The sequence below is a fragment of the Lysobacter sp. CA196 genome (genome assembly GCF_052078695.1).
Lineage (GTDB): Bacteria > Pseudomonadota > Gammaproteobacteria > Xanthomonadales > Xanthomonadaceae > Lysobacter.
Map to the genome: position 1 here is coordinate 1 of NZ_JBQJIN010000023.1, position 57,267 is coordinate 57,267.

Genomic DNA, 57,267 nt, shown 5'->3' on the forward strand with positions numbered 1-57,267 from the left:
GAAGCTTTACAGGCGGCCGGTGAACTTCTCTATTGAGGACGTGCTTGCGGTGGGGTGATGCACTTGGATGTTGACTCCGCCTAACCAAAGAAGTTGCTTTGTTTTGAATCACAGGCCCGCACGAGCGTTGCCGACGCAGGGATCTACATACGGGACATCCCTGTCCCGATGAAAAACGACGCGCATCCATGCGCGTCGCCCTTCGGGTCTTCGATGGCCTTCGCGAGCATGAGGCCGCGCACGGCAAACGCAAACGCAACGGCAACGGCAAATCCCCCCTGCCCCTTTTTCAAAGGGGGGAACAAAATCTTCAACCACCCAACCGCCACGCCAACCCCGACACCCGCGCGGCATGCCGCGACAAGGCCTGCCTCAGTACCGGCTCGCTGGCGGCGATGTGCAGCGATTGCCGCGCGCGGGTCATGCCGGTGTAGAGCAGTTCGCGCGACAGATGGCGGGCGTCCTGGCGCGGCAGTTGCAGCCAGACGCTGTCGAACTCGGAACCCTGCGCCTTGTGCACGGTCATCGCGAAGGCACCGCCGTGCGCCGGCAGGGCCGAAGGGTGGAAGCCACGCACGCCGTCGCTGCCACCGGCGAACCAGGCCACCGTGGTCGCTGCACCGGTGTCGTGTTCGCGAGCGCCGGCCGGGCGGGCACTCGCGTCGGCGCGCAAGCAAACGCCGATGTCGCCGTTGAACAAGCCGTGGCGGTAGCTGTTCTCGGTGATCAGCAACAGGCGGCCGTGGAAGTACGGCGGGCGATGCGCGCCTGCCAACGCTTCTTCGATGCGTGCGTTCAACGGCGCCGCGCCCTGGCCGCCATCGCGCAAGGCGGTCAGCAGGCGCAGGCGTGCCGCCAGCGTCAGCGCTTCGAGCGGATCGGCGGCGCCGGCCAATGCACGCCAGGTCGGCAACAGCAGCTCACGGCCATGGCCGCTGAGCGGGTCGTGCACGTCTTCGTGGAAATGCACGCCGGCCAGAGCGCCGCCGCGCAACAGAGCCAGCACCGCGTCGGCGTCGCCGGCGCGGGTGGCCTCGGCCAGGGGCGCCAGGTCGAGGCTCTCGGCCTGGCGATAGCCGCGGCGCAGATGCACGCGGTAGGCGCCGAGCGGGGTCGGGTCGGGCTGGATCTTCAGCGTATCGCCGAGCAAGGGCCGCAAGCGTTCGGCCAGCGCGAGCGGCAGGCCGTCGTCGTTGCCGGCGGCATCGACGATCGCGGCAAGCACGTCGCCGGCTTCGACCGAGGGCAATTGATCGCGGTCGCCGAGCAGGATCAGGCGGGCGCCGTCGGCCACCGCCTCGACCAGCTTGCACATCAACGGCAGGTCGACCATCGAGGCCTCGTCGACCACGACGATGTCGAACGGCAACGGCCGGCTGGCGTCGTGACGGAAGCGCGGACTGTCGGGCACGCTGCCGAGCAATCGGTGCAAGGTGCTCGCCTCGACCGGCAAGGCCTCGCACAACGCCGCATCGACGCCGTCGAGACCGCGCAACCGCGTCGCCGCCGCACGCAGGCTCTCGGCCATGCGTTCGGCGGCGCGTCCGGTCGGCGCCGCCAGCGCGATCCGCGGCGGCTCCACGCCTTCGACCCGCGCCTGCGCGATCAACAACAGCAGCAGGCGCGCGATGGTCGTGGTCTTGCCGGTGCCGGGGCCGCCGGTGGCGAGCAACAGCGATTGCAGCAAGGCCACCGCGGCGGCGCGCGCCTGGCGGTCGTCGTCGCGCGCGTGCGGAAACAGCGCCGCGAACAACGGCGCCAGAGCATCGAGGTCGGGCGCCGACGGCGCCGAGTCGGCGATCCGGCGCAGGCCGGCGGCAAGGCGGCGTTCGTATTCGCGATAACGCCTCAGATACAGCAGACCGCGTTCCAGCACCAAGGGTGCGTCGCGGTGCGCGACCGCACCGTCGGCCGGCGTGGCGATCCAGCGCGAGTCGCGCAGCGCGGCCAACCACTCTTGCGCAGGCGGCCACTCGATCGCCGCATCGCTCAACAGCCACGGCCGCGACGGGTCGAAGGCAGCATGACCGTGAGCGATCGCCTGCGAGGCCAGCGCGGCCGCGGCCAACACCGCATCGGGCGTGTCGCGGTCGAGCCGGCGCAGCGCCTGTGCGAGCGCGTGGTCGATCGTGCGCAGGGCGCCTTCGCGGTACAACGTGTCGAGCAGGCTCATGCCGCCTCCCCGCGTCCGGCGAACAAGGCGTCGACCGCATCGACCAGCGCGCGCGCCGGCTGGTGCGCGTACATGCCCGCGGCCGGATCCTCGGGGTCGAGGCCACGGCAGAACAGGTAGCGCACGCCGCCGAAATCGCGGGCGTAGTCGTAGGCCTCGCCGAGGCGGAAGCGCAGCCAGCGGTGCAGGGCGATGGTGTAGATCAGCGATTGCAGGGTGTACTCGCTTTCGTCCATGGCCCGCTCGACGTGGGCGGCGTCGTAGGCCGGCAGCCGGTTGGTCTTGTAATCGAGCACGTAATAGCGGCCGTCGTGGACATAGACCAGGTCGATCTTGCCGGTCATCAGGCCTTCGAGCCGACGCCGCAGACCGAAGGCCTGGCGCTCGCGCAGCCAGCCGTGCGCATGCATCGCCTCGAGCAGGGCGTCGATCGGCGCCGATTCGAGGGCGAAGTGGAATTCCATTTCGGCGCGACGCTCGCGCTCGGGCACTTCGCACAGGCGCGCGCCCTCCGGCAGCGCGGCGGTCAGGGTCAGGCCGACCAGCAAGGCCAGCACCGGCAGGCCTTCTTCGATCTCGGCCTCGGTATAGCCCTCGGCGCGCAAGGCCGAGGCCAACACCTCACCCTCGCCCGCCGGCTCGGCCTGGGCCGGCGTCCAATCGCGCCAGGCACCGAAGTCGACGCGTTCGAGCGCGTCGTGGACCACGTTGCCGAAGCGGCTGCCGGAGAAACGCGCATCGGCCGGCGTCAGCAAGGCCGGTGTGGTCTCCGGTTCGTCCTCGGCGCCGCGCTCGTCCAAGGCCACCAGCGGTGCGTCGCCGCCGCTGTCTTCATTGGTGAGCTGGGTGAAGCTGTACACCCACCAGTCGCGCGCCAGATTGCGGCGCGCGATGCGCGCCGGCGGCACCGCCCCGGTCGCGGCCGGCAACAGCGGCGTAGGCGCGGCTTCGAGCGCGCCGTCGTCGATGACGATCTCGCCGGCATGGCCGGCGGCCAGCGCGTCGGGGTCGGCGACCATCGCCTGCAAGGGCGAAGCCGGCGCCAAGTACAAAGGCCCGCTCGCCAGCCACAGCGCATGCCGCGCGCGGGTCAGGCCGACATAGAGCAGGCGCGCGTCTTCCGAGCGCGCTTCGACCGCGGCACGTTCGCGCGCGCTGTCCCAATCGGGCGCGCGCGGGTCGACCACCTCGGTCTGCAGCTGCAACACGCGACCCAGCTCCGGATCGGGGTACTCGCACAAGCGCCCGCCGCGCGGCTCACGGCCGATCGCGATGAAGGGCAGGAACACCACGCCGAACTCCAGGCCCTTGCTCTTGTGCAGGGTCAGGATCTGCACCCGCCGCGCATCCGACTCCAGGCGCAGTTGCTGTTTCTCGTCGCCGTCGTCGGCCTCGGCGATGCGCAGGCGCAGCCAATCGCGCAGGCCGTGCAGGCCGAGCGAGCGGGTGTCGGCTTCCTGCAGGGTTTCGCCGAGTTGCATCAGATTGGTCAGGCGGCGCTCGCCGTCGGCCAGGGTCAGCAGACGCGGCGCCTGTTCGGCGCACAGGTCGGCGATCAAGGCCAAGGGCCCATGCCGCTGCCAACGCTCGCGCCAGCCCAGCGCGCGCAACTGCCAGTCGCGCTGCCAGGGCTCGTCCTCGGACAAGCGCGCGATCGCAGTCGCATCCAGGCCGATCAAGGCGGTCGCAAGCGCGGCGCGCAGGCGGCCGCCGTCGCCGGGGTGCAGCAAGGCATCGAACAGGCTCAACACGTCCAGCGCCTGTTCGGTCGCGAACAGGCTGCGCCGCCCCGCCGCCACTGCCGGAATGCCGGCAGCGATCAGGGCTTGCTGGATGCGCGCGGCCTCATCGTGGCTGCGCACCAGTACGGCGATGTCGGCCGGCTGCACCGGCCGGCCGGCGATGCTGGCGCGGCCGTCGCGCGCATCGCGCAACCAGGCATGGATCGCGGCGACGCAGGCGCGGGTGGCGAGTTCGCGCGACTCCGGCGCGTTCCATTCGGGCTTCTTGCGGCCGTCGTCGGGTGCGGGCAGGCGGCGCAGGGTCAGCGCCGGCGCGATCGCACCGTCGCGCTGCAGGTCGGCATCGGCGACCGCGCCGCCGGGCTGGACCTCGCGGAAGCGGATGCGCGCATCGATGAAGGCGGCCTCGCCGGCCTGCGCATACAGCGCCGAGACCGCGCGCAGCAGCGACGGCCGCGAGCGGAAGTTGTGATCCAGCGGCGGCGCCTGTTCGGCGCGCTGGGCCGCGCTCAGATAGGTGTGCACGTCGCCGCCGCGGAAGCCGTAGATCGCCTGCTTGGGGTCGCCGATCAGGAACAGCGCGCGTTCGCCGAACACCCGCTCGAAGATCCGCCACTGGCGCGCGTCGGTGTCCTGGAATTCGTCGACCAAGGCCACCGCGTATTGCTCGCGCAAGCGTTCGGCCAAGGCATCGCCGTGCGGCCCATCCAGCGCGGCGGCGACGTCGGCGATCAGATCGTCGAAGCTCTGCACCCGGCGCACGCGCTTGAGTTCGCTCAGCCGCTTGCCCGCTTGCTCGCGCACTTGGTGGACCAAGGCCACCGCCTGCGCGGCCAGCCATTGCGCGCGCTGCCCGGCGGCGTCGAGGTAAATGGCGACGGCATCGAACAAGGGCGACGACGGCGTCGCCGCTTCCTTGCCCTTGTTGGTTCGCGCGGCCAGGGTTGCCGGAGTCAGCTTCTCGATGCGCGGGTCCAGCGCCTGGCCGGCATCGCCGTGTGCGCACCATTGGCTCAGCAGCAGCCACAACTCGCGCGGCAGGGTGGCGCGGTAACTGTTGCCGTTGAGCACCTTGGCGGCGATGGCCGCGTCGAGCCGCGCGCAGGCTTCATCGCCGTGCTCGGCGAAGGCCGCGCTCAGCGTTTGCGCGGCCTGTTCCAGCGCCGGCAGCGGATCGACCGAGGCCAACGGCACCGGCGGCAGCAACTGCGCGGTACGCAACAAGGGGCCGAGATCGGCCGCGAGCGAGGGCGGGCCGCCCGGCCATTGCAGCGACAACAACTCGGCCGCGGTCGCCTCGCTGCCGAAGGCGCGCCACAGGTCCACCGCGATCTCGTCGTGCAGTTCGCGCTCGCTGCCGATCATCTCCGGCGCCGCGAACGGCTGCCCGGTTTCGAGCGCGTGCTCGGCCAGCACCCGCGCGCAGAAACCGTGGATGGTGACCACTGCGGCCAGGTCGATCTCGCGCGCCGCGCGCGCCAGACGCGCACGCAGGGGCGCGGCGCCTTCCTGCGCGGCCTGCGCCTCGACCAGGCTGCGGGTCAGCGTGCGCTCGCCATCGTCGCCGTCGCGCGGCAGGGCCGGGTCGTCGGCGGCGATGCGCGCGGCCAACAACAGGCGGCGGCGCAGGCGTTCGCGCAGTTCCTGGGTGGCGGCGTCGGTGAAGGTCACCGCGAGGATCTCGCCGATGCGCAGCTCGCGTTCGATCACCAGGCGGGTGACCAGGGTCGCCAGGGTGTAGGTCTTGCCGGTGCCGGCGCTGGCCTCGATCAGGCGCAGGCCGTCGAGCGGCAGTTCCAGGAAGGGATCGCGCACGGCGTTCATGCGCCGCCGCCTTCGTCGCGGCCGTGGACGACGGCGCCGAACACCAGCTTGGCGATCTCGCGGAATTCTTCGCCGAGCATCGGGTCGCGGAATGGGTCGCGCCCGCGCAGGGCCAGGCGCGCGCCCGGCGTGGTCGCCTCGCCCCAACTGCGCGGGCTGCCGTGCCACTGGCTTTCGGCCTTGCCCCAGCCGTCCTTGTCCTGGGCCGCGGCTTCGTACCAGAGCCAGCCGGCGCGCGGCAGGAACGGCAGTGGCGCGCGCAGGCCGTAGTCGCGCAGGCGCAGTAGGGTGCGCAACGCGGCCTGGGCCTCGCCTGGCGCCAAGGCTGCGCGCAGATGCGGCCCGGGGCCGCCGTCGGCCTGGGCGAACTGGACCAGTGGGCGCCGATCGCCGAGCGCCGACAGCACCAGCCAGTCGAGGCCGTGGGCGATCTGCGACGGCCCGTGCAGGCTGTCGAAACGCAGGCGCGCGAGACCGCCGGCGTAGACGTCGTCGAGCCGGCCGAGCAGGCGCGCGTCGCCGAGATCGAGTTCGAACGGCAACGCTTCGGCTTCGCCGCTGCGCCAACGCGCGAAGGCGTCGGCATAGGGCCGCACCTGTCCGAGCAGGGCATCGAGTTGGCGCCGGCCGAGCGGCCCGGACGGCAACAGCGCGCGAGCGCGCAAGGTCGCCTGCAAGCGCTCGCGATCGATGCGGCCGCCGCCGGCGATCAGGTCGTCGAACACCGCGCGCTGCAGGGTCTGGCGGAACAAGCCCGGCCCCGGCAACACCAGCGGTTCGACGTCGTCGCTGCTATCGATCTCGTCGGGCAGGCGCAGGCCGAGGCGCTGGCGCAGGAAAGCGGTCGGCGGGTCGCGCAGGAAGCTGCGCAAGTCTTGATAGCTCACGCTGCCGTCGTCGGCCGCGTCGGGGTCGGGCGGCAAGGGTTCGTTGAGCCAGGGGCCGATGTCGCCGCGCAGACCGAGCGCGCCGGCGTCGACCGCCGGCCGCCATTCGGCGCGGTAGCTGAAACGGCGCCGCTCCGGCTCGCCCTCGCCGGCGCCGAACGCGGCCGCGGCGAACGGCTGCAAGGGTTCGCGCACCACGAACTCGCTGCGCGCCGCGGCCGCATCAGCGTGGTAACGCGCGGCCACGTCCAGCAGTTCCGAGACCAGGGTCGACGGTTCGCGCTGGCTGCCGTCGCGCGGATCGGCGCCGAGGTAACTCAGATAGAAGGTGTCGGAGGCGGCGCCGAACAACTGCAGGAACAGGAAGCGGTCGTCGTCGCGCAGCGAGCGGTCGCCGTGGCGGCGCGCGGCGGTGCCGAGTTCGGCGGCGAGCCGGTTGAGGCCGCCCGCCGGGTCGCGACGCGGGTAATCGCCGTCGTTCATGCCGAGCAGGCAGATCACCCGGAACGGGATCAGCCGCATCGGCACCATGCGGCCGAAGCTGACGCCGCCGGTCAGCAGCGGCGCGCGCGTGTCGGCCTCGGCCAATGCGGCGCGGAAATGGCTGCGCACCACTTCCGCGCCGACCGTGCCTTCGAAGCCGGCCTTGCCGGCATCGCGGGCGAAGCTTTCGATCAGGTTGCGCAGGCGTTCGAGGGTGCGCTGGTCGGTGGCGTCGCGCGGGCGTTCGGGCAGCATCGCCCGCAACAGGCCGAGCAGGCGGTCGGCCCACTGCGCCGGGCCCAGCTCGGCATCGAGCGCACGCTCGAAGCGCGCCAGCACGCGCAGCAAGCGGATCAGCGCATCCAGCGCATCCAGCGAGGCGCCTTCGAGTTCGGCGTAGGGCGCGATGCCGGCGATCATCTCGTCGGCCGCAACGCCGTCGCCGGCGGCGTGGCCGAGCAACAGGCGGTCGAGCGCGAACGCCCAGGTGTAGGCGTCGTCGCCGGGAGCGTCGTGGCGGCTGCGATGGGCCGCATCGATGCCCCAGCGCGCGCCGGCGTTCTGCAGCCAGGTGCGCAGGCGTTCCAGGCCGGCGCCGTCGAGGCCGGCCTGGTCGGCGATCGCCGGCGTCGCCAGCAGGTCGAGGATTTCGCTCAGGCCGAACCGCGAGACCGGCAAGGCCAGCAGGCGCAGGAACACTTCCGCGAGCGGCTCGGACGCAAGCGGACTGGCGTCGGCCAGCGCATACGGAATGAAACCCGGCCGTCCGGCGAGGCCGCCGAACACCGCGGCGATATGCGGCGCGTAGGGATCGATGTCGGGCGCCAGCACCGCGATCTCGCGCGGCTGCAGCGGCGGGTCGAAGCGCCGGCCCTCGGCCGAGTTCGGATCGAGCAGGCCCTGCAACTGGTCGTGCAGCACCTGCACTTCGCGCAAACGGGTGTGGCAGGCGTGCACCTGCAGGCTGGCGTCGCCGCGGTCGACGCGCTCGCGCCACGGCGTGGCCGGCAGCGCGCGCCGATGCAGCAGGTCGCGTTGCAGGCGTTGCAGCAGGCTGTCGCGCGCGGGGTCGTCGTGGCGGCTCTCCTCGGGATCGGCGTAGGCGGCGATTTCGCCGGAGGGGTGCACGACCTCGTAACCGCCGAGCACCGCCATGAAATCGCGGCCGGCCGCGCCCCAGGCCTGCAGCAGCGGGTTGTCGTCGTCGCCGAAGGCGGCGTCCTCGCCCAGGCGCAAACGTTCGGCCAGGGTGCCCAGGTCGCCCCAGTACTTGCGCGTCGGGGTCGGCAGATAGAAGTGCAAAGTACCGGCGATCGACTGGGTCGCGATCATCCGCAGCACGTCGGGCGAAACATTGAGGGTGGCGAAGGCGAACAGACGTGGCGGCAGTCCGCGCGGCGGATGCGCGATGCCGGCCTCGCCCTGGAAGCGGGTCAGGTAATCGTCGATGCGGCGCGCGCGGTAGCGGCGGCCGGCGGCGACGCGGCGCCACAGCGCGGCCTGCGGATCGTTGCGTTCATGGCCGGCATCCCAGGCCAGCAGCCAGTCGCGGCGCCAGGCCTGGTACTTCTCGAACAGCGAGGCCAACTCGCCCGACAGCGACCACGACTTCAACGGGTCGTCGCCGTCGAGGTAGGCGCGCAGCGGCGCCAGCGCCGGCTCGCGCAACTGCGCCGGCTGCGACAACACGTCGTACAGGCGCCAACGCAGGGCCTGGGCGTCGAGGTCCTCGCCGGGATGGGCCAGGTCCTCGTCGGAGGCATTGGCATCGAGCGCGCGCTGGACGAATTCGCCCGGGGTCAGGAATTCCAGGTTCGCGGCGATGCCGTAGGCCTGCGCCAAGGTCGCCTGCAGCCAACGCCGCATCGCCACCTGCGGGATCAGGACCACATCCGGCGCCAGCAGCGGCTGCCCCGGCGCGGGCGTGCGCAATTCCTGCGCAAGCAGACCCGCCAGCACGTCCAGCGCATTGGAATGATAAAGACGGAAATCGGCACGCGCGGGCATCCCGCCATCTTGCCGCAAGGGCGCCGGATACGCTGCGGCCGGTTGTGGCGTTTGCGGGATGAGAGGAAGTGGAGAGCAAGAGCCCCCCCTGCCCCCCTTTTTCAAAGGGGGGACTCGCCCTTGAAGGCAGATCGGGTCTGAAAGTCTGTCGCTCCTTACGAGCGCGCTGGTCACAGCGTCGTCGGTGCACGTCGCGATGAACTTTCAGGCAAGGCGTCCCGCGAGCGGCGCACCCATGAGCCTCATCACTTCGACATCCCAAGAAAGAAGTCCCCCCTTTGGAAATGGGGGGCAGGGGGGATTTGCTCCTCGCTCCTCGCCTCTAGTTCCTCGTCACTCCTCGCTTCCCCTCCCTCCATTCCCTCCAGCAACCCTCGACACACTTAAAACCGTTTTAATCGCCGCCGGCCACCCTGCCTCGGCGCTGCGACGGCGGCCGAACGCTCCGTCCCGCCATCGCTGCGAGCGGGGCCGCCTAACCTGCGACAATGGCCGACGCTCGACCCCGGTTCAGGCTGGCTGGGCCAAGCTGCGCCGTTTTGCAGCCTCGTCCGACCGTCTCATCGCCCTCGCACACGGACAGTCCTACCGCATGACGACCGAACCGCCCATCGTCCGCCTGACCGACCTCCGCCTCGACCGCGGTGGCCGCAGCGTGCTGCGCGGGATCAATCTGTCGGTGCCGCGCGGCAGCATCGTCGCGGTGCTGGGCCCCTCGGGCAGCGGCAAGTCGACCCTGCTGTCGGCCCTGACCGGCGAACTCGCCCCGGCCGCGGGCACGGTCGAGGTGTTCGGCCAAAAGGTGCCGCAGGACCAGCGCGAGTTGCTCGAACTGCGCAAGGGCATCGGCGTGCTGTTGCAGGGCAACGGCCTGCTGACCGACCTGACCGCAGCCGAGAACGTGGCCCTGCCGCTGCGCGCGCACACCCGCCTGCCGAAGGCGCTGATCCAACGCCTGGTGCTGATGAAGCTGCACGCGGTCGGCCTGCACGCCGCCGCCGATGCCTTCCCGCGCGAGCTGTCCGGCGGCATGGCGCGCCGGGTCGCACTGGCGCGCGCGCTGGCGCTGGACCCGCCGCTGATGATCTACGACGAGCCGCTGACCGGGCTGGACCCGATCGCCTCGGGCGTGGTCATGAGCTTGGTGCGCCGCCTCAACGACACCCTCGGCCTGACCAGCATCGTGGTCACCCACCACGTCCACGAGACCCTGCCGGTCGCCGACCACGCCATCGTGATCGCCAACGGCGGCATCGTGTTCTCGGGCACGCCGGGCGAACTCGAACGCAGCCAGGACCCGCTGGTGCGCCAATTCCTGCTCGGCGAACCCGACGGCCCGATCGGTTTCGACGCCGCACCGCGCACCACCCCGGAGGCCGCCTGATGCCCTTCATCGCTGCGACCCGCTCGCTGGGCCGCGCCGGCCTGTTCTCGCTGTCGGTACTGCGCGCGTCCAGGCCGACCCGCGACTTCTTCCGCGAGCTGACCCGCGAAATCTACAAGATAGGTGCACGTTCGCTGCCGATCATCGCCGTTGGCGGCGCGTTCGTAGGCTTATCGGTGACCTTGCTGGGCTATCGCGCGCTCGATACCTACGGCGCCGCCAACCAGGTCAGCGCCATGCTCGGCCTGGGCATGTACCGCGAACTGGGGCCGGTGCTGACCGCGCTGCTGTTCATCGGCCGCGCCGGCAGCTCGATCGCCGCCGAACTGGGCCTGATGCGCGCCACCGACCAGATCACCGCGCTCGGCCTGATGGCGATCGACCCGATCGCCAAGGCGGTGGCGCCGCGCTTCTGGGCGGCGGTGCTGTGCGTGCCGCTGCTGACCGGCTTCTTCTGCAGCCTGGCGATCAGCGCGAGCTATTTCGAGTCGGTGCACGTAATCGGCATCGAGTCGGGGATCTTCTGGCAGGTGCTCAAGGACAGCGTCGATTTCTTCGACGACTTCATGATGGCGTTCGTGAAGTCGGCGGTATTCGGTGCGACCGCGGCCCTGGTCGCAGCCTATGTCGGCTACCACGCCGAGCCGACCATCGAGGGCACCTCGGTGGCGACGACCCGCGCGGTGGTCAACGCCTCGCTGCTGGTGCTGATGTTCAACTTCGTGATGTCGGCGCTGCTGTTCAAGTAAGTAGGTGGCTGCTCTCCCTCAGGCGGAGCGGTGCTTGGTTTTCCTTCTCCCGCGAGCGGGAGGAATGCTTGGTTTTCCTTCTCCCGCGAGCGGGAGGAATGCTTGGTTTTCCTTCTCCCGCAAGCGGGAGAAGGCCCCGCAAGGGCCGGATGAGGACAGGGAAGAGGTCGAAGCTGCGCAAGCGCGCCGCCCTCGCCCCAACCCGGCGCAACATCCAGGTTTTGCTCGACACGTAGTAGACCAACCGTTACATCGCCGCGCCGAACCGCGCGGGCTTTATCCCAAGGTGATGCCATGTCCGTCCGCAGTCCCCGTATCGAATTCGCCGTAGGCGCATTCCTGCTGCTCGCCCTGGCTTCGCTGCTGGTGCTGGCGATCGCCTCCACCAACGGCAAGTTCGGCTTCGGCCGCAGCAGCTACGAGATCACCGCGCGCTTCACCACCATCGGCGCGCTGCGCCCGAACGCGCCGGTCAAGATCGGCGGCGTCACCGTGGGCCAAGTCGCCGACATCTCGCTCGACCCGGTCAAGTACAGCTCGATCGTGACCCTGGCGATCGACAACCGCTACCGGAACCTGTCGGCCGACACCGCCGCCGGCATCTTCACCAGCGGCCTGCTGGGCGAAAGCTATATCGGCCTGACCCCCGGCGGCGACCCGGACAACCTCAAGCCCGGCGACGAGATCTACCTGACCCAGCCGGCCGTCGACCTGATCCAGCTGGTCGGCAAGTACATGTTCAGCGGCGGTGGCGCACAAGGCGGCAATGCGGCCGGCGATTCGGCCGCCAAGCCCGCCGACGCCGGCGTTCCCGACTATCTCCAGGGCGAAGCCGCCCCCTCCACCGACGAGACCAAGAAATGAAGCGTTCACTGATCTCCATCGTCCTCGCCTCGGCCCTGCTCGCCGGCGCCCCCACGCTCGCCCTCGCCCAGGTCACCGCGGCGCCGGGCACCGCACCCGCCGCCGGCACGCCGAGCGCGATGGTGCTCAACAACAGCACCCGCATCCTGTCGACCCTGGAAGCGCGCCGCGCCGAGTTCAGCAAGAACCGCGCCGCGCTCAGCCAGTTCATCTCGACCGAGTTCACCCAGGTGTTCGACCGCGACTACGCTGCGCGCCTGGTCCTGGGCACGCACGGCCGCGGCGCCTCCGACGCCGACGTCGCCGCGTTCGCCGATGCCCTCACCGGCAGCCTGATGCAGCGCTACGGCTCGGCCCTGCTCGACTTCAACACCAAGCTCAAGGTGCGCATCAAGTCCGAGACCCCGCTGCGCGGCGGCGCCATCGTCAAGGTGTCCAGCGAGTTCCTGCGCCAGGGCGGCGAGCCGATTCCGGTCGACTACCTGCTGCGCAAGAACGGCGCGCAGTGGAAGGTGTTCGACGTGATGGTCGAAGGCGTGAGCTTCGTGCAGACCTTCCGCAATCAGTTCGACACGCCGCTGAACCAGAAGTCGATCGCCCAGGTCGCCAAGGACCTCAAGGCCGGCAAGCTGCAGGCCCAGGCGAGCGGCAACTGAGCATGGGCGCGGCGACGGCCCACGACGCCGCCGGCGTGCGCAAGGACGGCGAGGCGCTGGTGTTCAGCGGCGCGCTCGACCGTGCCGCGGCGGCGACGCTGTGGTCGCAGGCGCGCGCGCTGGTGAGCGGCGTGCGCCGTTTCGACCTGACTGCGGTGAGCATCGTCGACAGCGCCGGCCTGGCGCTGTTGGCCGAGCTGGCCGCGCAGGTCGAAGGCGTCGAAGTGGTCGAAGTGGTCGGCACACCGACCGGACTGAGCGAGTTGCGCGCGGCCTACCGGCTCGACGACGCACTCGGCTTCGGTCGTTGAGCGCAAGCCGCTGAAACCCGGTCACTGATACACAGACTCCGTCGCAGAACTCTCCTGTTGCGGTCGCCAACGCCGACGGATCCGGCCTGGCTGCCCCCACCCGATGTCCCGGAAGACTAGACTGCAACCATGCGCCCCCACGCACTCTCTCTCTCGCTCGGCCTGGCTTTGGCCGCGCTGCATTCCGTACCGACCTTCGCGCAAGACGCGATGCCGGCCGCCGCTGCCGAAGCGACCGTCGTAAGCGCCGCGGCGCAAACCGACACCGCGCTCGCGCCCGCCCCGATCGAAACCATCGCGGCCGCCGACGCGGCGACGACGCCGGCCGACACGACGCAGGCTGCAACGGCCGAGCCCGCTCTCGACTACGCGCTCGCGCAAGTCGAACCCGAACAGGTCCAACCGGCACAGCCCGATCCGAATGCGCCGGTCGTCGCAGCCCCGGCGGTCGAAGCCGCAGAGCCGCCGCCGGCCACCGCCGCGGTCGAGCCGAGCGCGGCCGACGACCAGCGCACCGAGGCCGAGCGCGATTTCGACGCGCTCTACGGCACGCCGGCGCAGGAGTACGACCCGGTCGCCGACCCGACCCTGCCGGCGCCGGCTTCGGTTCCGGGCGCGTTCGACCCCTGGGAGAAGTACAACCGCAAGATGCACCGCTTCAACATGGCGGTGGATCGCGGCGTCGCCCGCCCACTCGCGCGCGCCTACTCCAAGGTCGTGCCGCGTCCGCTGCGCCTGGGCGTCAGCAACTTCTTCAACAACCTCGGCCAGCCGGTGTCGATGCTCAACGCGCTGCTGCAGGGCAAGCCCAAGCAGGCCGCGCAGGCGCTCGGCCGGTTCGCGCTCAACACCACCCTCGGCATCGGCGGCATCTTCGATCCCGCCAGTGACGCCAAGCTGCCCAACCGCAGCGAAGACTTCGGCCAGACCCTGGGCGTGTGGGGCTGGAAGCGCTCGCGCTATGTCGAGCTGCCGTTCTTCGGCCCGCGCACCGTGCGCGATTCCTTCGGCGCCCTCGGCGACGCGCCGCTGAGCCCGCTGCGCCACGTCGAACGCGACCGCATCCGCATCCCGCTGCAGGGCCTGCAACTGGTCGACGTGCGCGCCCAGTTGCTGCCGCTCGACAGCCTGCGCGACGGCGCCGAGGACGAGTACGCCCTGGTTCGCGATTCGTGGACGCAACGCCGCGATTACCAGATCTTCGGCGACCGCCTCGACAAGAACGGCGACAGCGCCCTGCCGGAGTACCTGCAGGACGACAGCAACCCGAGCGTGCCGGCCGATGCGATGCCGGTGATGCCGACCGACGGCGGGCGCTGAGTTCTACGATCGCCTCGCGATGCTCTGTAACGACGAACGGCCCGGATGCGAATCCGGGCCGTTCGTTTTAGCGCATGCAGTTTGTTCGTATCGAACCGTTGCGGCGCGCGCCGATGCTTATTCCTCGCCGTCCTTGTCCTGCCCGAGCAGGCGTGCGGCTTCCTCGCCGGGCATCGCCTCGACGTCCCGCAGCCGGCGCTGGATCGCGCGCGTCCTGACTCCGGTCTGCTCGATCTGCTTGCTGGCCTGGTCGAGCTTGCCTTTGACGTTTTCGAGCACGTCGCCGAACTTGCCGAATTCGGTCTTGACCGCGCTGAGCGTCTTCCAGACTTCGCTGGAACGCTTCTGGATCGCCAGGGTGCGGAAACCCAGCTGGAAACTGGTCAGCAGGGCGAGCAAGGTGGTCGGGCCGGCGACGGTGATGCGCAGGTCGCGCTGCAGCATTTCGACCAGGCCCGGCCGGCGCAACACTTCGGCGTATAAGCCTTCGGTGGGCAGGAACAGGATCGCGAACTCGGTGGTCTCCGGCGGCGCCACGTATTTCTTGTGGATGTCGCGCGCCTGATCGCGGACACGGCGTTCCAGGGCATCGCCGGCCGCGCGGGCGCCCTCGATGTCGAGGCGTTCCTGCGCGTCGAGCAGGCGCTCGTAGTCCTCGCGCGGGAACTTGGCGTCGATCGGCAACCACACCGGCGCCTCGCCGCCCGGACCGGGAAATCGCACCGCGAACTCGACGCGCTCGCTACTGCCCGGCACCGTCGCGACATTGGAGGCGTATTGGTCCGGGGCGAACACCTGTTCAAGCAGGCCCGCCAATTGCACCTCGCCGAAGATGCCTCGCGATTTGACGTTGGTCAGCACCCGCTGCAGGCCGCCGACGTCGGAGGCCAGCTTGTTCATGTCGCCCAGGCCCTGGTGCACCTGGGCGAGCATCTGGGTGACGTTGCCGAAGCTTTCGGTCAGACGGGTTTCCAAGGTCGCATGCAGTTTTTCGTCGACCGTCGCGCGCATCTGCTCCAGCTTGGCGGCATTGTCGGTCTGCAGCTCGCGCAGACGGGTTTCCAGGGTCTGGCGCAGTTCGCCGATGCGTAGCTCGTTGCGCTGGGTGAGTTCGTTGAGGCGCTGGCCCAGCAGTTCGGCGAAACGCTGCTGTTGCTCGGCGCTCTCGCTGCGGCCCTTGCGCGCATCCTCGGTCAGCAACTGGCTCAAGGCATCCAGGCGCTGATCGGTGCGCACGGTCAGGTCGCCGAGACGGTTGCCGAAGCCTTCGATACGCGTTTCCTGCTGCGCCGACAGACTGTCGAGCTGCTGGCGCAGCTCCCCGCGGCCATCGCGCTGCTCCTCGCGCAAGGCCTGTTCCAGACGCAGCTCGGGGCGGCGCAGCAGCAGAATCACCAACAGGACGATCGCAGCCCCGACTGCGAGCAGGAGCAAAATCAGCAACAAAGAGACGTCATTCATGCCACCAGTCTAACGGGGTGAGTCTCAGGCTCTGCGACCGGTGCCGGCTAGGCCGCGCCGGAGACCCCGTCCCGGCGTCCGCCGAGCGCCCGGGAGAGCGCGACGAGGCCGCGCAAAAAAGCGAAATCGGTCTCAGATCGCGACTGAATCCGGGCGGCCGAGTTCCGTACGGAACCGAACCGCAGCCGGGAACTGTGCCAATCTGGATTCGCCCCACTCGGCTTCGCCGACCGGCCACCGCAAGGATCGCATGCATGGACCCGCAAGCTCCCCGGCTCTACGCCGACCCGCGCGGCGTCTGGCGCGACGACGGCGCCGGCCGCGTCCACGGCATCCGCTGGGCCGATATCGACGGCATCGACGGCTATGCGATCGACGTGGTCGACCGCAAGCTGATCTTCGTCGAGCTGGGCACCGCCAGCGGCAACAGCCTGGAGCTGCGCACCGACTGGCCGGGTTATCGCGAAGTCGCGACTGCGATGAGCGTGCACCTGCCCGGCCTCGACCTGGACGCGCTGAAACGCCTCGAATTCGCCCTGCCCGACGATCCGCCGGCGGTGTTGTGGTGGCGCGATTGAAGTGTCGGCGCCTGGCGCGCGTTTGAGGGCGCTGCGCCTTCCCCTGTAGGAGCGGCGTGAGCCGCGAACGCGGGACGGGCAGAGACGACAAAGCCGACGCCGCTTATCGAAGCGGCGTACGTTCGCCAGGGTAGGAGCGACGCGAGTCGCGACCAAGGGACGCGCAGAGGCGACAACGCCGACGTGACCCATCGAAGCGGTGTGCTTCCGCCAGGGTAGGAGCGGCGCAAGCCGCGACCGCGCTGCGTCGGTCTTGCGGCGTCTCGCTGAAGCAAGATCTAGATCTAGATCTAGATCAAACGCCAAAAGCTTCCGCCACTAAAGCGGCGGGTTACTTTCTTTTGTCTAAAGCAACAAAAGTCCCACAGGGAGTTCCTTCGGTCAAAGGTAACCAAAGAAGTTGCTTTGTTTTGAATCACAGGCCCGCACGAGCGTTGCCGACGCAGGGATCTACATACGGGACATCCCTGTCCCGATGAAAAACGGCGCGCCTCCCTGCGCGCCGCCCTCCGGGTCTTCGATTACCTTCGCCAGTGCGAGGCGACGCACAGCCAAAGCGAAAGCCGCCACCGCCACAAACATGCGGACACGGGTGCAACGCCACCATCCCTGTAGGAGCGACGTAAGTCGCGACCGCGCAACCACCAGAATGTTGCGCCGTTACCGCCATGACGCAGTCGCGGCTTGCGCCGCTCCTACCCAAGAGCGGCCGCGTTGCCTTTGCCTTTGCCTTTGCCTTTGCCTTGATGAGCTTGGCGCAGCACCGAGCTCGCGAGAACACCTGGAGACCCGGAGGGCGCCGCACAGGACGTGCGGCGTTTTCCGATAAGACAGGGACGTCTTATCGGAAAATCCCCGCGCGCGCTGCGTACTCGCAGGGGAGCTTCGTCAAGGAGAGCCTTTTTCTTTGGTTAGCTTTCTTTTGGGCTTAGCAAAAGAAAGTAACCCGGCCGCGTTAGCGGTCGGAAGCTTAGATGTTGCTGTTGCTGTTGCTGTTGCTGTTGCTGTTGCTTCACAGCCTACGGTAAGAAGCGCCGCAACCGGACACCACGCGGTCGCGGCTTGCGCCGCTCCTACCCTGCGACGGTTCATGGCTTCGATGAGCGACGCCGGCGTTGCCGCTTCTGCGCGTCCCTTGGAGCGACGCACGACAAACCTGGCAATCAGCTCAATCCAATACCCGACAAAACACCGCCTTCAGATACCGCGACTCCGGCACCTGCGCCAACCAGGGATGATCGGCACCCGCGCCGGATACCTTGAGCACCTGCACGGTGCGCCCGGCATAGAACGCGGCGCGACGCAGCATGTCGAGGAACTGGTCCTCGCTGACCAGGCCGGTGCAGGAGAAGGTCGCGAACAGGCCGCCGGGCTTGAGCGCGCCAAGCGCCAGCTTGTTCATGTCGAGGTATTTCTTCAGCGCCGGAATCACCTGCTCGCGGTCGCGGGTCATCTTGGCCGGATCGAGGATCACCACATCGTAGAGATCGCCGGCGTTCGCGACGTCGCGCAGGTAGGGAAAGATGTCGGCCTGGACGAACTTGACCTGGGCGCCGTTGAGCTTGGCGTTGGCCTTGGCGATGTTGATGACGTCGGCATCGATGTCCACGCCGACCACTTCCTCGGCGCCCCGCACCTTGGCGTACACGCCGAAACCGCCGGTGTTGCAGCACAGGTCGAGCACGCGCTTGCCGGCGACCTGCTGCGACAGCCATTCGCGGTTGTCACGCTGGTCGGCGAAGAAGCCGGTCTTGTGCGCGCCGGCCGGGTCGGCGCGGAACTTGATGCCGTACTCGGTGATCGTCGCCGGCGGCACCGCCTCGGTGCCGCGGAAGTCGAAGCTTTCCTGCTTCTGCACGTGCTCGTCGGCGAAGGCGTAGAAGCGGCAGCCCGGGAACTGCTGGCGCAGTGCCTCGTAGATCCATTCGCGGTGACGGAAGGCGCCGGCGCTGAAGTATTCGACCACCAGCAGGTCGCCGTAACGGTCGACCACCAGGCCGCTGAGACCGTCGCCCTCGCTGTGCACGACGCGCCAGGCGTCGCTGACCTCGTCGAGCTTGAGCACATCGCGACGCAGCGACACGGCCGCTGCGATCTTGCGCGCGAACCAGTCGGCGTCGACTTCGACGTCGGGATCGTTTTCGAGCATGCGCAGGGCGATGCGCGAGTGGCCGTTGTAGAAGCCGCGGCCGATCCAGTCGCCGTCGACGCCGAGCACGTTGACGATCGAGCCCGGCTTGGGGCGCTGGGCCGGCTTGTCGACCAGGCGCTGGAAGATCCAGGGGTGGGTGGATTTCCAGGTGTTCTTGAGGCGTACGGTGGGGAGTTCGTTATTCATCCCGCCATTCTACCGGGGACGGGCCTCCGCCTCGCCCGGCTTGGGCCGTCCGACCCCGCCGCCGTCCCGCTGGCGGGACAAACCGGCCCGACGAACGCGGCTTGTATTCCTTCCGGGCGGTGCCAATCTCGGTGATATGCACCTGCCCACCGAAGCCCCGATCCCCGACACCCCGGCCCAGCGCAAAGCCGACCGCAGCCGGCTGATGCGCGCACTCAACGCCAGCCTGGCCTTCGTCCTGGTGCTGATCGCGGTGTTCACCGCCCAGGGCCAGTTCGACGTGCGCGCCTTCACCGTCCAGCCGTGGTCGGCCGAAGGCTTGGTCGGCCTGCTGACCGCGCCGCTGCTGCACGGTTCGATCGAGCACCTGGCCGCGAACGCGACCTCGCTGTTGCTGCTCGGCACCCTGGCCGGCGCGGTCTATCCGAAGGCGACCCTGCGCGCGCTGCCGATCCTGTGGCTCGGCGCCGGCCTCGGTGCCTGGCTGCTGGGCGATCCGGGCAGCTATCACCTGGGCGCCAGCGGCCTCACTCATGGCCTGATGTTCCTGGTCCTGACCCTCGGCGTGCTGCGTCGCGACCGCCCCTCGATCGCCGCAGCGATGATCGCCTTCCTGCTCTACGGCGGCATGCTGCTGACCGTGCTGCCGCGCGAGATCGGCGTGTCCTGGCAGGCCCACCTGGGCGGCGCGGTCGCCGGCGTCGTCGCCGCGTTTCTGTTCCGCCTGCGCGACCCGCTGCCGCCGCGCAAACGCTACAGCTGGGAAGACGAGGACGAAGAACTGGTGCCGGCGCGCGACGAACTGGAACCACCGAGCCCGCAGCGCGTACCGGTGCTGTGGAACCGCCCGGTCGACGGTGAGCGCGGCGTGGTGCTGGAGTTTCCGTCGCGGCAGAGGCACGAGGACTAGCGACCACCACCACGCGTTCCGCACCGGCTGGCGCTAAAGTGTCGCCACGTCCGCAGACGGATCGCCCGATCATGGCCCGCACCACGCCGAAGACATCGGACCGCCACGTCTGCGCGACGCCGCGACCCCTTCTTTGGAGCCCGACCATGCGCCGCCTGACCGTCCCGTTCGCGTGCAGCCTGCTGCTCGCCGCCTCGCCGCTCGTCTACGCCAAGAACGCCTGCATGATCGAAGGCCAGGTGCTCGGCCAGATGATCAACGAATGCACCGAGACCGATCTGCCGGCCTCCGACGAGGCCAGCAAACCGCAATGCAACAGCTCGCTGCCGGGTCTGGCGGAAATCGGCGGCCAGGTCTCGGCCCGGCCGGTCGCGGCCTGCCCCTCGGGCGCGGTGGCGATCTGCGATTCGCCGATGAACGCCAAGGCGCGCATCTACTACTACAAGCGCAACGCCGCGCAGATCGCCGCGATCAAGCAGGCCTGCGAGATGCAGCGCGGCCAGTGGGTCAAGCCGTGAGGCCAAGCGCTGCGCTTGCCGCGGCGCGTGTGAGGCCTGCTGCCGCCATTGTCGCGGCGCTGACCATCGCGACCGCGCCGGCGGCGGCGCAGACTTCCGAATCCCCGCAGCCGCCTGCGTTCGACCGGCCCGGCATTTCGTTCTCTACCGCCACCCTGCCGCGCGGCGCCTTCGCCTGGGAGCAGGGTCTGCCGGATTTCGTCCGCGACGACGACGGCGGCAGGCGCAGCCGGCTCTACAGCGCCAACACCAATCTGCGCTTGGGCCTGAGCGACCGGGTCGAGCTGCAACTGGCGACCTCGGCCTACAACCGCCTGCGCGAACGCGACGGCGACGGCCGCCGCTCGCGCCACGGCGCCGGCGACACCGGCCTCGCGGTCAAGGTCGCGCTGCCGTCCTCGCACAAGACTTTTTCGTGGGCCGTGCTCGGCGCGGTCACCGCCGCCAGCGGTGATCGCGACTTCAGCAACGGCGCGACCCAGTACACCCTCGGCACCACGCTCGGCTACGACTTCAGCGAGCGCCTGGCCGGCGCCTTGTACTTCAATCTCGACCGCAGCGACGGCAGCGACACCTGGACCTGGTCGCCGAGCCTGAGCTTCGCGCTCAGCGACCGCACCGCGGTCTATGCCGAGGCCGGTATGTCGCGCAGCGATCACGCCTCGACCACCTCGGTCGCGGGCGGCGGGGTCACCTGGATGGCGACCCCGCGCGTGCAGCTCGACGCGTCCTTCGACGTCGGCCTGGACCGCAACAGCCCCGATCTACAGGGAGGTCTTGGGGCGTCGTTCTACTTCGACTGAGCCGCGCAAGGCCGCGGCCGTGCCCACGCCGGTGGCGATCGCCGCGGCGTAGTCCGGCGCCTGCGGGCCCGCCGACTCGTAGGTCCACAGGAAGCCGCCACCGATGCCGTCGCTCGCCCATTGCGCGTACTGCTGCTGGACCTGGTTCGGGGTCGAATCGGTGGACACGCCGGGAATCACGAAGCTCGCCGGGAAGCCGCTGCCGAGCGTCTGCTGCAGCGCCTGGATCCACTCTTCGGGGTCGTTGCCGGCGCCGCCGGAATAGCACTGCAGGTTGAACGCGATCACCAGGCCGGGGTCGGTCTTCTGCAGTTCGGCCAGGCAACCCACCCAGAACCCGGGGTTGTAGTAGGGGCAGAAGGTGACCTTGAAGCCGGCCTTGCCGAGCATGCGGCTGAAGGCGACGATCAGTTTCTGATCCTGCATTTCCTCGTCGTCCAGATCGACCGCCTCGATCGCCGGGAAGGTTTTCTTCAACGCGACCAGGTTCTGGAACAGCGGGTTCTTCTCGCCGCTGCCGAACTCGGCGATCAGCTTTTGGATGTTGCCGTAGTCGCCGACCCCGCCGCCGCCGATCGACAGCCATACCCGCTCGATGCCGGTCTTGCCTTCGGTCAGCGAATTGACCAGGGGCACCCATTCCGGCGGACCGACGTACTGGCCGTTGGACACGATCTCCAGGTCGTTGTAGTACAGGTCGCCCTTGTACTTGTCCGGCGCCGGCGGCGATTTGTCCTGGTAGTGCGGATGCGCCAGAGCCAGGATCGCGGTGTTGAAACCGGACGCCTTGAGGCCGTTGATATAGGTCTGACCACCGTTCTTGGAGAACAGGCCTTCGCAGTAGGCGGCGACGATGGACGTGCTTGCGTTGGACATGATCGGCTCCTGGTTGTGGGTGAGCCTTTGGACCAACGCGCGCATGCGCTGCGCTCGGACAGGTTTTGCGCGGCAGATCGCGTCTTTGCGACCGGCTTCGCATTCCTCAACGCGCGGGCGCAGCATTAGCCCAGCGACATGACGATCGCCATCGCCGCAAGTCGCTTGGACGCTCGACTTTCGCGACCGTCATCGCAGTATCGAAAAGTCTGGGAATCGCCCTAGTTGGCCGCATTCAGCTTGCGGCGCACAGTGCCCGCCTTCCTCCTCGCGAGCCTGTCTGCATGATTCCCTACGATCCGGTTTCGTCTCCTTCGGTCAGCCCCGTCCAGGCGCAGGCGCCGGACCCCAAGCAGGTCGACAGCGCCGCCGATCGCGTCCTCGATGCCGGCGACCGCGATTTCATGAAGGACAACTACGAAAAGCGCATGGACGTGTTCGCCAAGGAAATCAGCGGCCAGTCGCGCGAGTTCCAGGCCGAGTTGATCAACACCATCCTCGACCGCGACGACGGCGCGTTCAAGTCGTGGATGCACTCCGACCGCCTCAACTGGATGACCGACGACGGCGACATTTCGCAGCACGAAAAGAGCGAGGTCTACGCGGCCTTCGCCGAAGGCATCGACCGCGGCGACATCGACGCCGGCAAGATCGATGCCGGCTTCGTCCGCGGCAGCCAGAATCCGGGCTTGATCGGCCAGTACATGGACGCGCAGAACCTCGACGACAACGGCGGTTTCCGCCGGGCCATGGTCGCCTTCAGCGGCCTGAGCTCCTGCGAGATGCAGACCTTCATCACCAACGACGCCAACCAGGCGTTGATGCAGAAGTTCGAGAAGGCCGTGCAGGGCCACCAGGACTGGTACGAGAGCCTGGTCAACGACTATGTCGCCTCGGGCGGAGGCTATGCGAAGGTCTACGAAGGCGAGGTCGAATTCAGCAAGGAACAGCTCATGTCCATGCGCAGCGCGTTCCTGGCCGACGACGGCCTGCATACCAGCGGCGAATTGTTGCTGGCCTACCCCGACCGGATGGAACGCAACGAGCGCGTAACCGAGCAGTATCACGAACTCTCCACCGGCATGAGCGAGATCCTCGGCAAGGACAACGCCAACTGGGCCACGTTCGCGCAATGGGCCTCCGACGAGATCGGCCGCAACCTCGACGGCACCCTCGGCATCGCGCTCGGCGAAATGGGCGGCAACCCTAAGTACTGGCTGTCGGTCGGCAACACCATGCTCAGCTCGGACATCTCGCCCTCGTTCAAGCACTTCGTCGACACCTTCGGCGGCGGCAAGAATCGCGAGATGAGCTTCGAGCAGTTCTGGTCGAGCTTCGAGAACAAGTACGCCGGCCGCGAGCTGACCTATACCGACGGTCGCGACACCCAGCTCGACATGAAAAACGCCTTCAAGGCTTACTACGACTCGATGAAGCTCAAGGACGGCGAGGCCGCGATCACCGATCCGGCCAAGCTCGCCGATTCCAAGGACCATCGCGGCGAGTTGATGCTGTACGCCAACAGCCTGATCGGCCTGCAGGAACAGGACATCATCAACAAGGACATCAGCAACGGCATGCGCGGCTTCGGCATCGTCAATCCGGGCGGCTTCGGCGAGCACTGGATCGATCTGCACGTACCCGACCGCGACGGCAAGGGCGGCCGCGAGATCAACCTCAACCTGGACATGAAGAACTCCGACAACCGGGTCAACTTCGATTCCGGCCGCGAGTTCGTTACCGCCGACGGCCGCACGATCAAGCTCGGCGACGAAGTGCGCACGCGCCTGAACGGCCTCGACGGCAACCCGAACAACGAAGACGAAACCGACATCGACAACGCCGACACCAACCATTGGGAAAGCTACAGCCAGCGCATGGGCACGATCTATCACCTGTTCGCGAACTCCCAGCGCGACGGCGAGCTGTTCCTCGATGCGCGCGACGTATTCGATTCGCGGGCGAAGGATCTCAACAACAATCCTTGGCGGAGTTGAGGGATGAGAGAGTCGAATCTCTCAGCCTCTCCACACTGAAGGAACGACCACTCCGATACGGTAAACCGCGAACGGCTTGCGGTTGGCTCGACGGTTGGGCCTTTCTCAAAGTTTCTGCGCGCCCAAAGCTAAATCCCCCCTAGCCCCCCTTTGTCAAAGGGGGGAACAGCAACGCTTATCTGTGCGGTGGGAACGACTTGCGGCTGGCGATTCGCGTTCGTCGTTCGTCGTTCGTCGTTCGTCGTTCGTCGTTCGACGGTTGGCGGTTGGCGGTTGGCGGTTGGCATGGCCATAGCCTCCCGAAGAACGCTCCCTGCTCCAGAAAGCCACGCAACCCCAAGCCCCGCGCACACCGATCCCCCCCTTTGACAAAGGGGGGTTAGGGGGGATTTGCTCTGGCTCTGGCTCTGGCCCGCTCCGCCCAACCACAACACCCGCCCCCCCAACTTGGCGCCGCCATCCCGCAGTGGTAGCGTCGCCAGCGCAGTCCGCAGCCGTCCGTCGCGGGGTTCCGCGACCTCATCGCTTGGGGAATCGATGCGCTACTCGCCCTTCCGGTCCGTTGCCGGCCTCTGCCTGATCGCCACCCTCGCCGCCTGTCAGCGCGTCGCACCATCGCCGCCGGCACCGGATGGCTACGACGAAAGCGCCGGCGCCGATGCGCGCCGGATCGAAGCGGACCTGCGCTTTCTTGCCGACGATCTGCTCGAAGGCCGCGAGGCGGGCACGCGCGGTTACGACCTGGCGGCGCTGTACGTCGCCGAACGCCTGCGCGCGATCGGGCTGCGCCCGGCCGGCGACGATGGCCGCTATTTCCAGCGGGTGCCGATGCTGAGCGCGAAACGCGTCGACGGCGGCGGCTCGCTGGTCGTCCTGCGCGACGGCGTCGCCACGGCTTTGAAGTTCCGCGAGCAATTCCTGCCGCAGCTCAATTTCGACCGCGGCGATGCGCGGGTGACCGCGGCGGCGGTGTTCGTCGGCCAAGCGGTGCATGCGCCGGAACTCGAGCAGGACGATTTCGCCGGCGTCGACGTGCGCGGCAAGATCGCCGTGTTGTTCCATGGCGCGCCGCCGCGCTTCGATACCGACCGGCGCGCGTTCTACAGCTCGTTCCGGGAGAAGTTCGCCGCCCTGGTCGAGCGCGGCGCGGTCGGCGCGGTGATCGTGTCCACCGACGACGAGGAAAAACGCCAGCCCTGGGCCCGCGGCGCCGAGAATTGGGCCCGTCCCGGCATGCGCCTGCGCGATGCCGATGGGCACGCGCTCGACACCTTCCCGCAGTTGCAGGTGATCGCCCAGGTCAGCGCGGCCAGCGCCGGCGCCCTGCTCGACGGCGACGGCCGCACCGCCGCGGCCCTGTTCCGCGATGCGCGCGAAGGCAAGCTGCGCGCCTTCGCCCTGCCCGGCACGATCGAACTGTCGGCGCAGACCCGCATCGAACCGGCCGAATCGCGCAACGTGGTCGCGGTGCTGCCGGGCGCCGATGCCGCGCTCAAGCGCGAGCATGTGCTGTTCAGTGCGCACCTCGACCACATCGGCATCGGCGCGCCGGTGCGCGGCGATGCGATCTACAACGGCGCGCTCGACAACGCCCTGGGCGTGGCGATCATGCTCGAGGCCGCGCAGCAGCTCGCGCGTTCGAAGACGCCGCCGAAGCGTTCGTTGCTGTTCGTCGCGGTCACCGCCGAAGAGAAAGGCCTGCTCGGCGCCGAGTGGTATGCGCGGCATCCGACCGTGCCGCGCGATTCGCTGGTCGCCAACGTCAACATGGACATGCCGGTGCTGCTGGTGCCGACTCGCGACGTGGTGCCGATCGGGGTCGAGCATTCCAGCCTGCAGGCGGTGCTCGACCGGGCCGCGGACGAGGTCGGGGTAAGCCTGTCGCCCGATCCCTCGCCGCAGGAGAGCGTGTTCATCCGCAGCGACCAGTTCGCTTTCATCCGCGCCGGCGTGCCGGCGGTGTACCTGACCGGCGGCGTGCAAGCGCGGCAGTCCGGCATCGATGCCGGCCAGCAACAGCGCGACTTCCTGCGCGATCGCTACCACCAGCCCGGCGACGATGCGACTCAGCCGATCCAGTACGGCGACGCCGCTCGCCTGGCCCGGCTCAATGCGCGCATCGGCGAGTCGATCGCCGACGCGCCGCAGCGGCCGAGCTGGAACGCCGGGGACTTCTTCGGCCAGCGCTTCGGCGGCGTCGATGCGCCGCCAGCATCGGCAAGCAGTGTAGGGGCGACGCGCTGAGGCACGCCGAGCGGCGTGGCTATACTGCGGCGATGAGCGAAGTCGCGATGAAAACGCTGGGCCTGCTCGGCGGTATGAGCTGGGAATCGACGCTGCCGTATTACCGGCTGATCAACGAGACCGTGCGCGAACGCCTCGGCGGCCTGCATTCGGCCAAGCTGCTGCTGTACAGCGTCGATTTTGCCGAGGTCGAGCGCCTGCAACGTGCCGGCGACTGGGACGCCGCCGGCGTGCTGCTCGGCCAGGCCGCGCGCGCACTGCGCGACGGCGGCGCACAGTTGCTGGTGATCTGCACCAACACCATGCACAAGGTCGCCGATGCGGTCGAAGCCGCCTCCGGCCTGCCGCTGCTGCATATCGCCGACCCTACCGGCGCGGCGATCCGCACTGCGGGCCTGAGCCGGATCGGCCTGCTCGGCACGCGCTTCACCATGGAGCAGGACTTCTACCGGCAGCGTTTGGTCGAACGCCACGGCCTCGACGTGATCGTGCCCGATCCGGCCGGCCGCGAACTCGTCCACCGGGTGATCTACGAGGAGCTCTGCCTGGGCCGTATTCGCGACGAGTCGCGCCTGGCTTATCGCGAGGTCATCGCCGGCCTGGTCGCGCGCGGCGCGCAGGGCGTGATCCTGGGCTGCACCGAGATCGGCCTGCTGATCGGCGCAGGCGATGTCGAGATTCCCTTGTTCGACACCACCGCCCTGCACGCGCGTGCGGCGGCGTTGGCGGCGATCGAAAGCGCTTGAAGCACCGACGCGGCGCTCGTCCGGCGGCCTCGCTGGCCAGCAACACGCCCCGCGGCGACACTAGCCGCCGACCGACTGCGCGGAGCACGCCATGAACGACGATCGTCCGAACCCCGGCTGGTGGGGCCGTAATTGGAAGTGGGCGGTGCCGAGCGGTTGCCTGACCCTGATCCTGCTCGCCGGCCTGTTGCTGGTCGGCGTCATCGGCCTGGGCATCAAGGGCTTGTCGGGCGTGATGAAAGCCAGCGAGCCGTATCGGCACGCCATCGCCTTGGCCGAGGGCAATGCCGAGGTGGTGGCCGCGCTCGGCACGCCGCTGCGCACCGGCAGCATGATCCAGGGCACCTTGAGCACCGAGAACGCGAGCGGCCATGCCGACCTGGCAGTGCCGCTGACCGGCCCCAAGGGCGAGGCGACCCTCTACATCAAGGGCGAACGCCAGGCCGATCGCTGGACCTATTCGGTGATCGAACTGGCGATCGAGGGCAGCGGCCAACGCATCGACCTGCTCAAGGACGACGGCACGCCGGCCGAATCCACGCCGCCGGCCGACAAGCCGCGCGGCGAATCCGATCCCGAACCCGAGGTCACGCCCAGCGACAACCGCGACCCGGTCAGCGCGACGGCAGCGGCAGGCCGCGGAAGGATTTGACCGTACGCAGCACCAGGCTGGAGTTGATGTCGGCGCCGCCGGCCTGGTTGAGCAGGCGATCGAGCAGGAAGCGCGACAGATGTTCGAGGTCGCGCACGACGATCTGCAGCAGATAGTCCATGTCGCCGGTCAGTGCGTAACAAGCCACGACCTCGTCCCAGGTTTCGACGAACTCGGCGAAAGCGGCGACCGCCTCGCTGTCGTGGCGGCCCAGGCGCACCCGCACGAAGGCCTGCAAGCCCAGGCCGAGACGTTCCGGATCGACCTCGGCGCGGTAACCGGAGATCACCCCTTCGCGCTCCAGCCGCTGGACCCTGCGCAGGCAGGCCGAAGCCGACAGGTGCACGCGCTCGGCCAGCTCGGTGTTGGTCAGGCGGCCGTCGCGCTGCAGTTCCGCGAGCAGGACGATGTCGGTACGGTCGAGCTCTACAGTGGCCAATTCAGCGCCCTTCATGCTTTTGACGCAACAATCTTGCGCCAATCAGGCTTTGGTGCGCAACAACGCAAGCTTATTGCGCCTAAGCGCGGTTAAAGTCATCTGGTCCCCGATTGTCCCGGACGTACCAGGAGCCCCACGGCCATGACCCCCGCCACCCCGCAGCGCGTCGAACACCAGCTCACCGACAAAGGCTACGTGCCGGTCTATACGACCGCCGTGATCGAGCAGCCGTGGGCGTCGTATTCGAGCCAGGACCATGCGGTGTGGGCGCAGCTGTTCGAGCGCCAGCAGCAGGTGCTGGTCGGCCGGGCCAGCGACGAGTTCCTGACCGCCCAGCGGGCCATGCACATGACCCCGCACGAGATCCCGAAGTTCGACGACCTCAACCGCGTGCTGCGTGCGCACACCGGCTGGGAGCTGATCGGCGTCGAGGGCCTGCTGCCGGAACTGACCTTCTTCGATCACCTCGCCAACCGTCGTTTCCCGGTGACCTGGTGGATCCGCAAGCCCGAACAGATCGATTACCTGGCCGAGCCGGATCTGTTCCACGACCTGTTCGGCCACGTGCCGCTGCTGATGAACCCGGTGTTCGCCGACTACATGGAGGCCTACGGCCGCGGCGGCGTCAAAGCGCACGGCATCAACCCCGAAGCGCTGGTCCATCTGACCCGTTTGTACTGGTACACGGTGGAATTCGGCCTGATCAAGCAGGCCGACGGCCTGCGCATCTACGGCAGCGGCATCGTCTCGTCGAAGAGCGAATCGATCCATTGCCTGGAGTCGGCCGCGCCCAACCGGATCGGCTTCGATCTGGAGCGGATCATGCGTACGCGTTACCGCATCGACACCTACCAGAAGACCTACTTCGTCATCGACAGCTTCGAACAGCTGATGCGGGCGACCGAACCGGACTTCACCCCCATCTACGACCGCCTCGCCACCCAGGACTCGATCCCGGCCGGCGACGTGCTCGCCACCGACACCGTGTTCCACCGCGGCACCGGCGAGGGTTGGCTGACCGACGGCGACGTGTGAACGGAGCGGCGCGGTTTCGCAGCGGACGAATACGGATGCCGCTCCTGTAGGAGCGAGGTGAGTCGCGACCGCGGGACCCGCAGAGACAACAACGCCGACGTCATTCATCGAAGCGGCATGCATTCGCGGGGTAGGAGCGACGCAAGTCGCGACCGCCATGCTTCGGTCTTGCTGCATATCGCTCAAGCAAGATCTAGATCAGATGCCGCTCCTGTAGGAGCGAGGTGAGTCGCGACCGCGGGACCCGCAGGGACAACAACGCCGACGTCATTCATCGAAGCGGCATGCATTCGCGGGGTAGGAGCGACGCAAGTCGCGACCGCCATGCTTCGGTCTTGCTGCGTATCGCTCAAGCAAGATCTAGATCAAACGCCAAAAGCTTCCGCCACTAAAGCGGCGGGTTACTTTCTTTTGTCTAAAGCAACAAAAGAAAGGTAACTGCACTCTCAAGGTACAAGTGCATCACCCAAGCGGATCAAAGGCTTAAACCTCCTTCCTGGTAAACCGGCCTTGATTCAGAGTAAGCCTTTGATCAGTCGAGAATTTCTGATTTGCCGTCCGCCTAGGAAAAAGCGGGTCATCAGATGAAGAGTGATGCACTTGGTCCTGGTCAGTGCAAACCAAAGAAGTTGCTTTGTTTTGAATCACAAGCCCACACGATCGTTGCATCCGCGGGTATTTTTCATACGGGACATCCTTGTCCCGATGAAAAACGGCGCGCATCCCTGCGCGCCGCCCTCCGGGTCTTCTATTGCCTTCGCTAGTGCGCGACGACGCACAGCCTGAGCCAGAACATAGGCCTTGGATCGAAGTGGCTCCGAGAGATTTTCGTCGACCGTGATTCGCGGTCGCGGCTCGCGCCGCTCCTACCCAAGAGCGGCCACGTTGCCGTTGCCGTTGCCGTTGCCGTTGCCTTGATGAGCTTGGCGCAGTACCGAATTCGCGAGAACACCGATAGACCCTGAGGGCGGCGCACAGGACGTGCGCCGTTTTCCGATAAGACAAGGATGTCTTATCGGAAAATCCCGGCGACAGCTACGTACTAGCAGGGGAGCTTCGTCAAGGAGAGCCCTTTTCTTTGGTTAGCTTTCTTTTGGGCTTAGCAAAAGAAAGTAACCCGGCCGCGTCAGCGGACGGAAGCTTTGCTCTTGATGTTGCTTTACCGTCCCACGGCCGGAGACGCCGAAGCGGGACGTAGCGCGGTCGCGGCTTGCGCCGCTCCTACCCTGCGACAGCACGCCGTTTCAGCGGATGACTTCGGCATTGTTGTCTCTGCGCGTCCCTTGGTCCCGGCTTGCACCGCTCCCACCCTAGAGCAGAACCTCAAGGACTCAGCCGGCAACGGCCAGCCGCTGTGCACCCGCGCGCACCGCCCCCGTAGCGGCAAGCAACTGCCCAGCCAACTCCCGCGCCGCGCTGCGCAACTCCGGTACCGCAGTGATTTCCCACAGCTGCGCCCGCAACAAGGGTCCGATCGCGTACAGACCGCGCACGGCGCCGCCCTTGTTGTCGAGCACTTCGAACCGGTCGGATACTTTCAAGCCCAATCCAAATGGATCGGCCGTGACCAGGCCCGATTCGCGCAAATGCGCGACCAACGGATGGGTAGTGCGCTCGACATCGGTGTCGAGCCCGGTTGCGCGGATCAGTACATCGTAACGCTCGCTGTGCAGGGCGCTGCCACCGCGTTCGCGGATCAGGACCTCGACCGCGTCGTCGCCACGTCGCGCGCGCAGCAAGCGGCCGGCACGCACTTGCAGTTGCCCGCTGTCGCGCAAGGCCTGCAGTTCTTCGGCGAGTTGCGGCGCGATACGGTGGCGCACGACTTCCCAGTACGAACGCAGGTGGCGCAGGAAACTCGCGCGTTGCGGCAACGACACCCCGCGCCAGAACGTCTGCAGATGCGGGCGCAATGCATCGATCAGGCTGCGCCAGTCGCCCACCACCGGCGCCAGCGTGCGTACGGCCCGCAAGACTTCGCGCGGCGCATGCGTATGCAACGCCTGCAGCACCGCCGGGGGCAGTGCGATCTCCGGCGGCGGATAGTCGCCGTGCGTACGCGGCAACAGGCCGCGCCGCGACAAAGCCACGACGGGGCCGCGATGGCCGCGGCGCTGCAAGGTCGTCACCACGTCGGCCATGGTCAGGCCGGTGCCGACGATCAACAATCGCGCGTCCGGAGCAATCGCGTCGATGGCGCGGTCCTGCCACGGCCAGTTCAGATAGCTCGGATGGATCGCCAGGCGCGGCCCGACCCCGGCCAGCGCTTGCGGCGGCAAGGCGCCGACCGCGAGCACGACGCGATCGCTAAGGAAGTCGCTGCCGTCGGCCAGGTGCACGCGAAAACCGGCCGAGGCGCGTTCGACCGCGATCGCTTCCTGGCGGATCTGGTTGAATGCCGCGGTGCTGCCGGCTACCGCGGTCTGCAATTGCACATGCAGGTACTCGCCGTAAGCCAATCGCGGCAGATAGCTGACCCGTGCGCGATCGCTGAGGTTGAGCCAGTCGGCGAAGGCGCCGGGCTGATCGGGCGTCGCGCCGAGCTCGCTCGCGCGCACGTTGAGCAGATGCTCGGGTCGCGCTTCGCCGTAGGCCACGCCGCGGCTGTAACTGTCGGCCACGCCGATCAGGCACAGCTCCACGCCGGGCCCCGCCTGCCGCGCCAATTCGCTGGCGAGCGCGCTGCCGCTGAAACCCGCTCCGACGATCGTGATCCGCATGAAGTGCTCCTGTCGCGAGGTGATACCAAGGAGCTTCCGTTCTAGTGGATCGCCCGCGCCGATGCGTAAAGCGCCGGTTACCGTTGCGTAAAGACACCCGAACCATGTGGAACGTCGATATGACGATCGGGCATGAGCGCGGACACCGAATTGCAATGCGGTTCGCAGCTTGTGTGCAGTGGGCTGGACCGCGCCCGTGCAACTTCGCGGCGCTGCTGGCCGTAGCCCCCTGTAGGAGCGGCGCAAGCCGCGACCGCGCCGTTTCCGGTTGCGGCGTTTCTTGCTGCAGAGCGATGAAGCAACATCAAGATCTAAAGCTTCCGCCCGCTGACGCGGCTGGGCTGCTTTCTTTTGTCTAAAGCAACAAAAGAAAGGTCACCAAAGAAGAGTGCTTTTCTTTGAATCAAAGGCCCGCACGATCGCCGCCGACGCGGAGATGCTCCAGACAGGCCATCCATGGCCTGCTTGCGCACGGCCCGCATCCCTGCGGGCCGCCCTACGGGTCTTCATTTGACCGGCAAAACGGAGAATCAGCGATAGCGGATCAAAAACTGGGCAACGGCAAAAACACTGCAAGTGCGTCGCAACTGAGAACGTTGGACCGCCGTACACGCGGGGATGACGGCTGCAAGAGCCGCGCGAAAACCCACCCACCGCCATTCCGTAAAAGCAGGCCCCCTCACTTCGCCTCAGCAAGCACCTTCGCTTGCCCGTAAGGCTTGCCATCGAGTTTTCCGCGCTTGATCCAATCCAGTTGCATCGCGAAATAACCCTCGGCGATGCGGGTGTGCTGGCGTTCGCCCTTGGCGTCGAGTTCGAACTCGAGGATGCCGTGGTCGGCGGCCGGGAACAACGCAGTGGTGATAGGGCGGCTTTCGCCGGCCAATCCGATCAGGCGCTTCTGGGTTTCGTCCGACGGCGCTTCGACGTCGGAGCCGCCCAGGATCCACAGCTCCGGCACGGGCAGGCTGCGCAGCACCGGCATCGGGTCGTAGTCCCAGCTCACGTCGACGTCTTGCTTGGCCAGCTCGGCCAACACCTCGGCCCGGGTGTGGTTGACGATCAGGCCGGTGAACTCGCCCTTGAGCGCCTTCCACCACGGCTGCGCCGCGTACTTCGCACGCACCGCGTCGAGTTCCTTCCAGCCGCGCTGGCCGTCGCTGGAGGCGATCAGCCCGGTGACGTCGGAGACTTCGCGCGCCTTGGCCAGGGTCTGCGCATCGCCGAAGCCGGCGGCGCGCAAGTCCATCGCGACCTGGTCGCGGTCTTCGGCCAATACACCGTCGGCGAGGCCGAAGCCGACCACCACGAACTCGGCTTGCGGCTCCTTGCTCGCCGCCAGCGGTGCGACCCAGCCGCCCTGGCTGCCGCCCTGGAAGCCGGTGCGGCCGGCGCGCGGCCCGGCCAGGCGCTTGGCCTCGCGCAACGCCGCCGCGGCGTCGTCGGAGAGTTGGTAGAAGTTCTGGTTGTACTTGCCGGTCGAGCCGCCGGTGCCGCGCTTGTCGTAGACGAACACGCCGACGCCGTGGGCCGGGAACAGGTTCTGCAGGTGGTACAGGTCCACGCCGGAGTAATTCTCCGAGCCGTGCACCAACACCACCAACGGCACCGGGCCCTGGCCCGGCGGCAGTACCAGGCGGCCGCGCAGCTCGACGCCGTTGCCCTGGAAGCGGGTTTCGGTGACGTCGAACTTCAGCTTGCGACCGTCATGGCCGGCGTAACGGATGCGGCCATCGGCGCAATCGCCGAACGACACCGCCGCGCCGTCGGCCTGGTCGGTCCAGCCGCGCGTGCTGCTCCAGGCACCGTCCTTGAGCGTCAGCTTGCCGGTGGCGCCATCGAGCAAGCGCCAGCGCAACACCCCGGCGACGCTGGTGCGGGCGATGTCGACCACGCGCTCGTCGTCGAGGCGATACGCGCCGGTGTGGCATTGCGCCTGCGCCGCGGCCGGGTCGGCGGCCGGCTTGGCGGCCTGAACCGCGGGTCCGGCGGCAAGGGCGCTGCCGCTCGCCAACAGTGCGATCGGCAGGACGTGGCGGTACAGGACGGATCGGTTCATGAGCGTTGCCGTATCGGTGAAGAGTGTTGGTGAGATGCGGCATCCACTCTTCGGGTTGCAGGCCATCGGCCAGAATCGGCTCAACCGTCGCCACTTTCTTTTTACCGCGCGCTGTGATCGTGCCGGCTGTAATCGTGTCGATAGCAGCCGGCATTCTTCATGCGCTGGCGCGCGCAACGTTCGCCGGCGCGACGGCCGGCTTCCAGCGCCGGTCGAACCAGACTTTCGCACCCACCGCGACCACCAGCGGACCGAACCAGGCCGCATAGTGCAAGGCGACGCCGTCGATCGCCGGCAACAGACGCGGCAGGCCGATGCCGAGGAAAGCGATATGGGTGGCGATGCCGTTGCCGATCATCGCGGTGTAATGCTCGATCAGCCACCAGCGCGGGCGTTGCGCCAAACGGTCGCGGCGCCAACGCTTGTGCAGCAGGTCGGCGCCGATGAACAAGCCAATGCTGGAGAAGCCGCTCAACAGCGGCGCGCCGACCTTCAGGCCGAGGGTCAGGATCGCCGCGCCCGACAGCAGCGACAGCGCGGCCAGGGCGACATAGACCGGACCGGTGTAACGCACGATGTCGCGCTTGTCGCGGACCGCGCGCCAGCTGGTCCACACGCCGGTGGCGGTGATCACCAACAGATAGCCCAGGAAGGCCGCAGTGATCGGCTGGCCGCCCTGCCACTTGTGCAATGCCATCGGCACGCCGGTAACGAGGATGCCGGTCATCGTCAGCAGGAACAGTTGCCCGGCGCGCCGGTGCAGCGGGCTGCCCTTGCGGGCCAGGCCTGCGGTCCAGAAGCCGATCAGCGCCAGGCAGCCGATCGCGATATGCAGGTATTTGATCCATTCGTAAGCCGATGCCATGGCGGTGTCTCCTCGCGTCCGGCGCGGTTACCGGGTGCGGCCATGGTGGTCGCGGCCAGCCGCGGCGGCAGGGCCCAGGAGTCAGGACTTCACCCTGCCGGAAGTCACTTTCTGCGCCACGGCCATTGCCACTGCGCACGCCCACGCGCAGCATCCGCGCATGCCTTCCGTTCTGCGCGTGATCTTCCAAGCCATCAACCTGCCCGCCGTGCTGACCTGGTTGGCGGTGGCCTTATCGCTGCGCCACGACGGCATCCGCGACCAGATCGCGCAATGGGTGGCGATGGTCGGCTTCCTGCTGAGCTTTCTCGCCAGCGACCTGATCCCGCCGTCGCGGCCGCGCCGGAAGCTGGCGCTGTTCGCAGTCGAAACGTTATGCGCGCTGGCGGTGTGTTGGCTGGCGCCGAAGGGCGGCACCTCACCGGCCTTGCTGGTGGTGCTGATCGCTCACCTCGCCCTGGTCTATCCGCCACGGCCGGTGTTGATCGTCGCGTTGCTGTTGAACCTGGCGCTGTACCTGATCATGCGCAGCGCCGGCCACGGTGCGCCGTTGGTGGTGACTCTGATCTTCGCCGGCTTCCAGGGCTTCGCGGCGATGGTCGCCCATTACGCACGCAGCGCCGAACACACCCGCGACCAGCTCGTCCTGGTCAATGCCGACCTGCTCGCCACCCGCGCCTTGCTGGCCGACAGCGCGCGCGACGCCGAACGCCTGCGGGTGGCGCGCGAGCTGCACGACGTCGCCGGCCACAAGCTCACCGCGATGATGTTGAACCTGCGCGCGCTCGCCGCCGAACCCGACCTCAGCCATCGCGACGAAGTGCAGCTGGCGCAACGACTGGCCGGCGAATTGCTCGGCGACATTCGCAATGTGGTCCAGGCGCTGCGCGATTCGCGCGGCCTCGACCTCGCCACCGCCCTGCGCGCCCTCGCCGCGCCGATGCCAAGGCCGGCACTGGAGTTGGACATCGACGAACGCATCCACCTGACCGACCCGGCGCTCGCCGAGACCTTGCTGCGGCTGGTCCAGGAAGCGCTGACCAACAGCGCCCGCCACGCCGATGCCGAACGCGTGCGGGTCTCGATCCAGCGCGACGGCGAGCACTTGCAGATACGGGTGGAAGACGACGGCCGCATGCGCGGCGCGCTGCGCGAAGGCAACGGCCTGGCCGGCATGCGCGAACGCATCGCCGCAGCCGGCGGCAGCCTCAGCTTCGCCCTCAACGAGCGCGGCGCGATGCGTATCGACGCGAGACTGCCGGGATGAGCCAGCCCCTGCGTATTGCCCTTGCCGACGACCAGATGCTGGTGCGCGCCGGCCTGCGCGCCCTGCTCGAACGCCTGGGCCTGAGCATCGCCTTCGAGGCCGACGACGGCCAGGCCTTGCTCGACCGCCTCGCCGACACCCCGGTCGACGTGGTCCTCAGCGACATCCGCATGCCCGGCCTCGACGGCATCGACGCCCTGCAGCGCCTGCGCGCACGTGGCGACCGCACCCCGGTGCTGTTGCTGACCACCTTCGACGACAGCGAACTGCTGCTGCGCGCGGCCGAAGCCGGCGCGCAGGGTTTCCTGCTCAAGGACGCCGCCCCGGAAGACCTGCGTGACGCGATCGTGCGCGTCGCCGCCGGCGAAATCCTGCTGCAGCCGGTCAGCACCGAACCGGTACGCGCGCGTTACCGCTACCACGCCGACGATGCCCCGCGCGCCTTGTTCACCGAGCGCGAGGTGTCTGTGCTGCGGCTGATGGCCGGCGGTTACTCCAACAAGGAAATCGCCCGCGCGATGTTCCTGGCCGAGGGCACGGTCAAGAACTACGTCTCGGTGATCCTCGACAAACTCGACACTCGCGATCGCACCCGCGCAGTGTTGAAGGCGATTACCTTGCGGGTGATTTGAGGGCGGGAGTCGGGATGGGGGCGTCGGGATTTACGCGAGCCGTGCCCCCTGAGCCACGCAGAGGCGGAAACGCCGATGGCATCCATCAAACCGGCGTGCTTTCGCGGGGTAGGAGCGACGCAAGTCGCGACCGCGCTGCGACGGTCTCGCGGCGCCTCGGTCAAGCAAGATCAGGATCAGGATCAAACGCCAAGAGCTTCCGCCACTAAAGCGGCGGGTTACTTTCTTTTGTCTAAAGCAACAAAAGAAAGCTAACCAAAGAAAAATGCTCTCTTTGAATCACAAGCCCGCACGAGCCGCGCATACGCAGGGATCTACATACGGGACATCCCTGTCCCGATGAAAAACGGCCCGCATCCCTGCGGGCCGCCCTCCGGGTCTTCTATTGCCTTCGCTAGTGCGCGGCGGCGCACAGCCAAATACCAATGCCCCGCAATAGGGAATCGGAGCACGGCGACACCATCCCCTGTAGGAGCGGCGTGAGCCGCGACCACGGGAGGCGCGGAAGCAACAACGCCGATCTCATCCATCGAAACGGCGTGCTTTCGCCGGGGTAGGAGCGGCGCAAGCCGCGACCGCGAATCTGCAGCTGCCGGCGCGTGCGATCCGGTAGCGTGGTCGCGGCTTGCGCCGCTCCTACCCAAGAGCAGATGCGATCGGTCAACCGTTGTCGTTGTCGTTGGAGCTTGGCGCAGCACCGCACTAGCGAGGACACATGGAGACCCCGCGGGCGGCGCACAGGACGTGCGGCGTTTTCCGATAAGACAGGGACGTCTTATCGGAAAATCCCGGCGCCAGCTGCGTACTCGCAAGGGAGCTCCGTCAAGGAAGGCCTCCCTTTGGTTAGCTTTCTTTTGGGCCAGCAAAAGAAAGTAACCGGCCGCGTCAGCGGACGGAAGCTCTGCTCTTGCTTGAAGGGTGCGCCGGAGACCGGCGGACTCGGCCGCGACTTATGCCGCACCGACAGGGGCCCGCGAAACTTTCCCCCAGGCATGTCACACGGTGACCCGCTGGATCGTCGAACCGGTATAAGCGACTGAATCCCCACCGGAGAACGCCCCATGAGCACCACCGCCCCGATCAAGTACGAACGCGAGATTCCCGAGATCCTGGCCCAGCTCGGCCAAGTCGAGGCCGCCGTCGCGGCCCTGGGCCTGGAGCGGCCGATCTATCACCTGATCAAGCTGCGCGCCTCGCAGATAAACGGCTGCGCCTTCTGCGTCAAGATGCACCTGCGCGAGGCCCGCGCCGACGGCGAAAGCAACGATCGTCTCGACCGGCTGGTCGTGTGGCGTCATGTCGCCGATTTCAGCGCCGCCGAGCGCGCCGCCCTGGCCTGGACCGAAGCCCTCACCACGCTCGACGAGCGCACCGACTACGGCGCCCTGCGCGGGGCCTTGCGCGAGCATTACAGCGACCAGCTGATCGGCGCGATAAGCGCGGCGGTGGCGATGATCAACCTGTGGAACCGGCTGCAGGTGTCCAAACACTGAGGCTTGCTCTCGTCTGCATTTGTGCAGGAACCTGCATTTCGCTAACTGCTCGCTGCCCTCATCCGCGCGTTGGGCTCGTTCTCGGCCTTGCACTTCCCTACGATCGCCGCGAACGGGAGAAGGGAAACAGATCCGCTTCAGTCGGGCGTTCTCATGCGCCCTCTGCTTCTGGCCGCTCTGAGCCCCTCTCCCGCTTGCGGGAGAGGGGTTGGGGCGAGGGCCACGCGCCCCACATACTCTCCAGCCCATCGCCCCACGACGCGAGCGCGCAGCGCCTGCACTTCCGAACCGACCCATGAACGCTTCCGACGACTCCCAACTGTTCGCGCAATCGGCGCCGATGCTGATCGGCCTGGCCTACCGCATTCTCGGCTCGCGCGCCGACGCCGAAGACGCCGTCCAGGACACCTTCCTGAAATGGCAGGCCACCGATCGCAGCAGCATCGACAACCCCGGCGCCTGGTTGACCACCGCCTGCACCCGGCGCTGCATCGACCTGTTGCGCTCGGCGCACCGCACCCGTGTCGACTATGTCGGCTCCTGGCTGCCCGAGCCGATCCAGACCGCCGCGGCCGAGCGTCCCGACGAACAGCTGTCGCTGGCCTCGTCGCTGTCGACCGCGTTCCTGCTGCTGCTCGAACGGCTGACCCCGAAGGAACGCGCGGCGTATCTGCTGCATGAGATCTTCGAGCAGTCCTACGCCGACGTCGCCCGCACCCTGGAGATCGAGGAAGCCGCCTGCCGCAAGCTGGTCCAGCGCGCGCGCGCCAACGTCGAGCAGGAGAAGGTCCGCCACGTCACCCCGGCCGAACAACAGGACCAGTTGCTGGCGGCGTTCGAGACCGCGTTGACCGAAGGCCGTACCGCGCCGCTGGCGGCCTTGCTGTCCGAGCAGATCACCCTGCGCGCCGACGGCGGCGGCAAGGTCACCGCGGCGGCCGAAGCCCTGCATGGCCACGACGCGGTGCTGGGTTTCATCGAACGCATCCTGCACCCGGCCTGCCGCAACGACCGCTGGACCTTCGTCGACCTCAACGGCTCGCGCGGCGTGATCCTCGAACGCGACGGCCGCATCGAAGCCGCCGTGAGCTTCGGCTACGACGAGAACGACCGCCTGCGCGACATCTTCATCATGCGCAACCCCGACAAGCTGGCGCGGCTGGAGGCGGTGAAGATTCGCTGAGGTGGGCTCGGGGCTCGGGGCTCGGGACTCGGGACTCGGGACTCGCAGAGTAAGACCGTTCGCCTCCTTGCCATCCCCCCCTTTGGAAAGGGGGGGTTAGGGGGGATTTGCTCTACCCCCACAAAGCCCAGCCCCCCCTCAGCCCGGGTCCATCCCCGCCGCACCCACCGAGCGCAGATAAGCATCCAGCCCATGCTCGCGCGTGTCGACGAAGCTCTCGCCGGTCGCGGCGTATTCGACGATGCGGTCGGGGCGGAAACTGCGGAAGTCGACGCGCAAGCGGCACCAGGCGCCCAGGGTCCAGCTGCCGCCCCAGAACGACAGGCACAGCGGTTCGATCTCGCGCGCGCTCGCACGGGCCTCGCCGTCGCGATAGACCAGGCGCAGCACACGTTGTTCGAGCACCGCGCCGTGCAGGGCGTCGATCAGGCCGCTGGCCTCGATGCGGTTGTCCAGCTGCGGGGCGAAGATGCGGGTGCGGGCGCTGCGCGCGCGCAACTCCGGCGGCAGCACCGCTTCGATTTTCAGTAAAGCCGCGGTCGCGCCGCGACCGAGACGCTCGCCGCCGAAGGCACGCACGAAGCGCGTGCCGACCACCAGGGCTTCGAGCTCGTCGGGATTGAACATCAGCGGCGGGATGTCCGCGCCCTTGCGCAACAGATAGCCGACCCCGGCCTCGCCCTCGATCGGCACGCCGGAGCGCTGCAGGTCGGCGACGTCGCGGTAGACCGTGCGCAGCGACACTTCCAGGGTCTGCGCCAGTTGCTGGGCGGTGATCGCATGGCGGCGTCCGCGCAGGGCATGGATCAGCAGGAACAGACGGTCGGCGCGGCGCATCCGGCATGATCCCGCGCCGCCGCGCCGCACTCAAGCGGCGGCGCCAGGCTCGGGGTTCGTCCGGCGCCGCCTGAACTCATGCACGCAGCTCCGAGCGCGCGGTCGGCGCCAGATGCAGCAACTGCGGCGCCTGTTTGAGGTCGCCCAGCATCGCGTCGGCCAGCAGCGCGCGCCAGCGCGGGTCGCCGTCCAGGGCGGCGGCGTGGGCGCGCTGCGCGGCTTCGTCGGCATAACCGGCGAACCAGACCAGCACCCGCTCGCCCTCGCGCACCGGCAGGCGTGGGTAGCCGTTCGGCGACGGGTCGGTGACATAGCTCGCCAACAGCTCGGCGCCGCCAGCGCCGAGCAAGGGCACGAAGCGCTGCTCGAACAGCTCGGCGAAGCCGTCCTCGGCCGGCGCACCCAGTTCGCAGATGCCGATGGTGACCACACTCTCGCCGCTCGCAGTGCTGCCGACCGCGGCACGCGCCGCCGGTGCGACCGCGAAACCCGAGCCCGGCCGTGCCGCGCGCAGCATCAGTACGTCGTCGTTGTCGAGCAGGGTCGCGTTGGCGGCCTCGCGATGGCGCTTCCAGGTCGGGCCGCCGTAGAAGGCGTCGAGCGAGGCCGCGCGCAGGGCATGGTTCGGAAAGCCGCGCACCCAGGTGTAGCGGTCGGCATGGTCGAGATCGCGGAACTGCGCGATCACGTGCATGCCCACCGCTTCCTGCGGCTCGATGAACTCGCGCTCGAACAGGCCGATGAGGTCGTCGCGGCGGCCCGGCTGCATGCGGTATTGGCGCAACTCGATCACCGCATCCTCGTGCAGCAAGCGGCCGTGTTCGTCGCTGCGGTGCATCCACATATGCCAGTTGGTTTCCCAGCTGGCGCCGCCGTCGAGCGAGAACTCCTGGTGCCAGTGCGCGGTATTGGCGCTGATGTCGTTCCAGACGAACTTGGCCAGCACCGGCCGGCCCTCGTGTTCGAGTTCGCCATGAAACACGCCGACCCCATTCTCGTAGCCACCGACCACCGGCGGTTCGAGCACGCCGTCGTGGCTGCCGGCCCAGTAGATGCTCCACTGCCGGCGTTCGAGGTTGAACAGGCGCAAGGTCATGCCCTGGAAACCGTCCTCGGCGCCGGGGCGGCCCCAGTCGGAGACGAAGGCATCGACATTACCGAGGCCGCCGAGCACCGGCGCGCAGGTCTGGGTGGCCGGGAAGATCTCCCAGTCCTCGGATCCGACCAGGCGTTGGCGCAGGCGTTCGTTGTGCACCTGCCAGCGGCCGTGCAGGAAATCGAAATCGTGGCGGCCGTCGCCGCCCGCGGGGGTGTCGTTCATCGCTTCGCTCCTCGCATGCGGGCTCAGGCCTGCCGCGTCATCCACATGACCCAGTTGGTTTCCCAGTTGCGGCCGTCGTCCGCCGACAAAGCCTGCTCCCAGCGCACGCTGTCGGCGGTGATCTCCGACCAGGTCGCGCGCGAAGGCAGCATCCGGCCTTCGTGCGCCTCCAGGCCGTGGAACACGCCGATGCCGTCGCGGAAGCTGCCGCTGAGCGGCGCTTCGAGCACGCCGTCGCGGTCGCTGGCCCAGTACACCTGCCACAGCTTGGTCGCCGGTTGGTACAGGCGCAGGGCAAAACCTTCGATGCCGCCGCCCCAGGCGGTGAGATAACGGTCGACGCTGCCGAGACCGCCGAGCACCGGCCGGCATTCGTCGGTGGCGTCGAACTCGATCCAGTCGTCGCTACCGACCAAGCGCTTCGCCAGGCGGCGGTTCTTGACCTGCCAACGGCCGTGATAGAAGTCGAAATCGTGGCGGCCGTCGTGGTCGGGCGCGGCCGGGCCGCCGCTGGCGGGCGCGGTCGCGGCCTCGCCGAACGGCGCCGCCTGCAGCACCGAGCTCATCGCCGCGAGCTGAGCGCTCGCCCCCAACTGCAGGATCAATCGTCGTTGCCGGTCCATCTCGCGCTTCCCCCGTGGCCGCGTCGGGCCAGGCCGTGCCGATCGCACTCAGTCACTGTGCGCGGGGGCTGCTGCCAGCCTGCTGTCAGCAGGGCGGGGTGGGAGGGCGAAAGCGAAAGCAAGGGCAAAGCTAAAGGCAAGGCAAGGCAAGGCAAGGCAAGGCAGAAGCAAATCCCCCCTGCCCCCCCTTTGTCAAAGGGGGGACTCGGTCGTGCAGGAGCGATAGCTCTTCGGAGGGAACGCAAGGAGCGTTAGCTCAATAGGCGTCGCCCCGCTTTCGAAACGCCCCGGAGGATTCCCCCCTTGAAAAAGGGGGGCCAGGGGGGATTTGCTGTTGCTGTTATTGCCGTTGCTGTCGCTCCGACTCCCAACTCAACCGATGTTCAAACCACCGGCGCCGCCGGAAACAACACCCGCACCTCGAAGCCGCGGCCGGGGCCGCGCGGGTCGTCGGCACCACGCTCCAGGCCTTCGCCGCATTCGATGCGGGCGCCATGGGTCTGGGCGATGCGCGCGACCAACGACAGGCCGATGCCGCTGCCGCCGTCCGGGCTGCCCGGGGCGCGGTAGAAGCGGTCGAAGATGCGTTGGCAGTCGTCGACCGCGACGCCCGGCCCGTTGTCGGCGACGCACAGCGCGACCGCAGCGTCGCCGTCGGCATGGCAGGACACCGCGATGGTGCCGTCGGCGCCGGCATGGCGCACCGCGTTGTCGATCAGATTGCGCAGCAAAATGCCGAGCTGGTCGACATCGCCGAGCAAGCGGGTCGGTTCGGCGCGCAAGGTGATGCGTTGTCGGCGTTCGCGGGCGAGGGTCTCGAAGTCGCGGATCACCAGCACGATCAGGTCGGACAGGTCCAACGGCGCCAGCCGCACCGACTCCTCGCCGGCATCGAGCCGGGCCAGGTCGAGCAGTTGCTCGGACAGGCGCGCGCTGCGCTGCACGCCGGCCCGCAAGCGCAACAGCGCGGCGTTCTTTTCTTCGAGCGTGTCGGCGCGCAAGGCCAGCTCGGCATGGGTGCTGAGCACCGCCAGCGGCGTGCGCAATTCGTGGGCGGCGTCGGCGATGAAACGGCGCTCGTGCTGGACCGCGGTGTCGACGCGTTCGAGCTGGCTGTTGAAAGCGTCGACCAGCGGCCGGAATTCGTTCGGCAATTCGGCGCTCGGCAGCGGGGTCAGATCGAGCGGCGGGCGCTCGCGCAAGGTGTCGCGCAAGGTCGTCAGCGGCCGCAGCGAGCGGCCGATCACCATCCACATCGCCAGCCCGAACACCACCAGGATCAAGGCCGCCGCAAGCAGGCTGCCGAGGATCCAGCCCTGCAGTTCCTGGATCGCCATCTGCTTGGTGCGGCCGACTTGCACCACCAGGCCGCGCACGGGGTCGGTGAGGCTGTAGACCTGCCAGCGCTCGCCGTGGATCTCGCGGCGGGCGAAACCGTTGCGGAAGTCCGGCTTCAACGGTTCCAGCGGCGCGGCCGCCGAATACACCACGTTGCGGCCCTGCGCCCACACCTGGAAGCTCATCTTGCGATCGGCCTCGACCGGCACGGTGACGCGTTTGGGATCGCGCGAGGGCAGGCGCTCCAATCCTTCCGGCATCGACGCCAGCACCTGCTCGGCGATCTCGCGCAGCGAGTTGTCGAGAAAACCGGTGTGCTCGCGGCCGAGTTGCCAGATCTGGCAGCCCATCCACACGAACCAGGCCAGCAGCACGCTCTTGATCAGGACGAAGGTCAGGCGCCAACGCAGCGAGCGGGTGCCGCGGCAACGCTTGTCGGCGACCGCCGCGGGCGCGGCCGGTGCAGGCGTCGCGGGTGCAGGCGCAGCGGGCGCGCTCATGCCGGACCCGCGCCGACGCGATAGCCGTAGCCGTGCACGGTCATGATCAGGTGTTCGCCGAGCTTGCGCCGCAGCTGGTGCACGTACACCGCGATGGTATTGCTCTCGATGGTGCCGGAGCTGCCGTACACGGCTTCTTCGAGTTGCTCGCGGGTGACCACCCGGCCCTGGCGTTCGAGCAACAGCATCAGCGTGCGGAACTCGTGTCCGCTCAACGCGACCGGCTCGCCGTCGCGGGTGACCAGGCGCCGCGCCGGGTCGAGCACCACCGTGCCGCAGCTCAGCACCGGCGAGACCCGGCCCTGGCTGCGCCGCATCACCGCACGCAGGCGCGCGCACAACTCGTCGAGCTGGAAGGGTTTGACGATGTAGTCGTCGGCGCCGGCATCGAGTCCGGCGATGCGTTCGCTGAGCTTGTCGCGCGCGGTCACGATCAGCACCGGGGTGGCGTCGTAACGGCCGCGCAGGGTCGCCAGCACGCCCAGGCCGCTGCCGCCGGGCAGGCCGAGATCGAGCAGGACCGCGTCGAAGTCGTGATCGACCAGGGCGGTCTTCGCCAACGGCGCATCGGCGACCCAATCGACCCGCCAACCGTCGTGTATCAGGCCTGCGCGCACCGCCTCGGCGAGCATCGCGTCGTCTTCCACCAGCAGGATGTTCATGCCTCGCCTTGCGTCACCTTGTCGCATCGCCGGCTGCACAGTGCACCGGCACGATTAAAAACTTCTTAAAAGCGCGCGAGCAGGATGTACTGCCTCCCGGTAAGGAGCCTCGCCATGCTCGCCCCGCCGTTCTTCGCCGCCCGCGCCGACGCATTGCGCACGGCGCTGCCGACGATGCTACCCCCGCCACCGCGACGACGACGCGGCGACGACGCCCTGCACCGTACCGACGCCCCTGTCAGCACCGATTCCTCCCCCTCCCTCTCCCGGAATTCGCCGCCCATGAAGCCCCAGCTTGCCGCTCCCGACCCGTCCGCCCTCGCGCCCAGGACCCTGGCCGGTCTGGTGGTTCGTCCGGTGATCCGCGAAGACGCCGCCGTGCTGATCGAGCTGTGCAACGAGCACGCCGAGCAGCTCACCCTGGAGCGCCGGCCCTACGGCCCGCCGCGCAGCGATGCGCTGGAGCTGATGGAAGTGCTGTTCGAGCCGCCGTTCGGCGCCTGGGCCTGGATCGCCGAGGTCGACGGCCTGCACGTCGGCTACGCCAGCGCCACTGCCGGTTTCTCGATGCTCGAACGCGCCTACTGCCTGCAGCTCGACGACCCTTACCTGCGCGCGCCCTGGCGCGATCGCGGCATCGAGGCCGAGTTGTTCCGCCAGGCGCTCGATGCGGCACGCCGCTTCGGCTGCCTCAACTTGCAATGCCAGTCGCCGCTGTGGAGCGAGGCCGCGCGCGGGCTGGAGGCGCCGGTGCGCGCGCTGCGCATGGATGCGATGCGCTACGTGGTGCGGATGGACAGCGAGACCGCCGAGGCCTGAGCGCTGCTAAGGCCCTGCTTGACCTCGGTCCGGCTCGCGCTCGAACAAATCCGACTGGGCCGCAACGTCCTCGCCTTCGGCGAAGCCCGACAGGCCGACGCCGACCAAGCGGAACAGGGTCTGCGCCGGCAGCTCGACCCGCGCGCGCAGCGCGCAGGCGATGTCGGCCAGCTCGGTCTCGTCGGCCGGCGGATGGGCCGCGGTCAGGCTGCGGGTGAGGATGCGGAAGTCGGCGGTCTTGAGCTTCAGCACCACGGTGCGGGCGACCCGCCCGGGGCTGCGCTGCAGTTCGCGTTGATAGCCGGCCCAGGTCTTGCCGGCGAGCCGGCGGATGTCGGCCTCGACCTGCTCCAGCGGCAGGTCGCGCTCGAAGGTGTCCTCCGAGGACACCTGCAGGGTCGGCCGCTCCGGCTCGACCGCGTTGTGGTCGATGCCGAGCGAGAGTTCGTGCAAGCGCCGGCCCCAGCGGCCGAAGCGCTGCTCCAGGGCGAGCGCGCCGAGCGCGCGCAGGTCGGCGACCACACTGACGCCGAGTTCGGCGAGCTTGGCCTCCATGACCTTGCCGACCCCGGGCAGGCGCCCGACCGGCAGCGGCGCCAGGAAGGCCTCGACCTGATGCGGGCGGATCACGAACAACCCATCGGGCTTGCGCCAGTCCGAGGCGATCTTGGCCAGGAACTTGTTCGACGCCACCCCGGCCGATGCGGTCAGCTGGGTCTCTTCGCGGATCGCCGCGCGAATCGCCTCGGCGGTCGCGGTCGCCGACGGCAGCCCGGTCTTGGTGGTGGTGACGTCGAGATAGGCCTCGTCGAGCGACAGGGGTTCGATCAGGTCGGTGTGGCGGGCGAAGATCTCGCGCACCTGGCGCGAGACCGCCTTGTAGCGCACGAAATCCGGCGGCACGAACACCGCCTGCGGGCACAGGCGTTCGGCGCGCACCGCCGGCATCGCCGAGCGCACGCCGAACTTGCGCGCTTCATAGCTGGCCGCACACACCACCGAACGCGCGCCGCGCCAGGCCACCACGACCGGCTGGCCACGCAATTCCGGCGCATCGCGTTGCTCGACCGACGCGTAGAACGCGTCCATGTCGACATGCAGGACTTTGCGGCTGGGCGCGGATTCGGACACGGCACCGGGACAGGCGGACGAACGCGCCATGGTAGCGCTTCGCCGCCTGCCCGCTTGCGCCGGATCGTGCGGGTCATGCGGGTCATGCAGACCCGGGCGGATCAGGCGGGCCCGCGCCGCCGCGCTCCGATGCGCCCTCGCACCGTCGCGACGATCACAGCGGCTGGAACAGGACTTCCAGTTGGTCGACGCTGTTGAGGCCGGCGCCGTAGGTGCCGTCGCCCTGATCGGACTGCCCGGCGTTCGGCAAGGCCGCGACCAAGGCGGCAAAGGCCGGCCCGACATTGTCCTCCCACAACGCGATCTGGCCGACGATCGATTGATTCTCCGGGAAGTTGGCCAGCAGCGCGGTCACGGTGGGCACGTCGGCAGCGGTGAACGGTTCGTCCTGGTCGTTCATCATCACCAGATGGATGCCGATGACCTGGGTGGCATCGACGTTGCTGGCGACGATGCCGATGCAGGAGGTGAAGTTGCCGAACTGCACCGTCGGCACGACCTGGCCGTTGACGGGAGGAATTGCCTGCGCGCTGGCCCATTCGCATTCGCGGATGTTGAGCGGCGTGTTGCATTGAAAGATCTGGTAGGGCATCGGAACTCTCCTGTGGGTAGGACGCAGCCGATGCCGCGCCAGAATTCCTTCTAGCGGCCCCGACCGCGACGCGATATGCGGACGCGGTCCGCAGCGACCGCTTCGATTCGCAGTGCCGACCCCGCGCTCGAACACCAGAGCGGTGCACGCACCTCGTCTTAGTAAGCGCCGCCTACGTCGCGGTTCGCCGCGTGCAAGGCCCTCGCCGCTTCACGAGCGCGCGCCGGCCGCGTTCTGGCGGACATGACTATCTCTCTACGCATAGACGCCGACGAAGCGGCCATCGAGTCGCATCCCTGCTTCGCCGGCCTGCCGGAACCGGAATCGGTCGAGTTCGAGGCCCTGTGCCGCTTCTGCGAGGAACATCGCGTCGAGGTGCTGTCGTCGCTGCCCTGGGTCGCGGCCGAGATCGCCGCGCTCGAAGGCTTCGACGCGATGCTGCGGCTGGTGCGCCGCCACGGCGGGCGCCGGCTGTACCTGTCGCGCAGCCGCAACGCGTGCTCGACCCGGCTCGGCGTGGCCCTGGACCCGCCCACCCACCGCCGCCTGCTCGACCGCGCCAGCGCCGCCGGCACCATCGAGATCCCTTCGGCCTGGGGCGTGTTCGTCGGCCTGCGCCGGGTCGGCATCCGCGCTGCGGTACGCGCCGGGCGCAGCCAGCGCGAGGTCGCCCAAACCTTCGGCGTGACCGAGCGCCACCTGCGCCGCGAGGCCGACAGCCTGCGTCCGGGCTGACTGCGCCCGTGCTGACCGCGCCCGTACTGAACAGGGGCGCCGGCCGGACTGCGCCGCGCGCGCGGCATCGGCGACAATGGCGGCCCTCGCCGCCACCGTCCCCGCCATGTCCGCAACGTCCCCCGTTCCCAGCGCCATCTCCCTGACCCGCTACCTGATCGAAGAACAGCGCGCCGGGCGCATCAATCCCGACCTGCGCCTGCTGATCGAAGTCGTCGCCCGTGCCTGCAAGACCATCTCCATCGCGGTCGGCAAGGGCGCGCTCGGCGGCGTGCTCGGCGAAGCCGGCACCCCTGGCGAAGCCAGCATGAACATCCAGGGCGAAGCGCAGAAGAAGCTCGACGTGCTCAGCAACGAGATCCTGCTCGAAGCCAACGCCTGGGGCGGCCACCTCGCCGGCCTGGCCTCGGAAGAGATGGACACCTCGCACCCGATCCCGGACGTTTACCCGCGCGGCAACTACCTGCTGCTGTTCGATCCCCTCGACGGTTCGTCCAACATCGACGTCAACATCTCGGTCGGCACGATCTTCTCGGTGCTGCGTTGCCCGGACGGCGTGACCCAGGCCGCCGACAAGGACTTCCTCCAGCCCGGCACCGAACAGGTCTGCGCCGGTTACACGACCTACGGCCCGAGCACGATGCTGGTGCTGACCATCGGCAACGGCACTCACGCCTTCACCCTCGACCGCGAAGTCGGCAGCTTCGTGATGACCACGCGCAACATGACCATTCCCGAGGAAACCAAGGAATTCGCGGTCAACATGTCCAACCAGCGCCACTGGCAGCCGCCGATGCAGGCCTACGTGGCCGATCTGCTGGCCGGCAACGAAGGCCCGCGCGGCAAGGACTTCAACATGCGCTGGGTCGCCTCGATGGTCGCCGACGTGCACCGCATCCTGACCCGCGGCGGCATCTTCAGCTATCCGCTCGACGCCAAGTGCGCCGACAAGGGCGGCAAGCTGCGCCTGATGTACGAAGCCAACCCGATGAGCTTCCTGGTCGAACAGGCCGGCGGCGCCGCCAGCACCGGCCGCCAGCGCATGCTCGAAGTGCAGCCGACCGGCCTGCACATGCGCGTGCCGGTGTTCATCGGCAGCAAGACCGAGGTCGAAACCGCAGTGCGCTATCACCGCGAACACGATGCTGAACAGGCCTGAGGCCGGCTCGATCTAAATCTGAACAGGGCTCTCTCCCGGCTCAGGGAGGGCGCGCCGATGCGGTCGGGGCTCACGCAGGCGTTGCGCCCGCATTGGTCCGGCCCGGCCCCGGCTGAACGAACCGGGTTCTTTGGATGAATCGACTTGCGGCTATGCCTAAACGCGCATCGTCGCCGATAGCGGTCGCCCGATGACCGGCTTTGCTTCGAGTGTGCGTTGGTAGTAACACTTGCAGTAATTGTCGGCGCCTTGCGCCCGCGGGGAAAAGCGATGTCGAACAGTACTCGGCGCGACTTGGGAGGTCGCTACGCGGCCAACGGCGTTACTTCGCCCAAACTTGCCGCGGCACGCGATTTCGCCGGCCGTGAACTGCTGTATCTGAGCCCCGGCGGCGCCGGGCGCATGCACGCTCTGGCGCCGCTGCAGACCCTGGGCTGGACCCTGCGCCGCGTGGTCGATGCGCGCGGCGCGATGCGCATGCTGCACGCCAACCTGCGTCTGCCGCATGCGGTATTGATCGACCTGCGCGAAGGCTTCGACGCGCGCGACCTCGACGAACTCGGCCCGGCCTTGAGCGTGCACAACGCCGGCTGGATCGCCGGCATCGCCGCCGACCAGGTCGAAGACCCGATCGTGCGCCGGCTGATCCGCGATTACTGCTACGACTACGTCACCCTGCCCTGCCCCGAAACCGTGCTGCACACGGTGATCGGCCACGCTTACGGCATGGCCGCGTTGGCCTGCGGCCATAACGACGATACCGGCTCGAACTACGTCGACGGCATGGTCGGCGAAAGCGAGGCGATGCGTTCGCTGTGCCGGGTGTTGAACAAGGCCGCGTCGACCGACGCGCCGGCCTTCATCGCCGGCGAAACCGGCACCGGCAAGGAACTCGCGGCGATGGCGATCCACCGCCATTCGCGCCGCCAGCGCAATCCTTTCGTCGCGATCAACTGCGGCGCGATTCCGCACAACCTGATCGAGTCGGAACTGTTCGGCTACGAACGCGGCGCCTTTACCGGCGCGCAGCAACGCAAGCTCGGCCGCATCGAGATGGCCAACGGCGGCACCTTGTTCCTCGACGAAATCGGCGACCTGCCGCTGGAAAGCCAGACCTCGCTGCTGCGTTTCCTCGAACAGGGCAGCATCGACCGGCTCGGCGGCCAGGGCCCGGTCAAGATCGACGTGCGCATCGTTTCGGCGACCCATCACGACCTCGAACTCGCAGTCGCCGAAGGCCGTTTTCGCAGCGACCTCTATCACCGCCTGTGCGTGCTGCGCCTGCAGCTGCCGCCGCTGCGCGAACGCGGCGGCGACATCGACCTGCTCGCCGATTACGCGCTGCAGCGTTATTCGCAGGAAAACACCCGCGGCCTGAAGGGTTTTTCGCCGTGCGCGCGCCACGCCATGCACCGCCATGCCTGGCCCGGCAACGTGCGCGAACTGATCAACCGCGTGCGCCAGGCCGTGGTGATGGCCGAGGGCCGCTACATCACCGCCGCCGACCTGCGCATCGGCGCGCTTGGCGACGGCCAGCCGATGACCCTGGAAGAAGCGCGCGACGCCGCGACCCGCGAAGCGATCGAACGCGCCCTGCACCGCAACCGCCGCCGCCTCGGCGAATCCGCGCGCGAACTCGGCGTGTCGCGAGTAACGCTGTACCGGCTGATGCAGAAGCTCGGCATGCGCGGCAGCGAAGAGGATGTATCCGAGGAAGCCGAAACCGCCTGAGCGGCGCGCAACGGCCAACGCGGTTGCCTCCTTGCAGAACAGATGCGGTTCCCCCCTTTGCGGAGGGGGGCTGGGGAATTTGCTCTTATTGCAGATGCCATGACTCTGCGTCATCCGAACCAAACCAATCCCCGCGCCGCACAAAACACCTATCGCCGCCGACCGCGCCGCGCATCCAGCCACGGCTGCAACGACACCATCCACAGATTCTCGTTGCCGTTGTCCCAGGCCTGCAGGCGCGCCATGTCGCGCTCACCGGCGTCCTGGCTGCGCGGATAGCTCACCGGCAGCGAGCCCTTGCCGGCGAAATACAGGGTGACGCCATCGGGCCCGAGATGCGGCGCCCACGGGCTGTGCCGATTGATCGCATCGCCGAGGTCCAACGGCGCCGACCAGCCCTCGCCTTCGCGGAACACGATGAATAAACGGTCCGGGCCTTTGCGGTCGGCGTAATTGGCGTCGAACACCAGGAAGGACTCGTCGGGCGCGATCGCCGGATCGAGCTCGTGCGCATCCGCCGGGCCCAGTCGAACCGGCGTCGGAACCAGATACTCGCCGTCGCGGTATTGCGATCGGTACAGATGGAACTCGTCGTCGTCGCCGGGCCGCTGGAAGTACACGCTGCCGTCGGCTGCGACGCTCGGCGCGAAACTGCGTGTGCTGAGGTTGACGCGACCGGGCAGCCGTTTCGGCTCGCCCCAGCCATCGCCCACGCGATCGACGCGCCACAGGTGGCCGCCGTTGCCCGGCGAGGACTTGCCGTTGGCGAATACCGCCGCGAGCGCGGGACCACCGGCTTCGGCGGCGCGGTTGGAGGTGAAGATCAGGTGCGAACCGTCCGGCGCCATCGCCGGGTCGTGATCGAGCCACTGCCCGGAAAACGGGGCGATCTTCGGTTCCGACCACACTCCGTCGACCAAGTGCGAAACCATGATCGCGCCGTTGGGCCAGTGGAGGCGGTCGAAATACACGCTCCGGCCGTCCGGAGTGAACGCCGGCGAATCCTCGTTGGCCGGTCCGGACACGATACCGGGCGCGAACACGCGCGGCGGCGCGGTCGCCACGATGGGCGTCTGTGTGCGCGCATGCACGGGCCCCGCGAGGCTCGTCAACGCAATGCAGATTGCCAGGCCCGGCAAAACAGGATGGTTCATGACGCCCCCGATGGAAGACCGATGCAGCCGCGCTGCGGATTGGCCGCGACAGTAGGCGGCGCCCTGCGCAGGCAGCGCGTGCCGCAGGTCCGCAGGACCTTCGGCATTGAGTTGTGCGCACGAAACACGCGGTAACAGGGTGTATCCCTGCGGCGACCGCGACAGCGGCGGCGGCTTGCCTGCTGTAGCGGCGCGGCCCGACCGCGCCGGCGTGAATCCAGCCGTCCTTGTCGATTGCCGCCGCCCGGGTTCGTCGTACCAGGCACCCTCACCCACGGAGTACGGAATGAAGATCTATTGGATCAAGGCCCAGGCGCCACGACGAGTACTGGCGCTGGTCAAACACCTCCGCATCGACGCCGAGCTGATCGAGAAAGACCTGATAGCCGGCGAACTCAAGGCCGCCGATTACGCCGCACTCAACCCCAACTGCAAGGCGCCGACCCTGGTCGACGGCGAGCGGGTGCTGTGGGAGTCTTCGGCGATCATGGCCTACCTGTGCATCCGGCAAGGTTCGGACATGTGGCCGGCGCAGTCTCCCGACGAACAGATCGAAGTGCTGCGCTGGCTGTCGTGGAACGACTGCCACTGGGCCGAGGCCGTGGCGCCGTTCTACTTCGAGCATGTGGTCAAGAGCACCTTCGGCTTCGGCGTGCCGGACACGGGGTCGTTGCAGGGCGAGGTCGAGCGCCTGGCGAAATTCGCCCGCGTGCTCGACGCGCATCTGGCCGATCGTCGCTACATCGCCTGCGGCCGGCTCACCATCGCCGACTTCCAGCTCGCCTCGATGGCGGCCTATTGGCGCGAGTCGGAGATGCCGCTCGAGCCCTACGCCCACATCCGGCGCTGGCTCGAGGACTTGATGCAAATCCCAGCCTGGGCCGACCCGTGGCCGAGCGAAGACCGGCCCTCGGCTGCGGTAGCGGCTGGGTGAGCGACACGCCGAATCGCGGTCGCGCTCAAGACGTCCCGATCGAGTTTCGGCGCGGGGGATTTGCGGTTCGGCAAGCGCAGGCAAAAAATCGGGGCGGAGGCCTCACACCTCCGCCCCGACGCGAGCGCCGTCGGAACCGACGACACCGGGAAACCTGGGCCGTTCGACGGGGTCTCGACGGCGCCGGTACTGGAGTCGTCGCGAGAGTCGTGCCAACAATTTAAATAATTGAATTAATTGATTATTTTCCCTCACCAGCAGCGCCCAGCCGAGGCCGTCCGACAAAAGCGTTGCGCCCGGGTTACCCGCCGGTCGCACCGATTTTCACGCCGATCACCGCAAAACCCAGCGAAAGCCAGGCACAGCGGCCGGCAGGCTCACGAGGAAACCGTGTAAACAAGCACAGTCGCGCCGTTGCCTTTTTGCAACGCGCCTCGCGTGCGAGGATGACCGCCTTCCCGCGCCTGCCTTCCAAGCCATGTCATCGACGACCGACGCCCCGGACGATTTCATCGAGGTCTATCCCGAGGCCCTGACCCGCGAGCAATGCGCGGACCTGCTGCGCCGGTTCGACGCCAGCCGCGAGAGCGAGCCAGGCCGGGTCGGCGGCGGGGTGATGCCGGACCTCAAGGACAGCCGCGACCTGACCATCACCGGCCGCGAAGGCTGGAAGGACGTCGAGATCGCCTTGAACCTGGCGGTGTTCCGCGGCCTGTTGCGGTATCTGCGCCGCTACCCGCACACGATGATCGCGCCGCTGATGCTGGAAGCGCCATCGGCCGACGGCAAGCGCCACCGTCTCACCCCCGAACGCATGGCCGACATGGACGACAACGCGCTCGCGCCGATCGCCCAGACCGTGTTCCGCCCGGGCTCGATCAATCTGCAGCGCTACACCGCCGATCGCGGCGGTTATCCGTACTGGCATTGCGAGCTGTACCCGCGCGACCCGGGTGCCGAAACCCTGCACCGCCACGTGCTGTGGACGATCTACCTCAACGACGGCTTCGAGGAAGGCGAAACCGAGTTCCTGTATCAGCGCCGCAAGATCGTCCCGCGCACCGGCGACCTGCTGATCGCGCCGGCCGCGTTCACCCACACCCACCGCGGCAACCGGCCCAAGGGCAGCGACAAATACATCGCGACCAGCTGGATCCTGTTCCAACGCGCGGAGCAGTTGTTCGGCGGGCGCTGAGTATCTTGGCGTAAGGCTGTTGCGTAGCGGGCGAGAGCAAATCCCCCGGCGCAGCCACGATGCAGGCATCCATCCGACGCAGGCGCCCGCCCCCTTTGTCAAAGGGGGCGAGTTCACGCGGCATGGTTCGTACACAGGTCGAGTACCTTCCGCAGTTCCCCCCCTTTGAAAAAGGGGGGCAGGGGGGATTTGCTGTTAGCTGTTAGCTGTTAGCTGTTAACCGCCAACCCGCCAAACCTCACGGATTACGCGGATGGTTCAACACCAGCCAATACAAGCCGACCTGCTTGACCGCCCAGACGAACTGCTCGAAATCCACCGGCTTCTGGATATAGCTGTTGACCCCGAGCGCATAGCTCGCCTCGACGTCGAAGGGCTCGGTGCTGGTGGTCAGCACCACCACCGGCAGGGTGCGGGTGGGCTCGTGGGCGCGGATCGCCTGCAGCACTTCGCGGCCGTCGACTTTCGGCAGATTGAGGTCGAGCAGGACGATCGACGGCAGGTCGTTCGGGTCGCGATCGGAGTAACGGCCACGGGCGAACAGGTAATCCAGCGCCTCGGCGCCGTCGCCCATCACCACCAGCCTGTTGGCGATCTTGGCCTCGTCGAAGGCGAGCCGGGTCAGCTCGACGTCGTCGGGATTGTCTTCGACCAGCAGGATTTCCTTATGCATCTATGTTTTCCTCGCCTGTCGCAGCGACAGGCAATTCCACTATGAAGGTGCTGCCCGCACCGGGCTGCGAATGAGCGCGCAGCTCGCCGCGATGGCGCTCGACCACGCGGCGCGCGATCGCCAGGCCCAAACCGTGGCCGCCGCCCTGGTCCGGCCCATGCAGGCGCTGGAAGGGCTCGAACAATTTGTGAGCATATCGCATGTCGAAACCGGAGCCGTGGTCGCGGATGGTCAGCACCAGACGGTCCACTGCGGTCTCGCCGCTGACCTCGATGCGCACCGGCTCGACCGGGCCCTCGCGTTCGCACGAGAACTTCCAGGCGTTGTGCATGAGCTGGTTCAACATCAGCTTGAGCAGGCGCTCGTCGCCTTCGACCTGCAAACCGGGCTGGACCGTGATCTCGCCGCGATGGCGCGGATCGGCGTCCTGCAACTCGGCGCCGACCCAGTCGGCGAGCAGGCTCAGGTCCACCGGCACGACCCGCATCTCGGCGCGGGTCACGTGCGACAACTCGGTCAGCGCGGCGAGCAGGCCGGTCATGCGCGAGGCCGCGGCGCGGATGCGCCCGAGGTAGTCGCGGTCGGTCTCGTTCAAGCGCTCGACCGCGCGTTCGCTGAGCAGGGCGGAAAAACTTTCGATCGAACGCAGCGGCGCGCGCAGGTCGTGGGCGACCGCGTCGGCGAACAGCTGCAACTGCCGGTTGGAGGCGTCGAGCGCGGCGCCGCGTTCCTCGATGCGCGCGCTCATGGCCATGCCGGCCTCGCGCTCGCCGCGGATGTCGCGCATGTGCGAGATGAAGTACTGCGGCGCGCCGGACTCGTCGCGCATCACCGCGACGTTGAGCTGCACCCAGACCTCGCTGCCGTCGCGATGGACATAGCGCTTGTGCTCGTCGACCGAGGCCAGGCTGCCGTTGACCAGCGCGGTGACCAGGTTGTTGCTGATCGCCAGGTCGTCGGGGTGGGTCACTTCGCTGTAATGGTGACCGCGCAGCTGATCTTCGCGGTAACCCAGCATCGCGCACAGCGCCGGATTGATTTCCAGCCAGATGCCCTCGATCGAGACGATGGCCATGCCGATGTTCGACGCGGCCATGGCCTGACGGAAGCGATCGTCGCCCATCTTCGACGCCACCGCGGCAGTGGCGTGGGCGGCAGGGGGCGTGGCGCGCGGCAGGCTCATCGGTACAGGGCTAAGGATCTTCGGCGGATGGCGTGACCGGGGAGTGTATCCGCCCGGCTCGTGACGGCACGGTAGACGGTCGCATACGGCGCCGACACAGCCAAGTCGAGCACAATGCCGGCATGGATTTTCCTCAGATCGCCTTCCTGCTGATCCTGGGCGCCGCGCTGTATCTGTTCGTCAGCGAGCGCCTGCGGGTCGACGTCACCGCCATGCTGACCCTGCTGGCGCTGGTCCTGACCGGCGTGCTCGACGCCAAGCAGGCCTTGTCGGGCTTCGCGAGCGAGCCGGCGATCATCGTCGCGGCGGTGTTCGTGATCTCCGGCGGCCTGGCCGCGACGGGCATCACCGAACGCCTGGGCCAGTGGATCGGCGACGCCTCCGGCAAGAGCGAGACCCGCGCGATCGCGGTGACCATGCCCGCGGTCGCGGCGCTGTCCTCGTTCACCCACCACGTCATGGTCACGGCGATGATGCTGCCGATCCTGACCCGCTTCGCCAAGGCGCGCGGGCTGTCGGCCTCGCGCCTGCTGATGCCGATGTCGTTCGCCGCGTCGCTCGGCACCACCCTGACCCTGGTCAGCGCGCCGGCCTTCCTGCTCGCCGACAACCTGATCGAACGCACCGGCGCGCCGGGCCTGGGCATCTTCTCGATCACCCCGATCGGCCTGGCCTTGGTCGCGCTGGGCGTGGTCTATATGCTCGCCACGCGCTGGCTGCTGCCCAAGCGCGGCGGCGAGCACGGCGACGACGGCTATCTGCGCCTGGACCGTTATCGCACCGAGCTGTTGATCGTCGAGGGCTCGCGCTGGAGCACGCGCCCATTGGCCGAACTGCAGAAGGCGCTCGGCGACCGCTTCGTCATGACCGGCTGGCTGCGCGACGGCCAACGCCGCCAGGACCTGGGCCCGAGCAGTCCGCTGATCAGCGGCGACATCCTGCTGGTCGAAGCCTCGGCCGATGCCTTGGCTTCGCTGCACGACGACAGCGGGCTCGACCTCAACGCGATCGCGCGCTTCGGCGGCGGCATCGAAGGCGACGGCGAGCCGCAACTGGTCCAGGCGGTGGTCGCACCGGGCTCGGAGTTCATCGGGCGCAGCGTGCGCGAGCTGGATTTCGCGCGCCGCTTCCACGCCGTCATCGCCGGCCTGTGGCGTCGCCAGGGCGCGGTCGCGCCGCGGCTGTCGGACGCGCGCCTGCGCGAAGGCGATCTGCTGGTGCTGTGGGGCCGGCCCTCGCGTTTCGCCGAACTCGCCGCGCACCACGGCTTCCTGATGCTGGTGCCGTTCGCCGGCGAAGCGCGCCGGCGCATCCGCGCGCCGCTGGCATTGGCGATCCTCGCCGCGACCGTGATCGCCGCCGCCACCGAGTGGCTGCCGGCGCCGCTGGCCTTCCTGCTCGGCGCGGTGGCGATGGTCGTCACCCGCTGCGTCGACGTCGAACAGGCGTATCGCGAGATCGACG

General features: G+C 68.2%; 46 protein-coding genes (1 of these 46 only partly in view). 26 read left to right on the top strand and 20 right to left on the bottom strand.

The window, feature by feature from the left end; all coding sequences use genetic code 11:
* Positions 1–310: 310 nt before the first annotated feature.
* From recD to recC, 3 genes are read right to left on the bottom strand one after another with little or no spacing between them, the layout of a single operon-like run.
* The gene (gene recD, locus ACTOWK_RS17680; RefSeq protein WP_441331415.1) at positions 311–2,173 is read right to left on the bottom strand and encodes an exodeoxyribonuclease V subunit alpha; all 1,863 of its coding nucleotides are present in this window, start codon (positions 2,171–2,173) and stop codon (positions 311–313) included.
* A complete protein-coding gene (gene recB / locus ACTOWK_RS17685; RefSeq protein ID WP_441331416.1) occupies positions 2,170–5,739 on the bottom strand; it encodes an exodeoxyribonuclease V subunit beta in 3,570 nt (1,189 codons plus the stop codon). The genes recD and recB overlap by 4 nt, the downstream gene beginning before the upstream one ends.
* On the bottom strand, positions 5,736–9,116 hold the full coding sequence (recC, locus tag ACTOWK_RS17690) for an exodeoxyribonuclease V subunit gamma (protein WP_441331417.1): 3,381 nt from the start codon (positions 9,114–9,116) through the stop codon (positions 5,736–5,738). The genes recB and recC overlap by 4 nt, the downstream gene beginning before the upstream one ends.
* A 592-nt stretch (positions 9,117–9,708) precedes the next feature.
* Between recC and ACTOWK_RS17695 the strand changes: the two genes are divergently transcribed.
* The 6 genes from ACTOWK_RS17695 (at position 9,709) to ACTOWK_RS17720 (ending at position 14,400) form a co-directional block, all read left to right on the top strand.
* Positions 9,709–10,500, top strand: a complete 792-nt coding sequence (locus tag ACTOWK_RS17695) for an ABC transporter ATP-binding protein (protein ID WP_441331418.1) — start codon at positions 9,709–9,711, stop codon at positions 10,498–10,500.
* Positions 10,500–11,249: an MlaE family lipid ABC transporter permease subunit gene (locus ACTOWK_RS17700; protein WP_441331419.1), complete on the top strand. Its 750-nt coding sequence runs from the start codon at positions 10,500–10,502 to the stop codon at positions 11,247–11,249. Before ACTOWK_RS17695 ends, ACTOWK_RS17700 begins: the two co-directional genes overlap by 1 nt.
* A gap of 294 nt (positions 11,250–11,543) precedes the next feature.
* Positions 11,544–12,113 carry an outer membrane lipid asymmetry maintenance protein MlaD gene (mlaD, locus tag ACTOWK_RS17705; RefSeq protein WP_036149641.1) on the top strand — a complete coding sequence of 190 codons (570 nt, stop codon included), beginning with the start codon at positions 11,544–11,546 and terminating at the stop codon, positions 12,111–12,113.
* Positions 12,110–12,769 (top strand): MlaC/ttg2D family ABC transporter substrate-binding protein, encoded by a 660-nt coding sequence (locus ACTOWK_RS17710; RefSeq protein ID WP_441331420.1) that lies wholly within the window; start codon positions 12,110–12,112, stop codon positions 12,767–12,769. Before mlaD ends, ACTOWK_RS17710 begins: the two co-directional genes overlap by 4 nt.
* Positions 12,770–12,771: 2 nt before the next feature.
* Positions 12,772–13,080: an STAS domain-containing protein gene (locus tag ACTOWK_RS17715; RefSeq protein WP_441331421.1), complete on the top strand. Its 309-nt coding sequence runs from the start codon at positions 12,772–12,774 to the stop codon at positions 13,078–13,080.
* Positions 13,081–13,248: 168 nt separating this feature from the next.
* Positions 13,249–14,400 carry an MlaA family lipoprotein gene (locus ACTOWK_RS17720; protein ID WP_441331477.1) on the top strand — a complete coding sequence of 384 codons (1,152 nt, stop codon included), beginning with the start codon at positions 13,249–13,251 and terminating at the stop codon, positions 14,398–14,400.
* Positions 14,401–14,517: 117 nt separating this feature from the next.
* Here the strand turns inward: ACTOWK_RS17720 and rmuC are convergent, their stop codons facing one another.
* Positions 14,518–15,861, bottom strand: a complete 1,344-nt coding sequence (rmuC, locus tag ACTOWK_RS17725) for a DNA recombination protein RmuC (protein ID WP_441331422.1) — start codon at positions 15,859–15,861, stop codon at positions 14,518–14,520.
* Between the two features lie 254 nt (positions 15,862–16,115).
* Between rmuC and ACTOWK_RS17730 the strand changes: the two genes are divergently transcribed.
* Entirely contained in the window at positions 16,116–16,439 is a 324-nt protein-coding gene (locus tag ACTOWK_RS17730) for a hypothetical protein (RefSeq protein WP_441331423.1), read from the top strand.
* Positions 16,440–17,607: 1,168 nt separating this feature from the next.
* On the opposite strand, the gene ACTOWK_RS17735 is transcribed toward ACTOWK_RS17730, so the two are convergent.
* On the bottom strand, positions 17,608–18,777 hold the full coding sequence (locus tag ACTOWK_RS17735; RefSeq protein WP_441331424.1) for a class I SAM-dependent rRNA methyltransferase: 1,170 nt from the start codon (positions 18,775–18,777) through the stop codon (positions 17,608–17,610).
* Positions 18,778–18,913: 136 nt separating this feature from the next.
* On the opposite strand from ACTOWK_RS17735, the gene ACTOWK_RS17740 reads away from it, so the two are divergent.
* The 3 genes from ACTOWK_RS17740 to ACTOWK_RS17750 all read left to right on the top strand — a co-directional run bounded on the left by ACTOWK_RS17740 (position 18,914) and on the right by ACTOWK_RS17750 (position 21,008).
* Positions 18,914–19,687, top strand: a complete 774-nt coding sequence (locus ACTOWK_RS17740; RefSeq protein WP_441331425.1) for a rhomboid family intramembrane serine protease — start codon at positions 18,914–18,916, stop codon at positions 19,685–19,687.
* A gap of 146 nt (positions 19,688–19,833) precedes the next feature.
* Positions 19,834–20,205 carry a hypothetical protein gene (locus ACTOWK_RS17745; RefSeq protein WP_441331426.1) on the top strand — a complete coding sequence of 124 codons (372 nt, stop codon included), beginning with the start codon at positions 19,834–19,836 and terminating at the stop codon, positions 20,203–20,205.
* Positions 20,206–20,234: 29 nt separating this feature from the next.
* Positions 20,235–21,008, top strand: coding sequence for a transporter (locus ACTOWK_RS17750; RefSeq protein ID WP_441331427.1), 774 nt, complete (start codon positions 20,235–20,237; stop codon positions 21,006–21,008).
* Here the strand turns inward: ACTOWK_RS17750 and ACTOWK_RS17755 are convergent.
* A complete protein-coding gene (locus ACTOWK_RS17755; RefSeq protein WP_441331428.1) occupies positions 20,970–21,884 on the bottom strand; it encodes a hypothetical protein in 915 nt (304 codons plus the stop codon). The two genes, ACTOWK_RS17750 and ACTOWK_RS17755, sit on opposite strands and share 39 nt — an antisense overlap.
* A gap of 284 nt (positions 21,885–22,168) precedes the next feature.
* Between ACTOWK_RS17755 and ACTOWK_RS17760 the strand changes: the two genes are divergently transcribed.
* From ACTOWK_RS17760 to ACTOWK_RS17775, 4 genes are all read left to right on the top strand, one after another.
* Positions 22,169–23,881 carry a hypothetical protein gene (locus ACTOWK_RS17760; RefSeq protein ID WP_441331429.1) on the top strand — a complete coding sequence of 571 codons (1,713 nt, stop codon included), beginning with the start codon at positions 22,169–22,171 and terminating at the stop codon, positions 23,879–23,881.
* 537 nt (positions 23,882–24,418) lie between these two features.
* Positions 24,419–26,125 carry a M20/M25/M40 family metallo-hydrolase gene (locus ACTOWK_RS17765; RefSeq protein WP_441331430.1) on the top strand — a complete coding sequence of 569 codons (1,707 nt, stop codon included), beginning with the start codon at positions 24,419–24,421 and terminating at the stop codon, positions 26,123–26,125.
* Positions 26,126–26,172: 47 nt separating this feature from the next.
* Entirely contained in the window at positions 26,173–26,871 is a 699-nt protein-coding gene (locus tag ACTOWK_RS17770; protein WP_441331431.1) for an aspartate/glutamate racemase family protein, read from the top strand.
* A gap of 91 nt (positions 26,872–26,962) precedes the next feature.
* Complete coding sequence (locus ACTOWK_RS17775; protein WP_441331432.1) at positions 26,963–27,523, top strand: cytochrome c oxidase assembly factor Coa1 family protein; 561 nt, start codon at positions 26,963–26,965, stop codon at positions 27,521–27,523.
* On the opposite strand, the gene ACTOWK_RS17780 is transcribed toward ACTOWK_RS17775, so the two are convergent.
* Positions 27,486–27,962, bottom strand: coding sequence for an Lrp/AsnC family transcriptional regulator (locus ACTOWK_RS17780; RefSeq protein ID WP_441331433.1), 477 nt, complete (start codon positions 27,960–27,962; stop codon positions 27,486–27,488). The genes ACTOWK_RS17775 and ACTOWK_RS17780 overlap by 38 nt on opposite strands.
* 141 nt (positions 27,963–28,103) lie before the next feature.
* Here ACTOWK_RS17780 and phhA point away from each other — a divergent pair, with 141 nt between their 5' ends.
* Entirely contained in the window at positions 28,104–28,997 is an 894-nt protein-coding gene (gene phhA / locus ACTOWK_RS17785; RefSeq protein ID WP_441331434.1) for a phenylalanine 4-monooxygenase, read from the top strand.
* A 1,331-nt stretch (positions 28,998–30,328) separates the two neighbouring features.
* On the opposite strand, the gene ACTOWK_RS17790 is transcribed toward phhA, so the two are convergent.
* The 3 genes from ACTOWK_RS17790 to ACTOWK_RS17800 form a co-directional block, all read right to left on the bottom strand.
* Complete coding sequence (locus ACTOWK_RS17790; RefSeq protein ID WP_441331435.1) at positions 30,329–31,717, bottom strand: FAD/NAD(P)-binding protein; 1,389 nt, start codon at positions 31,715–31,717, stop codon at positions 30,329–30,331.
* 679 nt (positions 31,718–32,396) lie between these two features.
* The gene (locus tag ACTOWK_RS17795; protein ID WP_441331436.1) at positions 32,397–33,776 is read right to left on the bottom strand and encodes an alpha/beta hydrolase; all 1,380 of its coding nucleotides are present in this window, start codon (positions 33,774–33,776) and stop codon (positions 32,397–32,399) included.
* Between the two features lie 157 nt (positions 33,777–33,933).
* Positions 33,934–34,641, bottom strand: a complete 708-nt coding sequence (locus tag ACTOWK_RS17800) for a hypothetical protein (RefSeq protein ID WP_441331437.1) — start codon at positions 34,639–34,641, stop codon at positions 33,934–33,936.
* 160 nt (positions 34,642–34,801) lie between these two features.
* On the opposite strand from ACTOWK_RS17800, the gene ACTOWK_RS17805 reads away from it, so the two are divergent.
* From ACTOWK_RS17805 to sigJ, 4 genes are all read left to right on the top strand, one after another.
* Positions 34,802–35,908: a sensor histidine kinase gene (locus ACTOWK_RS17805; RefSeq protein WP_441331438.1), complete on the top strand. Its 1,107-nt coding sequence runs from the start codon at positions 34,802–34,804 to the stop codon at positions 35,906–35,908.
* A complete protein-coding gene (locus ACTOWK_RS17810; protein WP_441331439.1) occupies positions 35,905–36,540 on the top strand; it encodes a response regulator transcription factor in 636 nt (211 codons plus the stop codon). The genes ACTOWK_RS17805 and ACTOWK_RS17810 overlap by 4 nt, the downstream gene beginning before the upstream one ends.
* Before the next feature lie 1,061 nt (positions 36,541–37,601).
* Positions 37,602–38,033: a carboxymuconolactone decarboxylase family protein gene (locus tag ACTOWK_RS17815; protein ID WP_441331440.1), complete on the top strand. Its 432-nt coding sequence runs from the start codon at positions 37,602–37,604 to the stop codon at positions 38,031–38,033.
* A gap of 295 nt (positions 38,034–38,328) precedes the next feature.
* Positions 38,329–39,216, top strand: coding sequence for an RNA polymerase sigma factor SigJ (gene sigJ / locus ACTOWK_RS17820; protein WP_441331441.1), 888 nt, complete (start codon positions 38,329–38,331; stop codon positions 39,214–39,216).
* 138 nt (positions 39,217–39,354) lie between these two features.
* Here the strand turns inward: sigJ and ACTOWK_RS17825 are convergent, their stop codons facing one another.
* The 5 genes from ACTOWK_RS17825 to ACTOWK_RS17845 form a co-directional block, all read right to left on the bottom strand.
* Complete coding sequence (locus tag ACTOWK_RS17825; RefSeq protein WP_441331442.1) at positions 39,355–40,053, bottom strand: helix-turn-helix transcriptional regulator; 699 nt, start codon at positions 40,051–40,053, stop codon at positions 39,355–39,357.
* A gap of 76 nt (positions 40,054–40,129) precedes the next feature.
* Positions 40,130–41,374: an NIPSNAP family protein gene (locus ACTOWK_RS17830; RefSeq protein WP_441331443.1), complete on the bottom strand. Its 1,245-nt coding sequence runs from the start codon at positions 41,372–41,374 to the stop codon at positions 40,130–40,132.
* A 23-nt stretch (positions 41,375–41,397) separates the two neighbouring features.
* On the bottom strand, positions 41,398–41,997 hold the full coding sequence (locus ACTOWK_RS17835; protein ID WP_441331444.1) for a hypothetical protein: 600 nt from the start codon (positions 41,995–41,997) through the stop codon (positions 41,398–41,400).
* A gap of 383 nt (positions 41,998–42,380) precedes the next feature.
* Positions 42,381–43,835, bottom strand: a complete 1,455-nt coding sequence (locus tag ACTOWK_RS17840) for an ATP-binding protein (protein ID WP_441331445.1) — start codon at positions 43,833–43,835, stop codon at positions 42,381–42,383.
* Positions 43,832–44,497: a response regulator gene (locus ACTOWK_RS17845; protein WP_441331446.1), complete on the bottom strand. Its 666-nt coding sequence runs from the start codon at positions 44,495–44,497 to the stop codon at positions 43,832–43,834. The genes ACTOWK_RS17840 and ACTOWK_RS17845 overlap by 4 nt, the downstream gene beginning before the upstream one ends.
* 282 nt (positions 44,498–44,779) lie before the next feature.
* Between ACTOWK_RS17845 and ACTOWK_RS17850 the strand changes: the two genes are divergently transcribed.
* Positions 44,780–45,316 carry a GNAT family N-acetyltransferase gene (locus ACTOWK_RS17850; RefSeq protein WP_441331447.1) on the top strand — a complete coding sequence of 179 codons (537 nt, stop codon included), beginning with the start codon at positions 44,780–44,782 and terminating at the stop codon, positions 45,314–45,316.
* A gap of 6 nt (positions 45,317–45,322) precedes the next feature.
* On the opposite strand, the gene dinB is transcribed toward ACTOWK_RS17850, so the two are convergent.
* Positions 45,323–46,477 carry a DNA polymerase IV gene (gene dinB / locus ACTOWK_RS17855; RefSeq protein ID WP_441331448.1) on the bottom strand — a complete coding sequence of 385 codons (1,155 nt, stop codon included), beginning with the start codon at positions 46,475–46,477 and terminating at the stop codon, positions 45,323–45,325.
* Between the two features lie 124 nt (positions 46,478–46,601).
* On the bottom strand, positions 46,602–47,039 hold the full coding sequence (locus ACTOWK_RS17860; protein ID WP_441331449.1) for a hypothetical protein: 438 nt from the start codon (positions 47,037–47,039) through the stop codon (positions 46,602–46,604).
* 243 nt (positions 47,040–47,282) lie between these two features.
* Between ACTOWK_RS17860 and ACTOWK_RS17865 the strand changes: the two genes are divergently transcribed.
* The 3 genes from ACTOWK_RS17865 (at position 47,283) to ACTOWK_RS17875 (ending at position 50,664) form a co-directional block, all read left to right on the top strand.
* A complete protein-coding gene (locus tag ACTOWK_RS17865) occupies positions 47,283–47,774 on the top strand; it encodes a hypothetical protein (protein ID WP_441331450.1) in 492 nt (163 codons plus the stop codon).
* A gap of 106 nt (positions 47,775–47,880) precedes the next feature.
* Positions 47,881–48,933: a class 1 fructose-bisphosphatase gene (locus ACTOWK_RS17870; protein WP_441331451.1), complete on the top strand. Its 1,053-nt coding sequence runs from the start codon at positions 47,881–47,883 to the stop codon at positions 48,931–48,933.
* A gap of 270 nt (positions 48,934–49,203) precedes the next feature.
* Entirely contained in the window at positions 49,204–50,664 is a 1,461-nt protein-coding gene (locus ACTOWK_RS17875; protein ID WP_441331452.1) for a sigma 54-interacting transcriptional regulator, read from the top strand.
* A 149-nt stretch (positions 50,665–50,813) separates the two neighbouring features.
* Here ACTOWK_RS17875 and ACTOWK_RS17880 read toward each other — a convergent pair whose 3' ends face one another.
* Positions 50,814–51,755 (bottom strand): TolB family protein, encoded by a 942-nt coding sequence (locus ACTOWK_RS17880; RefSeq protein WP_441331453.1) that lies wholly within the window; start codon positions 51,753–51,755, stop codon positions 50,814–50,816.
* Between the two features lie 349 nt (positions 51,756–52,104).
* Here ACTOWK_RS17880 and ACTOWK_RS17885 point away from each other — a divergent pair, with 349 nt between their 5' ends.
* A complete protein-coding gene (locus ACTOWK_RS17885) occupies positions 52,105–52,752 on the top strand; it encodes a glutathione S-transferase family protein (RefSeq protein ID WP_441331454.1) in 648 nt (215 codons plus the stop codon).
* 478 nt (positions 52,753–53,230) lie between these two features.
* Positions 53,231–53,947, top strand: a complete 717-nt coding sequence (locus ACTOWK_RS17890) for a 2OG-Fe(II) oxygenase (protein WP_441331455.1) — start codon at positions 53,231–53,233, stop codon at positions 53,945–53,947.
* Positions 53,948–54,185: 238 nt separating this feature from the next.
* Here ACTOWK_RS17890 and ACTOWK_RS17895 read toward each other — a convergent pair whose 3' ends face one another.
* On the bottom strand, positions 54,186–54,620 hold the full coding sequence (locus tag ACTOWK_RS17895; RefSeq protein WP_031374300.1) for a response regulator: 435 nt from the start codon (positions 54,618–54,620) through the stop codon (positions 54,186–54,188).
* Positions 54,613–55,803, bottom strand: a complete 1,191-nt coding sequence (locus ACTOWK_RS17900; RefSeq protein ID WP_441331456.1) for a sensor histidine kinase — start codon at positions 55,801–55,803, stop codon at positions 54,613–54,615. Before ACTOWK_RS17900 ends, ACTOWK_RS17895 begins: the two co-directional genes overlap by 8 nt.
* Positions 55,804–55,925: 122 nt before the next feature.
* On the opposite strand from ACTOWK_RS17900, the gene ACTOWK_RS17905 reads away from it, so the two are divergent.
* Positions 55,926–57,267, top strand: the 5' portion of a protein-coding gene (locus ACTOWK_RS17905; protein WP_441331457.1) for an SLC13 family permease. Its footprint extends 458 nt past the window's final position; the window shows 1,342 of its 1,800 coding nt (coding positions 1–1,342); the start codon lies at positions 55,926–55,928; its stop codon lies beyond the right edge, outside the window.

Excerpts from the sequence above, each read along its gene's own strand:
- recD (WP_441331415.1), bottom strand. The coding sequence starts at position 2,173 with ATGAGCCTGCTCGACACGTTGTACCGCGAAGGCGCCCTGCGCACGATC.
- recB (WP_441331416.1), bottom strand. The coding sequence starts at position 5,739 with ATGAACGCCGTGCGCGATCCCTTCCTGGAACTGCCGCTCGACGGCCTG.
- recC (WP_441331417.1), bottom strand. The coding sequence starts at position 9,116 with ATGCCCGCGCGTGCCGATTTCCGTCTTTATCATTCCAATGCGCTGGAC.
- ACTOWK_RS17695 (WP_441331418.1), top strand. The coding sequence starts at position 9,709 with ATGACGACCGAACCGCCCATCGTCCGCCTGACCGACCTCCGCCTCGAC.
- ACTOWK_RS17700 (WP_441331419.1), top strand. The coding sequence starts at position 10,500 with ATGCCCTTCATCGCTGCGACCCGCTCGCTGGGCCGCGCCGGCCTGTTC.
- mlaD (WP_036149641.1), top strand. The coding sequence starts at position 11,544 with ATGTCCGTCCGCAGTCCCCGTATCGAATTCGCCGTAGGCGCATTCCTG.
- ACTOWK_RS17710 (WP_441331420.1), top strand. The coding sequence starts at position 12,110 with ATGAAGCGTTCACTGATCTCCATCGTCCTCGCCTCGGCCCTGCTCGCC.
- ACTOWK_RS17715 (WP_441331421.1), top strand. The coding sequence starts at position 12,772 with ATGGGCGCGGCGACGGCCCACGACGCCGCCGGCGTGCGCAAGGACGGC.
- rmuC (WP_441331422.1), bottom strand. The coding sequence starts at position 15,861 with ATGAATGACGTCTCTTTGTTGCTGATTTTGCTCCTGCTCGCAGTCGGG.
- ACTOWK_RS17730 (WP_441331423.1), top strand. The coding sequence starts at position 16,116 with ATGGACCCGCAAGCTCCCCGGCTCTACGCCGACCCGCGCGGCGTCTGG.
- ACTOWK_RS17735 (WP_441331424.1), bottom strand. The coding sequence starts at position 18,777 with ATGAATAACGAACTCCCCACCGTACGCCTCAAGAACACCTGGAAATCC.
- ACTOWK_RS17740 (WP_441331425.1), top strand. The coding sequence starts at position 18,914 with ATGCACCTGCCCACCGAAGCCCCGATCCCCGACACCCCGGCCCAGCGC.
- ACTOWK_RS17745 (WP_441331426.1), top strand. The coding sequence starts at position 19,834 with ATGCGCCGCCTGACCGTCCCGTTCGCGTGCAGCCTGCTGCTCGCCGCC.
- ACTOWK_RS17755 (WP_441331428.1), bottom strand. The coding sequence starts at position 21,884 with ATGTCCAACGCAAGCACGTCCATCGTCGCCGCCTACTGCGAAGGCCTG.
- ACTOWK_RS17760 (WP_441331429.1), top strand. The coding sequence starts at position 22,169 with ATGATTCCCTACGATCCGGTTTCGTCTCCTTCGGTCAGCCCCGTCCAG.
- ACTOWK_RS17765 (WP_441331430.1), top strand. The coding sequence starts at position 24,419 with ATGCGCTACTCGCCCTTCCGGTCCGTTGCCGGCCTCTGCCTGATCGCC.
- ACTOWK_RS17770 (WP_441331431.1), top strand. The coding sequence starts at position 26,173 with ATGAAAACGCTGGGCCTGCTCGGCGGTATGAGCTGGGAATCGACGCTG.
- ACTOWK_RS17775 (WP_441331432.1), top strand. The coding sequence starts at position 26,963 with ATGAACGACGATCGTCCGAACCCCGGCTGGTGGGGCCGTAATTGGAAG.
- phhA (WP_441331434.1), top strand. The coding sequence starts at position 28,104 with ATGACCCCCGCCACCCCGCAGCGCGTCGAACACCAGCTCACCGACAAA.
- ACTOWK_RS17790 (WP_441331435.1), bottom strand. The coding sequence starts at position 31,717 with ATGCGGATCACGATCGTCGGAGCGGGTTTCAGCGGCAGCGCGCTCGCC.
- ACTOWK_RS17795 (WP_441331436.1), bottom strand. The coding sequence starts at position 33,776 with ATGAACCGATCCGTCCTGTACCGCCACGTCCTGCCGATCGCACTGTTG.
- ACTOWK_RS17800 (WP_441331437.1), bottom strand. The coding sequence starts at position 34,641 with ATGGCATCGGCTTACGAATGGATCAAATACCTGCATATCGCGATCGGC.
- ACTOWK_RS17805 (WP_441331438.1), top strand. The coding sequence starts at position 34,802 with ATGCCTTCCGTTCTGCGCGTGATCTTCCAAGCCATCAACCTGCCCGCC.
- ACTOWK_RS17810 (WP_441331439.1), top strand. The coding sequence starts at position 35,905 with ATGAGCCAGCCCCTGCGTATTGCCCTTGCCGACGACCAGATGCTGGTG.
- ACTOWK_RS17815 (WP_441331440.1), top strand. The coding sequence starts at position 37,602 with ATGAGCACCACCGCCCCGATCAAGTACGAACGCGAGATTCCCGAGATC.
- sigJ (WP_441331441.1), top strand. The coding sequence starts at position 38,329 with ATGAACGCTTCCGACGACTCCCAACTGTTCGCGCAATCGGCGCCGATG.
- ACTOWK_RS17825 (WP_441331442.1), bottom strand. The coding sequence starts at position 40,053 with ATGCGCCGCGCCGACCGTCTGTTCCTGCTGATCCATGCCCTGCGCGGA.
- ACTOWK_RS17830 (WP_441331443.1), bottom strand. The coding sequence starts at position 41,374 with ATGAACGACACCCCCGCGGGCGGCGACGGCCGCCACGATTTCGATTTC.
- ACTOWK_RS17835 (WP_441331444.1), bottom strand. The coding sequence starts at position 41,997 with ATGGACCGGCAACGACGATTGATCCTGCAGTTGGGGGCGAGCGCTCAG.
- ACTOWK_RS17840 (WP_441331445.1), bottom strand. The coding sequence starts at position 43,835 with ATGAGCGCGCCCGCTGCGCCTGCACCCGCGACGCCTGCACCGGCCGCG.
- ACTOWK_RS17845 (WP_441331446.1), bottom strand. The coding sequence starts at position 44,497 with ATGAACATCCTGCTGGTGGAAGACGACGCGATGCTCGCCGAGGCGGTG.
- ACTOWK_RS17850 (WP_441331447.1), top strand. The coding sequence starts at position 44,780 with ATGAAGCCCCAGCTTGCCGCTCCCGACCCGTCCGCCCTCGCGCCCAGG.
- dinB (WP_441331448.1), bottom strand. The coding sequence starts at position 46,477 with ATGGCGCGTTCGTCCGCCTGTCCCGGTGCCGTGTCCGAATCCGCGCCC.
- ACTOWK_RS17860 (WP_441331449.1), bottom strand. The coding sequence starts at position 47,039 with ATGCCCTACCAGATCTTTCAATGCAACACGCCGCTCAACATCCGCGAA.
- ACTOWK_RS17865 (WP_441331450.1), top strand. The coding sequence starts at position 47,283 with ATGACTATCTCTCTACGCATAGACGCCGACGAAGCGGCCATCGAGTCG.
- ACTOWK_RS17870 (WP_441331451.1), top strand. The coding sequence starts at position 47,881 with ATGTCCGCAACGTCCCCCGTTCCCAGCGCCATCTCCCTGACCCGCTAC.
- ACTOWK_RS17875 (WP_441331452.1), top strand. The coding sequence starts at position 49,204 with ATGTCGAACAGTACTCGGCGCGACTTGGGAGGTCGCTACGCGGCCAAC.
- ACTOWK_RS17885 (WP_441331454.1), top strand. The coding sequence starts at position 52,105 with ATGAAGATCTATTGGATCAAGGCCCAGGCGCCACGACGAGTACTGGCG.
- ACTOWK_RS17890 (WP_441331455.1), top strand. The coding sequence starts at position 53,231 with ATGTCATCGACGACCGACGCCCCGGACGATTTCATCGAGGTCTATCCC.
- ACTOWK_RS17895 (WP_031374300.1), bottom strand. The coding sequence starts at position 54,620 with ATGCATAAGGAAATCCTGCTGGTCGAAGACAATCCCGACGACGTCGAG.
- ACTOWK_RS17900 (WP_441331456.1), bottom strand. The coding sequence starts at position 55,803 with ATGAGCCTGCCGCGCGCCACGCCCCCTGCCGCCCACGCCACTGCCGCG.